This is a genomic window from Mesorhizobium sp. LSJC280B00, assembly GCF_000502835.1.
In the GTDB taxonomy this organism is placed as follows: Bacteria; Pseudomonadota; Alphaproteobacteria; order Rhizobiales; family Rhizobiaceae; genus Mesorhizobium.
The window spans coordinates 1-57,671 of sequence record NZ_AYVL01000007.1; the positions used below are offsets into that span (position 1 = coordinate 1).

Annotated in this window: 51 protein-coding genes and 2 pseudogenes (1 of these 53 running past the window's edge); 26 read left to right on the plus strand and 27 right to left on the minus strand. The window is 62.9% G+C overall.

Annotated features, from left to right (window positions below; genetic code table 11):
* From X773_RS0137680 to puuE, 12 genes and pseudogenes are all read right to left on the minus strand, one after another.
* Positions 1-191: pseudogene (locus X773_RS0137680) on the minus strand (anti-sigma factor); the annotation flags it as partial.
* Positions 188-751: a sigma-70 family RNA polymerase sigma factor gene (locus X773_RS51490; RefSeq protein ID WP_023676214.1), complete on the minus strand. Its 564-nt coding sequence runs from the start codon at positions 749-751 to the stop codon at positions 188-190. The pseudogene X773_RS0137680 and the gene X773_RS51490, both read right to left, overlap by 4 nt.
* A gap of 133 nt (positions 752-884) precedes the next feature.
* Positions 885-1,724, minus strand: a complete 840-nt coding sequence (locus X773_RS51495) for an alkaline phosphatase family protein (protein WP_084641081.1) — start codon at positions 1,722-1,724, stop codon at positions 885-887.
* Between the two features lie 93 nt (positions 1,725-1,817).
* Positions 1,818-3,503 (minus strand): ABC transporter ATP-binding protein, encoded by a 1,686-nt coding sequence (locus tag X773_RS51500; RefSeq protein ID WP_023676216.1) that lies wholly within the window; start codon positions 3,501-3,503, stop codon positions 1,818-1,820.
* Positions 3,503-4,330 carry an ABC transporter permease gene (locus tag X773_RS51505; RefSeq protein WP_023676217.1) on the minus strand — a complete coding sequence of 276 codons (828 nt, stop codon included), beginning with the start codon at positions 4,328-4,330 and terminating at the stop codon, positions 3,503-3,505. Before X773_RS51505 ends, X773_RS51500 begins: the two co-directional genes overlap by 1 nt.
* Before the next feature lie 11 nt (positions 4,331-4,341).
* Positions 4,342-5,301, minus strand: a complete 960-nt coding sequence (locus tag X773_RS51510; RefSeq protein ID WP_023676218.1) for an ABC transporter permease — start codon at positions 5,299-5,301, stop codon at positions 4,342-4,344.
* Between the two features lie 16 nt (positions 5,302-5,317).
* On the minus strand, positions 5,318-6,904 hold the full coding sequence (locus X773_RS51515; protein WP_023676219.1) for an ABC transporter substrate-binding protein: 1,587 nt from the start codon (positions 6,902-6,904) through the stop codon (positions 5,318-5,320).
* Positions 6,905-7,058: 154 nt separating this feature from the next.
* On the minus strand, positions 7,059-9,041 hold the full coding sequence (locus X773_RS0137685; protein WP_031211648.1) for a CocE/NonD family hydrolase: 1,983 nt from the start codon (positions 9,039-9,041) through the stop codon (positions 7,059-7,061).
* A gap of 85 nt (positions 9,042-9,126) precedes the next feature.
* Positions 9,127-9,720, minus strand: a complete 594-nt coding sequence (locus tag X773_RS0137695) for a nucleoside deaminase (protein ID WP_031211650.1) — start codon at positions 9,718-9,720, stop codon at positions 9,127-9,129.
* Positions 9,720-10,223 (minus strand): ureidoglycolate lyase, encoded by a 504-nt coding sequence (locus X773_RS51520; protein WP_023676220.1) that lies wholly within the window; start codon positions 10,221-10,223, stop codon positions 9,720-9,722. Before X773_RS51520 ends, X773_RS0137695 begins: the two co-directional genes overlap by 1 nt.
* Positions 10,220-11,083: a bifunctional allantoicase/(S)-ureidoglycine aminohydrolase gene (locus X773_RS51525; RefSeq protein ID WP_031211652.1), complete on the minus strand. Its 864-nt coding sequence runs from the start codon at positions 11,081-11,083 to the stop codon at positions 10,220-10,222. Before X773_RS51525 ends, X773_RS51520 begins: the two co-directional genes overlap by 4 nt.
* Before the next feature lie 48 nt (positions 11,084-11,131).
* Entirely contained in the window at positions 11,132-12,565 is a 1,434-nt protein-coding gene (gene puuE, locus X773_RS51530) for an allantoinase PuuE (protein WP_023676222.1), read from the minus strand.
* A gap of 173 nt (positions 12,566-12,738) precedes the next feature.
* Here puuE and uraH point away from each other — a divergent pair, with 173 nt between their 5' ends.
* The 4 genes and pseudogenes from uraH to xdhC all read left to right on the plus strand — a co-directional run bounded on the left by uraH (position 12,739) and on the right by xdhC (position 18,073).
* Positions 12,739-13,113 carry a hydroxyisourate hydrolase gene (gene uraH / locus X773_RS51535; RefSeq protein ID WP_023676223.1) on the plus strand — a complete coding sequence of 125 codons (375 nt, stop codon included), beginning with the start codon at positions 12,739-12,741 and terminating at the stop codon, positions 13,111-13,113.
* A 1-nt stretch (position 13,114) separates the two neighbouring features.
* A pseudogene (xdhA, locus tag X773_RS51540) lies at positions 13,115-14,670 on the plus strand (xanthine dehydrogenase small subunit).
* Positions 14,670-17,021 (plus strand): xanthine dehydrogenase molybdopterin binding subunit, encoded by a 2,352-nt coding sequence (xdhB, locus tag X773_RS51545; RefSeq protein WP_023676224.1) that lies wholly within the window; start codon positions 14,670-14,672, stop codon positions 17,019-17,021. Before xdhA ends, xdhB begins: the two are co-directional and overlap by 1 nt.
* Positions 17,022-17,083: 62 nt before the next feature.
* The gene (gene xdhC / locus X773_RS51550) at positions 17,084-18,073 is read left to right on the plus strand and encodes a xanthine dehydrogenase accessory protein XdhC (RefSeq protein ID WP_023676225.1); all 990 of its coding nucleotides are present in this window, start codon (positions 17,084-17,086) and stop codon (positions 18,071-18,073) included.
* 8 nt (positions 18,074-18,081) lie between these two features.
* On the opposite strand, the gene dps is transcribed toward xdhC, so the two are convergent.
* The 4 genes from dps to X773_RS51570 form a co-directional block, all read right to left on the minus strand.
* Complete coding sequence (gene dps, locus X773_RS51555; RefSeq protein WP_023676226.1) at positions 18,082-18,570, minus strand: DNA starvation/stationary phase protection protein Dps; 489 nt, start codon at positions 18,568-18,570, stop codon at positions 18,082-18,084.
* A 145-nt stretch (positions 18,571-18,715) separates the two neighbouring features.
* Positions 18,716-19,969, minus strand: a complete 1,254-nt coding sequence (locus tag X773_RS51560) for an LLM class flavin-dependent oxidoreductase (protein ID WP_023676227.1) — start codon at positions 19,967-19,969, stop codon at positions 18,716-18,718.
* Complete coding sequence (locus tag X773_RS51565; protein WP_031211656.1) at positions 19,966-20,979, minus strand: LLM class flavin-dependent oxidoreductase; 1,014 nt, start codon at positions 20,977-20,979, stop codon at positions 19,966-19,968. Before X773_RS51565 ends, X773_RS51560 begins: the two co-directional genes overlap by 4 nt.
* A gap of 75 nt (positions 20,980-21,054) precedes the next feature.
* Complete coding sequence (locus tag X773_RS51570) at positions 21,055-21,975, minus strand: LysR family transcriptional regulator (protein WP_023676229.1); 921 nt, start codon at positions 21,973-21,975, stop codon at positions 21,055-21,057.
* 140 nt (positions 21,976-22,115) lie between these two features.
* Between X773_RS51570 and X773_RS51575 the strand changes: the two genes are divergently transcribed.
* The 4 genes from X773_RS51575 to X773_RS51590 all read left to right on the plus strand — a co-directional run bounded on the left by X773_RS51575 (position 22,116) and on the right by X773_RS51590 (position 26,670).
* Positions 22,116-23,333 (plus strand): urate hydroxylase PuuD, encoded by a 1,218-nt coding sequence (locus X773_RS51575; protein ID WP_023676230.1) that lies wholly within the window; start codon positions 22,116-22,118, stop codon positions 23,331-23,333.
* A gap of 1 nt (position 23,334) precedes the next feature.
* Positions 23,335-24,648, plus strand: a complete 1,314-nt coding sequence (gene guaD, locus X773_RS51580; protein ID WP_023676231.1) for a guanine deaminase — start codon at positions 23,335-23,337, stop codon at positions 24,646-24,648.
* Positions 24,649-24,722: 74 nt separating this feature from the next.
* Positions 24,723-25,229, plus strand: a complete 507-nt coding sequence (locus tag X773_RS51585; protein ID WP_023676232.1) for a heme-degrading domain-containing protein — start codon at positions 24,723-24,725, stop codon at positions 25,227-25,229.
* Between the two features lie 175 nt (positions 25,230-25,404).
* Positions 25,405-26,670, plus strand: coding sequence for a glycerate kinase (locus X773_RS51590; protein WP_023676233.1), 1,266 nt, complete (start codon positions 25,405-25,407; stop codon positions 26,668-26,670).
* A 1-nt stretch (position 26,671) separates the two neighbouring features.
* Here the strand turns inward: X773_RS51590 and X773_RS51595 are convergent, their stop codons facing one another.
* The 3 genes from X773_RS51595 to X773_RS51605 all read right to left on the minus strand — a co-directional run bounded on the left by X773_RS51595 (position 26,672) and on the right by X773_RS51605 (position 30,299).
* Positions 26,672-27,394, minus strand: coding sequence for a UdgX family uracil-DNA binding protein (locus tag X773_RS51595; RefSeq protein ID WP_280952098.1), 723 nt, complete (start codon positions 27,392-27,394; stop codon positions 26,672-26,674).
* A gap of 86 nt (positions 27,395-27,480) precedes the next feature.
* Positions 27,481-28,902, minus strand: a complete 1,422-nt coding sequence (locus X773_RS51600) for a glutamine synthetase family protein (protein ID WP_031211659.1) — start codon at positions 28,900-28,902, stop codon at positions 27,481-27,483.
* A 14-nt stretch (positions 28,903-28,916) separates the two neighbouring features.
* Entirely contained in the window at positions 28,917-30,299 is a 1,383-nt protein-coding gene (locus X773_RS51605; protein WP_023676236.1) for an aspartate aminotransferase family protein, read from the minus strand.
* A gap of 157 nt (positions 30,300-30,456) precedes the next feature.
* Between X773_RS51605 and X773_RS51610 the strand changes: the two genes are divergently transcribed.
* A complete protein-coding gene (locus X773_RS51610) occupies positions 30,457-30,912 on the plus strand; it encodes a hypothetical protein (protein WP_348625924.1) in 456 nt (151 codons plus the stop codon).
* A gap of 8 nt (positions 30,913-30,920) precedes the next feature.
* Here the strand turns inward: X773_RS51610 and X773_RS51615 are convergent, their stop codons facing one another.
* Together X773_RS51615 and X773_RS51620 are read right to left on the minus strand one after the other, a co-directional pair.
* Positions 30,921-31,895, minus strand: coding sequence for a WD40 repeat domain-containing protein (locus X773_RS51615; protein WP_023676238.1), 975 nt, complete (start codon positions 31,893-31,895; stop codon positions 30,921-30,923).
* A gap of 255 nt (positions 31,896-32,150) precedes the next feature.
* A complete protein-coding gene (locus X773_RS51620; protein WP_023676239.1) occupies positions 32,151-33,218 on the minus strand; it encodes a GTP-binding protein in 1,068 nt (355 codons plus the stop codon).
* A gap of 197 nt (positions 33,219-33,415) precedes the next feature.
* Here X773_RS51620 and X773_RS51625 point away from each other — a divergent pair, with 197 nt between their 5' ends.
* Positions 33,416-34,138, plus strand: coding sequence for an intradiol ring-cleavage dioxygenase (locus X773_RS51625; protein WP_023676240.1), 723 nt, complete (start codon positions 33,416-33,418; stop codon positions 34,136-34,138).
* Between the two features lie 203 nt (positions 34,139-34,341).
* A complete protein-coding gene (locus tag X773_RS51630) occupies positions 34,342-34,824 on the plus strand; it encodes a MarR family winged helix-turn-helix transcriptional regulator (RefSeq protein WP_023676241.1) in 483 nt (160 codons plus the stop codon).
* A 2-nt stretch (positions 34,825-34,826) separates the two neighbouring features.
* On the opposite strand, the gene X773_RS51635 is transcribed toward X773_RS51630, so the two are convergent.
* Positions 34,827-35,699 carry an AraC family transcriptional regulator gene (locus X773_RS51635; RefSeq protein WP_023676242.1) on the minus strand — a complete coding sequence of 291 codons (873 nt, stop codon included), beginning with the start codon at positions 35,697-35,699 and terminating at the stop codon, positions 34,827-34,829.
* Positions 35,700-35,751: 52 nt separating this feature from the next.
* On the opposite strand from X773_RS51635, the gene X773_RS51640 reads away from it, so the two are divergent.
* The 5 genes from X773_RS51640 to X773_RS0137705 all read left to right on the plus strand — a co-directional run bounded on the left by X773_RS51640 (position 35,752) and on the right by X773_RS0137705 (position 39,859).
* Positions 35,752-36,159: a DUF2000 family protein gene (locus X773_RS51640; RefSeq protein WP_023676243.1), complete on the plus strand. Its 408-nt coding sequence runs from the start codon at positions 35,752-35,754 to the stop codon at positions 36,157-36,159.
* Positions 36,160-36,356: 197 nt separating this feature from the next.
* Positions 36,357-37,241 (plus strand): DMT family transporter, encoded by an 885-nt coding sequence (locus X773_RS51645; protein ID WP_036238364.1) that lies wholly within the window; start codon positions 36,357-36,359, stop codon positions 37,239-37,241.
* A gap of 68 nt (positions 37,242-37,309) precedes the next feature.
* On the plus strand, positions 37,310-38,332 hold the full coding sequence (locus X773_RS51650; protein WP_023676245.1) for a LacI family DNA-binding transcriptional regulator: 1,023 nt from the start codon (positions 37,310-37,312) through the stop codon (positions 38,330-38,332).
* Complete coding sequence (locus X773_RS51655) at positions 38,329-39,309, plus strand: 2-hydroxyacid dehydrogenase (RefSeq protein WP_023676246.1); 981 nt, start codon at positions 38,329-38,331, stop codon at positions 39,307-39,309. The genes X773_RS51650 and X773_RS51655 overlap by 4 nt, the downstream gene beginning before the upstream one ends.
* A gap of 154 nt (positions 39,310-39,463) precedes the next feature.
* Positions 39,464-39,859, plus strand: a complete 396-nt coding sequence (locus X773_RS0137705) for a hypothetical protein (protein ID WP_031211664.1) — start codon at positions 39,464-39,466, stop codon at positions 39,857-39,859.
* Positions 39,860-39,873: 14 nt separating this feature from the next.
* On the opposite strand, the gene X773_RS51660 is transcribed toward X773_RS0137705, so the two are convergent.
* Positions 39,874-40,647, minus strand: a complete 774-nt coding sequence (locus X773_RS51660; RefSeq protein WP_023676247.1) for a gamma-glutamyl-gamma-aminobutyrate hydrolase family protein — start codon at positions 40,645-40,647, stop codon at positions 39,874-39,876.
* Between the two features lie 284 nt (positions 40,648-40,931).
* Between X773_RS51660 and X773_RS51665 the strand changes: the two genes are divergently transcribed.
* Complete coding sequence (locus X773_RS51665; protein WP_023676249.1) at positions 40,932-42,041, plus strand: TRAP transporter substrate-binding protein; 1,110 nt, start codon at positions 40,932-40,934, stop codon at positions 42,039-42,041.
* A gap of 387 nt (positions 42,042-42,428) precedes the next feature.
* On the opposite strand, the gene X773_RS51670 is transcribed toward X773_RS51665, so the two are convergent.
* The 4 genes from X773_RS51670 to X773_RS51685 form a co-directional block, all read right to left on the minus strand.
* Entirely contained in the window at positions 42,429-43,454 is a 1,026-nt protein-coding gene (locus X773_RS51670; RefSeq protein ID WP_023676250.1) for a zinc-dependent alcohol dehydrogenase family protein, read from the minus strand.
* Between the two features lie 16 nt (positions 43,455-43,470).
* A complete protein-coding gene (locus X773_RS51675) occupies positions 43,471-45,249 on the minus strand; it encodes a TRAP transporter large permease subunit (protein ID WP_031211665.1) in 1,779 nt (592 codons plus the stop codon).
* Positions 45,249-45,833 carry a TRAP transporter small permease subunit gene (locus X773_RS51680; RefSeq protein ID WP_023676252.1) on the minus strand — a complete coding sequence of 195 codons (585 nt, stop codon included), beginning with the start codon at positions 45,831-45,833 and terminating at the stop codon, positions 45,249-45,251. The genes X773_RS51675 and X773_RS51680 overlap by 1 nt, the downstream gene beginning before the upstream one ends.
* Positions 45,834-46,037: 204 nt before the next feature.
* A complete protein-coding gene (locus tag X773_RS51685; RefSeq protein WP_023676253.1) occupies positions 46,038-46,943 on the minus strand; it encodes a branched-chain amino acid ABC transporter permease in 906 nt (301 codons plus the stop codon).
* 140 nt (positions 46,944-47,083) lie between these two features.
* On the opposite strand from X773_RS51685, the gene X773_RS51690 reads away from it, so the two are divergent.
* The 9 genes from X773_RS51690 to X773_RS51730 all read left to right on the plus strand — a co-directional run.
* Positions 47,084-47,692, plus strand: coding sequence for a CGNR zinc finger domain-containing protein (locus X773_RS51690; RefSeq protein WP_023676254.1), 609 nt, complete (start codon positions 47,084-47,086; stop codon positions 47,690-47,692).
* Positions 47,685-48,215 carry a hypothetical protein gene (locus X773_RS51695; protein ID WP_023676255.1) on the plus strand — a complete coding sequence of 177 codons (531 nt, stop codon included), beginning with the start codon at positions 47,685-47,687 and terminating at the stop codon, positions 48,213-48,215. The genes X773_RS51690 and X773_RS51695 overlap by 8 nt, the downstream gene beginning before the upstream one ends.
* Before the next feature lie 225 nt (positions 48,216-48,440).
* A complete protein-coding gene (locus X773_RS51700) occupies positions 48,441-51,920 on the plus strand; it encodes an indolepyruvate ferredoxin oxidoreductase family protein (protein WP_023676256.1) in 3,480 nt (1,159 codons plus the stop codon).
* 152 nt (positions 51,921-52,072) lie between these two features.
* Positions 52,073-54,394, plus strand: a complete 2,322-nt coding sequence (locus X773_RS51705) for an EAL domain-containing protein (protein WP_023676257.1) — start codon at positions 52,073-52,075, stop codon at positions 54,392-54,394.
* A gap of 150 nt (positions 54,395-54,544) precedes the next feature.
* A complete protein-coding gene (locus X773_RS51710; RefSeq protein WP_023676258.1) occupies positions 54,545-55,327 on the plus strand; it encodes an acyl-homoserine-lactone synthase in 783 nt (260 codons plus the stop codon).
* 119 nt (positions 55,328-55,446) lie between these two features.
* Positions 55,447-55,596 (plus strand): DUF3096 domain-containing protein, encoded by a 150-nt coding sequence (locus tag X773_RS74425; protein ID WP_013528205.1) that lies wholly within the window; start codon positions 55,447-55,449, stop codon positions 55,594-55,596.
* Positions 55,597-55,769: 173 nt separating this feature from the next.
* Complete coding sequence (locus X773_RS51720) at positions 55,770-55,994, plus strand: aa3-type cytochrome c oxidase subunit IV (protein ID WP_023676259.1); 225 nt, start codon at positions 55,770-55,772, stop codon at positions 55,992-55,994.
* 81 nt (positions 55,995-56,075) lie between these two features.
* Positions 56,076-57,356, plus strand: coding sequence for a Re/Si-specific NAD(P)(+) transhydrogenase subunit alpha (locus X773_RS51725; protein ID WP_023676260.1), 1,281 nt, complete (start codon positions 56,076-56,078; stop codon positions 57,354-57,356).
* Positions 57,353-57,671, plus strand: partial view of an NAD(P) transhydrogenase subunit alpha gene (locus tag X773_RS51730; protein ID WP_023676261.1) — the 5' portion only. The gene runs 107 nt beyond the window's last position; the window shows 319 of its 426 coding nt (coding positions 1-319); the start codon lies at positions 57,353-57,355; its stop codon lies off the right edge, out of view. The genes X773_RS51725 and X773_RS51730 overlap by 4 nt, the downstream gene beginning before the upstream one ends.

The following is a 57,671-nucleotide window of genomic DNA, read 5'->3' on the forward strand; positions in this document are numbered from 1 at the left end:
ATTGCCTCGTTTGCGGCAGCGGTGCCGGAGAATTCGGCCTCGGCCTCGCCTAGTGCGGCCATCGCCGCCGGATCGCTCGCCAGCCATTCCTCGATGGCTTCGAGCTCGGTGCCCTCCAGCGAGCCGTTCAGATAAAACGGCAGCAGCATTTCCATTTCGTCGCGGCGTGACATTTTTTCAGCGGCGCTCATGGCCACCCCCTGTCGTAACCGGCGGCCTTGAGGGCTTCGCCGAGTTTCTTGCGGGCGTAGAACATCCTGGTCTTGACCGTTGCGACCGGGATGCCGAGTACCTCGCCGATCTCGCTCACCGATTGCCCGTGATAATAGGCAAGGTCGATCACCGTGCGGTGCTCTTCCGGCATGGCATCGATAAAGCGTCGCAAGGCGGCGGCCTTGTCTTCCTTCATCGTCACGACTTCCGGCGTGTCGGCGCCGTCGGCGACCCGGGCCGCGTCATCGTCGTCGATCCAGTCTTCCTTCTTCTTGCGCAGCAGGGACAGCGCCTTGAAGCGGGCAATGCCGAGCAGCCATGTCGAGACCTCCGAGCGCCCCTCGAAGGCCGGTGCCTGCCGCCAGAGTTCGAGGAACACCTCGTTCGCGATATCGTCGGCCATCAGTTCCGATCCCGTCTGGCGTGCCACGAAGCGGTAGACCCGCGCGTGGTGGCGCATGAACAGGAGCCGCACGGCGGCACGGTCACCTTTCGCGACCCGCTCGACAAGCGCGCGATCGGTCTCCGCGGCCGTCATCGCCGGTCGAGCCGCCTGGCTCCTGCCTGCTCTGTCGCTGATCGGCCCAAAAAGGTTCACCGCATCCGCCCGTATATTTGCGGAGGCTAACTGAAGAGCGGGAGCGTTGCCAGAGGGAGAAGAGGGCGCGCGCTCAGCTCAGGAATGGCTCGGCCTTCATCGTCGCCGGCACCGGCACGCCGAGGCGCACAAGCACCGTCGGCGCGAGCTGCAGCTGATCGAGCAGCGTATTGGCTTCCGGACCCTCGCCGGATCCGAAGTAGTAAAGTGCGAAATCCTGCATCTCCTCGTCGTGGCCGCCATGATGGCCGCGATCGGTCTGGCCATGATCGGCGGTGACGATCACCTCGTAGCCGGCTTCCCGCCAGCGCGGCAGAAAGCCGGCGAGCATGGCGTCCATTGCATAGACGGCATGATCCATCTCGTGGCAGTCATGGCCGAAGCGGTGGCCCATCGAGTCCAGCGTGCAGCTGTGCAGGATGCCGTAGTCGATGCCGTAGCGCCTGGTCAGCATGGTCAACGTCGCGAACAGGTCGACGTCGCTCGGCGTCATCTGGTTCCTGGCATTGTAGCCGGTCATGGTGTGGAACCGGCCATGGCTGATCGGCCTGCCCGGCTGGTCGAACTCCATGTCCTCGACCAGGTCGAACGGATAGGCCCGAAAGAATTCGGACCAGTAGGAGTGGGTGACCGCACCGGTCTTGCCGCCGGCCCTGCTGACTTCGGAAAAGATGTCCGGCTGTTCGACGCGAAACCGGTTCTCGTTCGACAGGATGCCGTGCACTTGAGGCGGCACGCCGGTGTGGATCGAGGCATAGCAGGATGCCGAGGTCGACGGCAGCACGGAGCGCATCTTCCACACGCGGGCTTCGCCTGATTGCACCCAGCCTTCGAGATTGCCCATCAGCCGTCGCCAGTTCCGGTAAGGCACGCCGTCGAGGATGATGAGCAATAGTTTTGTGTTGAGCGCCAAGGGCGCCTCCATGCGGCTTAATCGGAAAAGTCAGGGCGGGCCTGCCGTTCAATCCACGCCCGGACAGGATCGTCGGGCGCAAAGGGCGGCCCGCTAGTTCCCCGCGCTGGCCATGCGCCGTCCCTTGATCGCTTTCTCTAGCCAGCCGATCTCCATTTCTGGCACCGACGATAGCAAAAGATCGGTGTAGGCATCGAAGGGTGGCGTCAGCACGGTGCTCTTGGCGCCGTAGCGCACCACTTCGCCGCGATACATCACGGCGATTGAATCGGCGATCGACTTGACCGTGGCCAGGTCGTGGGTGATGAACAGATAGGCGACGTTTTCCTCTTTCTGCAGCCCGAGGAGCAGCTCCAGTATGCCGTGGGCGACCAGCGGATCGAGCGCCGAGGTCACCTCGTCGCAGATGATCAGCTTCGGCTTTGCGGCGAGCGAGCGGGCGATGCAGACGCGCTGCTTCTGGCCGCCCGAAAGCTCGGCCGGATAGCGGTCGACATAGCCTTTGCCCATTTCGATCTTGTCGAGCAGTTCCGCGACACGGGCGTCACGTTGCCTTCCGCGCAGACCGAAATAGAATTCCAGCGGCCGGCCGATGATGGTGCCGACCGTCTGGCGCGGGTTCATCGCCACGTCGGCCATCTGGTAGATCATCTGCAGTTGGCGAAGATCCTCTTTCGGCCGGTCGGCAAGCCGGTTGGCGAGCGGCCGTCCGTCGAAGGTGACGGTGCCTTGTTCGGGCGGCAAGAGGCCGGTGATGGCGCGCGCCAGTGTCGATTTGCCGGAGCCGGACTCGCCGACCACCGCCAGCGTCTGGCCGGGGAAAATATCGATCGAGACGTTCTTCAGCACCTTGATGTGACTGCGGCCATAGGCGGCGGTGATGTTCTTGACCGACAGGAACGGGCTCGTGCCAGGCTTCTGCTCCTGGTGTTCGATCTCATGCACCGAAACCAGCGCGTTGGTGTATTCCTGGCGCGGCTCCTTGATGATCTGGCGGGTGCCGCCCCATTCGACCAGCCGGCCGTGGCGCAGCACCATGATCTCGTCCGAGACCTGGGCGACGACGGCAAGGTCGTGAGTGATGTAGAGCGCCGCGACATGCGTGTCGCGGATGGCATCCTTGATCGCCGCCAAGACGTCGATCTGCGTCGTCACGTCGAGCGCCGTGGTCGGCTCGTCGAAGACGATCAGGTCGGGTTCCGAGCACAGCGCCATTGCCGTCATCACGCGCTGCAGCTGACCGCCCGAGACCTGGTGGGGGAAGCGCTCGCCGATGCTTTCGGGGTTCGGCAGGCTGAGCTTCTTGAACAGCGCCACGGCGCGCTTTTCGGCTTCGGCCCGCGTCGCCGTGCCGTGCAGGAGTGCTGCCTCGACCACCTGGTCCATCAGCCTGTGCGCCGGATTGAAGGCGGCTGCCGCCGATTGCGCGACATAGCAGACCTCGCGGCCGCGCAATTTGCGAAATCCTTCGTTGCCGCCCTTCAGGATGTCGCGGCCATTGAGGATGACCTCGCCGCCGGTGATGCGCACGCCGCCGCGGCCGTAGCCCATCGACGACAGGCCGATGGTCGATTTGCCGGCGCCGGACTCGCCGATCAGGCCAAGCACCTTGCCCTTCTCCAGCGTCAGCGAGACATCGTGCACCAGCACGATGTTCTTCGGCGCCTCACCCGGCGGGTATACCGTGGCCTCGATGCGCAGATTGCGAATGTCGAGCAGCACGCCGGACTTCGGTTGCCCGGGCTTCGGTTGCCCGGGCTTCGGTTGCTTGTCAGCCATTACCCGCGTCCTCCCTTCAGGCTTGTCGTGCGGTTGAGCACCCAGTCGGCGACGAGATTGACGGAAATCGCCAGCGCTGCGATCGCCGCCGCCGGAATGAGGGCGGCGCCTATGCCGAAGACGATGCCGTCCTTGTTTTCCTTGACCATGCCGCCCCAATCGGCGCTAGGCGGCTGCACGCCAAGGCCGAGGAAGGACAGCGTCGACAGGAACAGTACGGCATAGATGAAGCGCAGGCCGAGTTCCGAAACCAGCGGCGACAGCGCATTGGGCAGGATCTCGCGGAAGATGATCCAGCCGCTGCCTTCGCCGCGCAATTTGGCCGCCTCGACATAATCCATGACGTTGATGTCGACGGCGACCGCCCTCGACAGGCGGTAGACGCGGGTCGAATCCAGAACGCCCATGACCAGGATCAGCGTCACCAGATTGGATGGCAGCACCGACAGCACGACAAGGGCCATGATCAATGTCGGGATCGACATCAGGAGATCGACGAGACGCGACAGAAGCGTGTCGAACCAGCCGCCGAACACCGCGGCCGAGAAGCCGAGGATGGCACCGAGCGAGAACGACAGCGCGGTCGCCAGCACCGCGATGAACAGGGTGATTCGGGCGCCGTAGATCATGCGCGACAACAGATCGCGGCCGAGATTGTCGGTGCCCAGCCAATGCGCCGCCGACATCGGTTCCCAAGGGACGTCGCTGACGATCTCGGCATTGCCATGCGGCGCGATCCACGGCGCAAAAATTGCTGCCAGCACGAACAGCGCCGTCAGCACGATGCCGACCAATGCCGGGATGGGGATGCGTTTGATGACGAGCATACCCGCCCCCCTCATTTCGGATGTCTGAGGCGCGGATTGGCGATGATCGCCGCTATGTCCGCGATGATGTTCAGGCTGATGTAGACGGCGGCGAAGATCAGCCCGACCGCCTGCACCACCGGCACGTCACGCTTGGTGACGTGGTCGACGAGGTATTGGCCCATGCCTGGATAGACAAAGATAACTTCGACCACGACGACGCCGACGATCAGGTAAGCGAGATTGAGCATCACGACGTTGATGATCGGCGCAATGGCATTGGGGAAGGCATGCCTGCGGATGACCGCGAAGGCCGAAAGCCCCTTGAGTTCGGCGGTTTCGACATAGGCCGACTGCATGACATTGAGGATCGCGGCGCGCGTCATGCGCATCATATGGGCTAGCACCACCAGGGTCAGCGCCGCCGCCGGCAGTGCGATGGCCTGAATGCGTTCGCCGAAAGGCATCCCGTCATAGACAGTGGAAATGGCGGGAAACCATTGATGTTGCACCGCGAAGAAAAAGACGAGCACATAGCCGACGAAGAATTCCGGGAAGGACGTCGAGGCCAGCGCCAGTCCCGAGATCAGCTTGTCGACCCAGCCATTGCGGTAGCGCACCGCGATCAGCCCGAGGATGATCGCCAGCGGCACCGCGACGACCGCCGCCCAGAAGGCGAGGAACAGCGTGTTCCACAGCCTTCCCTTGATAGAGGTTGCGATATCCTGACCGCTCGACATCGCCGTGCCGAGATCACCGGTCAGAATGCCGCCGAGCCAGCGAAAATAACGGATGTAAGCGGGATCATTGAGGCCGAGCTGCTCGCGCAGATTGGCGAGCGACTCCGGTGTCGCCGACTGTCCTAGGATGGCTTGCGCGACGTCGCCGGGCAGGATCTGGGTGCCGGCGAAGATCAGGACCGAAACGGCCAACAGCAGCAGAATGCCCAGCGCAATGCGCTGGGCCACCAGTTTCACGATGGGTGAGGACATATCCGCAAGGCCGGGCTCAGGCTTCGAGCCAGCACTTCGCCAGAGCATATCCGTTCATCAACTCCTGATGCGGATCATCCACCCACCCGGCAACCTTGGCGCCCGTCGCGTCGATAAACTGATTGAACATCGGCAGGATCAGGCCGCCCTCGTCGCGCACCATCACAGCCATGTCGTGGTACATTGCCTTGCGCTTGGCCTCGTCGAGCTCGGCGCGAGCCGCCAGCACCATCTTGTCGAAATCCGGACGCTTGAACCGTGTGTCGTTCCAGTCGGCCGTCGACAGATAGGCAGTCGAGTACATCTGGTCCTGCGTCGACCGGCCGCCCCAGTAGGAGGCGCAGAAGGGCTGCTTGTTCCAGACTTCCGACCAATAGCCGTCGCCCGGCTCGCGCTTGATCTCCAGCGTGATGCCGGCCTTGGCAGCACTCTGCTGGAACAGCTGTGCAGCATCGACGGCACCGGGGAAGGCGACGTCCGACGTCCGGAGCAGGACGGCACCGTCATGGCCCGACTTCTTGTAGTGGAACTTGGCCTTGTCGGGATCGTATTTGCGCTGCTCGATTTCGGTGAATAGCGGGTACGATGCATTGATCGGGAAGTCGTTGCCGAGCGAGCCATAGCCACGCAGCACCTTGTTCAGCATCTCCTCGCGGTCGATCGCCAGCTTCAACGCCATCCGCAAATCGTTGTTGTCGAACGGCGCGGTGTTGCAGTGCATGATGAAGACGTAGTGGCCGGGTCCCGAATGGTTGCGGATGGTGACGCCGGGCACGCGCTTGATCAGATCGACGATCTTCGGCTCGACGCGGTTGATCATGTGGACCTGGCCGCCCTGCAGGGCGGCCGTGCGCGCCGTGGCGTCGTTGATGACGATGATCTCTATCTGGTCGGCATGGCCCATCTTGTCGCCCTGCCAATAATTGGCGAAGCGCTCGCCGCCATGGCGCACGCCGGGCTCGTTGGTGGTGACCTTGTAAGGACCCGCCGAGATGCCGGCATCGGCCTTGTCCTTGCCGCCATTCGGCTGAATGATCAGGTGATAGTCGCTAAGCAGGTAGGGCAGGTCGGCATTCGGCTCCTTCAGCGTCAGCACCACTTCCTTGCCGCTGGCCTTGATGCTCTCGATGCCTTTCATATAACCGAGCGCACCGGACTTTGACTTCTCGTCCGAATGGCGTTCGAGGGTGGCGGCCACGTCCTCTGCGGTCACCTTCTTGCCGTTGTGGAACTCGACGCCATCGCGGATCTTCAGCGTCCAGGTCTTGGCGTCGTCCGACGAGCCGATCTCCTCGGCGATGCGGTTCTCGAGCTTGCCTTCGGGAGACAGTTCGACGATCAGTTCGCCCCACATCTTGCCGAAGGCGAACGGCACCTGCGTCATAAACAGCGCCGGATCGAGGCTGTTGGTGGACTCGCCACCGACCAGGCCGGCCTTGAGCGTGCCGCCCTTGACCGGACCCGCCGCGCGGGAAGCGCTGGATAGCAGCGAATTGGCGATGGTTGCGGTGACGCCAAGCGCTGCTGCCCGGCCGAGAAAATCGCGACGGCTCAGCTTGCCGGACGCAACGCGCCGGCTCAGATATTCCAGTTCGTTTGACATGTTGAGTTCCTCACTCTGCTGGTCCGACCTTATGGTCGTTTTTCTCATTTCTATCGGGAGAATAATGACCGTAAGGGAAAGCGGTAAGCAAGACCGAATGCGACATGCCGTGGCGTAAATCGTGCGTCGCAATTGGACCAATCGCTATAAGCGCTCAAAGCAGTGCGCGCGGGATTTTCTCCTCGAAGTTGCGCTCGAAGACCAGTTTTTCGCCTTCGTAGGCTTCGATTCTGGCGCTAACCACGAAGCTTTGCGCGTCGGACCGCATTTCGGCGAAGGTTTCGGTGCGCACCGACCATCCATTTCGCGACAGCGTCTGGGTCCAATGCGTCTTGCCCGAGGCTGACAGCGGATTGTCGGGATGGATCGCCCATGTCTCTCTGGCGATGCTGCCATTGGCGAGGCCATGCTCCAGGTCGCGCACCTCACCGAAATCGTCGACGATGGAAAGCGTAATCATTCCGGTCTTTTCGTCGCGATCGACATGACGCTCGGAATTGGCGGCGCGGACCGTTTCGGTTGCCCAGGGCGTGGCGCTTTCGGGGGCGGGGAAGGTGACCTCGTCGCCTGTCGCCGGCGGGCGTACCGGCAGCATCAATGTCGCGGCCGACAATTCCAGCCGGACCGGCTCCGGCGACGGCCAGATCATCGGCCAGTAGGCGTTCGAAACGGCAACGCGCAAGCGATGGCCGGCCGGCACGCGATAGGCGCATTGGTCGAGCACCACCCGGGCGCTGACGGTCTCGCCGGGCACCAGCGCTTCGGGAAATTCGTGCGAGTTGCGATGTGTCAGGTTGAGCACGCCGTAGGAAATCAGCTCCGATGCTCCGTCCGGATGGACGTCGCACAGCCGGACCGCGATGTTCGCCTGGCGCCGGTCCGACGAGACCCTGACCACAACTTCGGGAGCACCGACAATGTCGACCGTTTCGGTCAGCACCGGCTGGTCGAAGCACACCGACAGCGCATCGTCGGGGCGCTGGTCACCCGGCAGTTCCGGGCCGAAGGTGAAGGGGAAATATTCGCCGCCGGCGAGGCCGCAGCTTTGCGGCGAAGCGACGATAGCGTGGTTGCCTTCAGCGATAAGCTCAACCTCTTGCGTCTTGATGTTAGGTGACGGCCATTCCGATTCAGCGACCCAGCGGCCCGGCCGCTCGGGATGCCAGCGCGCCGGACGCACGCTGTCCATGACATAGGCGCGGTAGGCGGGGTCGGCCTCGACGCCGGTGTCGATGTCCTTCAGCCAGCGGTCCCACCAGCGCAAGGCCTCCTGCAGGAAGCCGATGCGCGGTTCGGGCGCGGCGTAATGCGGGTATTTGTGGATCCACGGGCCGACGATGCCCTTGACCGGCGCCTCGATATTGACGGCGAGATGGGAAATCGTATTGCGATAGCCATCATGCCAGCCGCCGATCGACAGCACCGCGGCATGGATGGCGGAATAGTCCTCGCCGATCGAGCCGCGCTTCCAATAGGCATCGCGATGCTGGTGCTTCAGCCACAGCGGTGCCAGGAAGGGCTGGTTCTCCAGCCTGGTCAGCCACAGGTCGCGCCATCTGTTGTCGCCGGCCAGCAACGGATCCGGCGGCCTTGACGAATAGGACAGCATGGTCGAGGCCCAGCCGAAATTCTCGATCAGCAGGCAGCCGCCCTTGTAGTGGATGTCGTCGGCATAGCGGTCGACCGTCGAACAGAGACTGATGACCGCCTTCAGCGCCGGCGGCTGCTTAGACGCCACCTGCAGGCAGTTGAAGCCGCCCCACGAAATGCCCATCATGCCGACATTGCCGTTGCACCAGGGCTGGTCCGCCGCCCAGGCGATGACGTCGCAAGCGTCCTGCAATTCCTGCTCGGAATATTCGTCGTCCATCAGCCCTTCGGAATCGCCATTGCCGCGCATGTCGACGCGGATCGAGGCGTAGCCGTGGCCGGCAAAATAGGGATGCGTCAGCTGATCACGATAGATCGTGCCGTCGCGCTTGCGATAGGGCAGGTGTTCGAGGATTGCCGGCACTGGGTCGTCGGCAGCATCGGCCGGCATCCACACCCGCGCCGACAGCCGGCAGCCGTCCGGCATGATGATCCCCATATCCGGAAATTCGACGATCTTTCGGGGGAATTCAGTGACGATTTTCATGCGGGCGAACTCCAGGAGCGCCAGATGATGGAGCCCGTGAGAGCGCGTCATGGGCCAGTCAACGAATTCGGCTGGTCAATCCGCGTCAATTCAGCGGAATGTCGTTTTCGTCCTTGCCGGCCTGATAGGCGCCGGACAATTCGTCATAGCGCGTTGATATTGTGTGGATGCGCGCTTCCAGCCGACCGCGCTCGGGGTCCGGCAGCGAGCGCACCAATTTGCGGATCGAAAAGCTCTTCCAATAGGCATTCTCGGCATTGTAGCCGCCGGGATCGAGGGTGAAGACCTCTTTCAGGATCTTCAAATCGTGCGGGATGTCGAAGCTGTCGCGCGAGTCCTCGTGGCTGAACAGATAGAAGAAATTGTCGAAGCCGGTCCAGGTGATCGCCGATAGACAGAGCGAGCAGGGCTCGTGGGTGGCGAGGAAGATAGCCTCCCTGGTGTCGACGCGCTCGGCTTTCGGCAGTTCGTAGAAGCGCTTCAGGCAGTGCACCTCGCCGTGCCAGAGCGGGTTTTCGGTCTCGTTATTGGTTTCGGCAAGCACCAGCGAGCGGTCGTCCTTGCGCAGGATCGCCGCGCCGAACAACTTGTTGCCATGCGCGACGCCCTCGGCCGTCTTCGGCACGATGTCGTGCTCTATGACATCGAGCAGGCGGTCGATCAGCGAAATGTCGGTCATCACCGGCTCCCATCGGGAAGATGTATCTCGTAGGCGTGCGAGAAATGGCACTCTTCGAGATTGGAGTCGTCGCCGCCACGGTCGACGACCAGGAAGTCCTGCGGCTCGCCGATCGGCGTCAGCACGCCGTGCCACAAATTGCGCGGATAGTTGATGCCTTGCCCGGGCGCGGTGATGAAGGCATGCGGCTCGCCCGGGCCCTCCTCGCCGTCATGGCAGACGACGACCAGGAACGGCCGTGGTGACAGCGGGATGAAGGCCTGGCTGCCAAACGGATGGCGCTCCACCATGGTAAGCTTCAACGGCAGCTCATAGTGCGTGCCACGCACCATCGAGATCAGCACGCGCGCATTCGGCCCTCGTGCTTCCGCGGTGGCGAGGTCATGGTAGCGCTCGGCCTTGCCGCCATTGATCGGATAATGGTTGTCGCCGCCCATATCGATGACGTCGCCGAATTCGGCGAAATTCTCGCGGGTCAGCGGCCGCGCGACGATGCGGGTCATGGTGTAGGTCTCGCGACGCCGGCGCTGCCAAGCTTGGCGTGGCGGTTGACGTCCTTGTAGAGGAGATAGCGGAATTTGCCTGGCCCGCCGGCATAACAAGCCTGCGGGCAGAAGGCGCGCAGCCACATATAATCGCCAGCCTCGACCTCGACCCAGTCCTGGTTGAGACGATAGACCGCCTTGCCCTCCAGCACATAGAGCCCGTGCTCCATGACATGCGTCTCGGCGAAAGGAATGACCGCGCCCGGCTCGAGCGTGACGATGGTGACATGCATGTCGTGGCGCATGTCGGCCGGATCGACGAAGCGCGTGGTCGCCCATCGGCCTTCGGTACCCGGCATCGGCGTCGGCGCGATGTCCTGTTCGTTGACAAAGAACGCTTGCGGCGGCTCGATGCCGTCGACTGCATCATAAGTCTTGCGGATCCAGTGGAAGCGGACGGCGGCGCCGCTTTCATTGTGCACCGTCCACCCACTCGCCGGCGGCAGGAAGGCAAAGCCGCCCGGCCTTAAGCTATGTTTCTTGCCGGCAAGCGAAACGCTTAGCTCGCCTTCGACCACGAACAGCGCACCTTCGGCGGCGGCGTCAAGCTCAGGGTGGTCGCTGCCGCCGCCAGGCGCGAGCTCGACGATGTATTGCGAAAACGTCTCGGCAAAACCCGACAGCGGCCGCGACAGCACCCAGACGCGTGTCCCATCCCAGAACGGCAAGGCGCTGGTGACGATGTCCTGCATCACGCCCTTGGGGATGACGGCATAGGCCTGTGTGAACACAGCGCGGCCGGTCAGCAATTCGCTCTGGCCGGGATGTCCGCCCTGCGGCGCATAATAGGTTCGCTCGGCCATTTTCATCATATCCATAAATTCAAGCCTGTTGCGGAAGCCAGGGCCTATCGCGGCAGCCAAAGCCTATTGCGGAAGCATGTCCTTGAGACGAAGCAGCGCGATGCGCTCGACCTGTCTGCAGGCGGTTTCGAATTCGACATCGTGGCTGTTGCCAATACGCGCCTCGAACTCGGCCAGGATCTCCCCCTTGGTCTTGCCTTTCACCGCAATAATGAAGGGGAAACCGAAACTGGTGACGTAGGCGGCATTGAGTTTTGCGAACAGCTCGCGCTCCTTGTCGGTCAGCGCGTCGAGGCCGGCCGAAGCCTGTTCCCTCGAGGATTCCGCCGTCAGCCGCTTGGCCTGCGCCAGTTTTCCGGCAAGGTCGGGGTGGGCATTGAGCACGGAAAGCCGCTCGGCCTCGCTTGCCGCGCGAAAGACGCGGCAGAGCGCATTGTGCAGGCCGCCGGCACTGTCATGCGCCGGGCCGAGCTCCAGCTCATAAGCGCGCTCGGCAATCCACGGCGAATGCTCGAACACGCCGCCAAATGTATGGACGAAGGCCTCGAATTCCATTTTCGACGGGCGCAGCGCCGGCAACCGGAACGGATGCGTCTCCTGCCAATGTTTTGCGATGTCGATGCGCCGTGCCAGCCAGACCTTGTCGTGTGATTTGACGTAGTCGATGAAGCGCTTCAGTGCCGCGACCCGGCCCGGCCGGCCGACGAGGCGGCAGTGCAGGCCGATGTTCATCATGCGCGGCCGTCCTGCCTTGCCCTCGGCATAGAGCGTATCGAAACTATCCTTGAGATAGGCAAAGAATTGGTCGCCCGAGTTGAAGCCTTGCGGCGTGGCAAAGCGCATGTCGTTGGCGTCGAGCGTATAGGGGATGACCAGCTGCGGCTTCGCCGACCCGTCCGGTGCCGCATGCTCGAACCAGTAGGGCAGTTCGTCGTCATAGGTGTCCGACACATAATCGAAGCCGCCCTCTTCCGCCGCCAGCCGCACCGTGTTGATCGAGGTGCGGCCGGTGTACCAGCCGGTCGGCCGCGCCCCTGTCACCTCATAATGCAGCCGGATCGCCGCCTCCATGTCGCGGCGCTCGTCTTCTGGCGCATGGTCGCGGTAGTCGATCCATTTCAGCCCGTGCGAAGCGATCTCCCAGCCGGCCTCCTGCATCGCCGCAACCTGGTCGGGCGAACGCGCCAGGGCCGTGGCGACGCCATAGCAGGTGACCGGCACTTGCGCCGCGCTGAATAGGCGCAGCAATCGCCAGAAGCCCGCTCGGGCGCCGTATTCGTAGATCGATTCCATGTTCCAGTGGCGCTGGCCGGGCCAGGGCGCGGCGCCGACGATCTCCGACAGGAAAGCCTCCGAAGCCTTGTCGCCGTGCAGGACGCAATTCTCGCCGCCCTCTTCGTAATTGACGACGAACTGCACCGCGACATGCGCCCCGCCGGGCCATTTCGGATCCGGCGGATTGGCTCCGTAGCCGCGCATGTCTCGTTCGTAACGCATTCTCGCTCCTGCCGGAAATTGTGATCAGGATAGTCGAAAGGAGTGCCTGCGCATTCCCCCGAAATTTTTGAAAGTGTTTTTGTCGCGGTCCGCTCGACCGGGACTTATGCATCGCCTTTAATTGGCGCACAATTCATGAATAGTGTTCGACTGTGCAGGGAATGGAGCAGCCAGTGGCGGAAACGTCGAAAGCCGAAGGCGGGCGCCTGACGACCCACGTCCTCGACACTGCGGCCGGTAAACCGGCGGCCGGTCTGTCGATCGAGCTCTATCATCTTGACGGTCAGGCCCGGACGCATCTGAAAACGGTCGTCACCAATGATGACGGCCGTTGCGATGCTCCGCTGCTTGCCGGCGCGGAATTCCGTACCGGCGAATACGAGCTGGTCTTTGCGGCCGGCGATTATCTGCGCCGGCAAGGGACAAAACTGCCGGAACCGGCCTTCCTCGACCATGTGCCGATCCGCTTCGGTATGGCCGAGCCGATGCACTATCATGTGCCGCTGCTTCTGTCGCCGTACGGTTATTCGACCTACCGGGGAAGCTGAGATGGCAGGGATCAAGACACGCAACGAAATCCGCTTCATCCTCAATGGCGAGGACGTCGCGCTCGGCACGGTTGCACCCGACCAGACCCTGCTCGACTGGCTGCGGCTCGACCGCTCGCTGCGCGGCACCAAGGAAGGTTGCGCCGAGGGCGACTGTGGCGCCTGCACGGTGCTGGTCGGCAGGCTCTCCGGTGGAACACTGGTCTATGAAAGCGTCAATGCCTGCATCCGCTTCCTTGGCTCGCTAGACGGCACGCATGTAGTGACCGTCGAGCATCTGCGCGGCGACGCAGGAAAACTGCATCCCGTGCAGCAGGCGATGGTCGATTTCCACGGCTCGCAATGCGGCTTCTGCACACCGGGTTTCGTCATGTCGCTTTATGCTCTGTGGATGCGGACGCCGGAGCCGTCGGACGCCGCCATCGAAAAGGCGCTGCAAGGCAATCTCTGCCGCTGCACCGGCTACGAGGCGATCATGCGCGCCGCACGTGCCATCTCCAGCTACGGCCCGGCGGCAAAGGATCCGCTGGCGGCGGAGCGCAAGTCAGTCACGGCTAAGCTCGAAGCGATGAAGGACGGTTCGCGCATCGAGATCGNCCGCTGGCGGCGGAGCGCAAGTCAGTCACGGCTAAGCTCGAAGCGATGAAGGACGGTTCGCGCATCGAGATCGGCTCCGGCAGCATGCGGCTGATCGTGCCGGCCAATGCCGACGATCTGGCCAGCGTGCTGGTCAAGGAGCCGGCAGCCACTATCGTCGCGGGTTCGACCGATGTCGGCCTTTGGGTGACCAAGCACATGCGCGATATTGCGCCGGCGATTTTCATCGGCAATCTCGACGGTCTGTGCGGGATTTCCGAGGACAAAGGCGTCATCTCGATCGGCGCCGGTGTCACCTATAGCGAAGCCTTCTCGATGCTGGCGAAACGCATCACGGCGCTCGGCCCGCTGTTCGATCGCATCGGCGGCGATCAGGTGCGCAACATGGGCACCATCGGCGGCAATATCGCCAACGGTTCGCCGATCGGCGACACGCCGCCGCCGCTGATCGCACTCGGTGCCCGCCTGACGCTGCGCCGCGGCGACAAGCGGCGGACGATCCCGCTGGAGGATTTTTTCATCGCTTATGGCCGACAGGACCGGCAGCCCGGCGAATTCGTCGAGGCCGTGCATGTCCCGGTGCCAGGCAGCGAGACGAAATTTGCCGTCTACAAGATCACCAAGCGCCGCGACGAAGACATCACAGCAGCGCTAGGCGCGTTTATCCTGAAGCTCGCCGAGGATGACACGGTGGCGGATGTGCGCATCGCCTACGGCGGCATGGCGGCAACGCCGAAGCGAGCCTTTGGCGTCGAAAAGGCATTGCTTGGCAAGCCCTGGACGGAAGCGACGGTCGAGGCGGCGATGGCCGCGTATGCCGACGATTTCACGCCGCTGACCGACATGCGGGCAAGCGCCGAATACCGGGCGCTGGCGGCGCGCAACCTGCTGCTGCGCTTCTTTGCCGAAACCACCGGCACCCGGGCGCCGATCCAGGTATCACGGCACGAGGCGGCATGATGAACAAGCACGCCACGCCAAACCTGAAGGCAAAAAAAATCGCCGGCGGCGTCGCCACCGACCAGCGCCATGATTCCGCGCACAAGCATGTCAGTGGCACGGCCGTCTATATCGACGACATGCCGGAACCGGCCGGCACGCTGCATGGCTGCCTTGGGCTTTCGACGGCGACGCATGCCACCATCACCAGCATGGACCTTTCGGCGGTGCGCGCCGCACCCGGCGTCATCGACGTGCTGACGGCGAGCGACGTGCCAGGCGAGAACGACATTTCGCCGACCGGCCGTCACGACGAGCCGGTGCTGGCCGACGGCAAGGTGCAATTCTTTGGCCAGCCGATCTTCTGCGTCATTGCCGAAACCCGCGAGCAGGCGCGCCGTGCAACGAGGCTGGCCAAGGTCGAATACAAGGAATTGCCGTTCGTCGCCGATGTCGGTGAGCTCGATCCACGGATGGATAAGCTGGTCACGCCGCCGCTGACGCTGAAGCGCGGTGATGCAGCGGCTGCGATCAAGGCGGCGCCGCGCCGGCTGAAGGGAAAGATGCGCATAGGCGGCCAGGAGCATTTCTATCTCGAAGGCCATATCGCCTTGGCCATCCCTGGCGAGGACCACGACGTCACCATCTATTCCTCGACCCAGCACCCGAGCGAAATCCAGCACATGGTCAGCCACGCGCTCGGTGTTCCGAGCCACGCGGTGACGGTGGAAATCCGCCGGATGGGCGGCGCTTTCGGCGGTAAGGAAACGCAAGGCAATCAGTTTGCGGCATTGGCCGCTATCGCCGCGAAGAAACATCATCGGGCCGTGAAAATCCGGCCCGACCGCGACGACGACATGATCGCCACCGGCAAACGCCACGATTTCCTCGTCGACTACGAGGTCGGCTTCGACGACGAGGGCAATATTCTGGGCGTCGATTTCATGTTCGCGGCGCGCTGCGGCTTCTCGGCCGACCTCTCCGGCCCGGTCACCGACCGCGCGCTGTTCCATTGCGACAACACCTATTTCTGGCCGGCGGTGCACGCGCAATCGGCGCCGCTCTACACCAATACGGTATCGAACACCGCCTTTCGCGGCTTCGGCGGCCCGCAAGGCATGGTCGGCGCCGAGCGCGTCATCGACGAAGTTGCGTTTGCCCTCGGCAAGGACCCGCTCGAAATCCGCAAAAAGAATTTCTACGGCACCAGCGACCGAAACATCACGCCCTATCACCAGACGGTCGAGGACAACATCATCCACCGCATCGTCGCCGAGCTGGAGGCGAGTTCCGACTATGCGAGGCGCCGCCGCACCATCGATGCTTTCAATGCCAACAGCCGCTTCATCAAGCGCGGACTGGCGCTGACGCCGGTCAAGTTCGGCATCTCGTTCACCGCCACCCACTACAACCAGGCCGGCGCGCTGGTGCATGTCTATACCGATGGTTCGGTGCATCTGAACCACGGCGGCACCGAGATGGGGCAGGGCCTCTATGTCAAGGTGGCGCAGGTCGTGGCGGAAGAGTTCCAGATCGACCTCGATCAGGTCAAGATCACCGCGACGACGACCGGCAAGGTGCCGAACACCTCGGCCACCGCCGCGTCTTCCGGCTCCGATCTCAACGGCATGGCGGCGCAGAATGCCGCCCGCCAGATCAAGGACCGGTTGATCAATTTCGCCGTCGAGAGATACCAGGTGCCGCGCGACCAGGTGCTGTTCTTGCCCAACCGCGTGCGCATCGGAAACCAGGAGATCGCCTTCGCCGATCTCGTCAGGCAGGCCTATATGGCGCGCATCCAGCTTTCGGCGGCGGGTTTCTACAAGACGCCGAAAATCCATTGGGACCGCGACAAGGGCGAGGGCCATCCCTTCTACTATTTCGCCTATGGCGCCGCGTGCTCGGAAGTCTCGGTCGATACGCTGACCGGCGAATATGTCGTCGAGCGCACCGACATCCTGCACGAAACCGGCCGCTCGCTGAACCGCGCCATCGACCTCGGCCAGATCGAGGGCGGCTTCATCCAGGGCATGGGCTGGCTGACGACGGAGGAACTGTGGTGGGACGACAAGGGGCGGCTGCGCACCCATGCGCCATCGACCTACAAGATCCCGCTCGCGTCGGACCGGCCGAAGATTTTTAATGTGACTTTGGCCGACTGGGCGCAAGCAGGCGAGCCGACGGTGCACCGCTCCAAGGCGGTCGGCGAGCCGCCCTTTCCGCTCGCAATGTCGGTGCTGCATGCGCTGTCGGACGCAGTTGCGAGCGTTGCCAGCCACAAGATCTGCCCGCGCCTCGACCCGCCGGCCACGCCGGAGCGTGTGCTGATGGCGATCGAACGGCTGAAGCGGGAAGCCAAAACCGGCACTTGAATCCCGGAAAACGTGCAATTCAGGCCGAAAAACTCTATATTTCCCGATAGGGAACGCAAATGATGAACGCGAAAGTGCAGAGCCTGAAAGCCTTTCTTGCCGGCGCCGGCCGGGTCGCCTTCGTTGAGGTGGCCCGGACAAAAGGTTCGACGCCGCGCGAGACGGGTGCCTTCATGCTCGTCTCAGGATCGGCCACTTTCGGTACGATCGGCGGCGGCCAGCTCGAATACATGGCGATCGACAAAGCGCGACAGATGCTTTTCTCCCCCCTTGAGGGGGAGATGGCCGCGGAGCGGCCAGAGGGGGTCGTCTCAGAAGGTACCGCCAGCGCGTCGAGCACTGCCGCGGCGACCCCACCCGGCGGCTTCGCCGCCACCCTCCCCTCAAGGGGGAGGGATATCCGCGCCACCCTCGACATCGCGCTCGGCCCGGACATCGGGCAGTGCTGCGGCGGCAGGGTCGAGCTGCTGATCCAGCTAGTCGACCCCGCGCTTGAAGCCAAGCTGGTTGCGGCGGCGGAAACCGAGGAAGCGCAGCGACCGCATGTCTACATCCTCGGGGGCGGCCATGTCGGCCAGGCGCTGGCCTCCGCGATGGCCTTGCTGCCGGTGCATGTCGTCGTTGTCGAGACGCGAGCCGAGGCGCTCAAAGGCATGCCGGAAGCGGTCGAAACCAAGCTGACGCCGATGCCTGAGGCGATGGTGCGCGAAGCCCCGGCTGGATCCGCCTTCGTCGTCCTTACACATGACCACGCGCTGGACTTCCTGATCGTCGCCGAGGCTCTGAAACGCCGGGATGCCGCCTATGTCGGCATGATCGGCTCCAGAACCAAGAAGGCGACGTTCCGGAACTGGTTCCTGAAATCGGCGGACGGAAGCGAGGCGGAATTTGCCCACCTCGTCTCGCCGATCGGCGGCGATGCCGTTAAGGACAAGCGCCCGCAGGTGATCGCCGCACTCGCCGTAGCCGAGATTATGACAGCGTTGGCCGGCCATGCGGCGGCACCGTCCGCTCAGTCCAAAGCCTCTCACCGCAAGGCGATGGCTGGCTGACGTTTTGGCTATTCCTTCTCCTGCGTGTGCGCCTCAAGGAACCACAGCAATTTGTCGAGCGAGCGCGAATAGGCGGTGAAGATGTCGGCGGTGTCGGCGTCGCCCGCGCCAGCCGCCTCGTCGATCGCCGCGCGTGCCCGCTTGGCGGTTGCGGCATAGCGGTCGATCAGCGCCGCCAGATGGTCTCGGGTCTTGTGGATGTCGGTCGGATAGGCCTCCAGCATAGTCGCCTTCGACACCTCCTGCGAGGTGCCGAGCGCCGTGCCGCCGAGCTGTACGGCGCGCTCGGCAATGGTGTCGACATGGCCGTCGATCTCCTCGCGGAACGTGTCGAGCATCTCGTGGATGGCGATGAATTGCGGTCCCTTGACGTTCCAGTGCGCCTGCTTGGTGATCAAGGCCAGATCGATGGCGTCGGCGAGGCGGGCATTGAGAAGATCGATACACTCTTTCTTGGCATTGGATTGCAGGTCATTGCGGGTGGCGATGGCATCCATGATCGGCTCCTGTGGCGGTTGCGTCCGCGTGGTTTGAAAAGAGGGCGAAGTTTGGGATGGTCAATCGAATATGCGCGCAGACGCCTCATCGCCGCGGCACAGCATCCCAAAACGGCGATCTCCGACTTTCGTTCCGCTCGTCGTTTTACGCCGGCGTTTTCAAGCCCAGATGGTCGCGCAGCGTGCTACCTTCATAATCCTTCCGGAAAAGCCCGCGCCGCTGCAGCTCCGGCACGACAAGCGTGGCAAAGGCTTCGAGTTCGCCGGGAAAATAGGATGGCATGACGTTGAAACCGTCTGCCGCGCCGCCCTCGAAGCGTGCCTCGAGCTGGTCGGCGATCTGGGCCGGAGTTCCGACGACGCGCCAATGACCGCGCGCGCCGGCGAAATGACGGGCAAGCTGGCGAATGGACAGCTTGTCGCGGCGGGATTGCTCGATGACGAGCGCCTGCCGGCTCTGCATGCCTTCGCTGGCCGGCAGCTCGGGCAGCGGTCCGTCGATGGGATAGCGCGCGAGATCGGATATGCTGAGATAGCTGGAAAGCAGCGCGACACCGACATCGTCCGGTATCAGCTCCTGCAGTTCATCATGTCTTGCCCGGGCTTCCGCTTCGCTTGCCGCGACGACCGGCGCGACGCCGGGCATGATCTTGACGTCCTCCGGCTCGCGCCCATGGGGCGCCAGCCGTCCCTTGAGGTCGTCGTAGAAGGCCTTTGCCTCCTCGAATGTTTGCGCCGCAGTGAACACCACATCGGCGGTCCGGGCGGCAAGATCGCGGCCCTCATCCGACGCTCCCGCCTGAACCATGACCGGTGCACCTTGTGGCGAGCGCGGCAGATCGAGCGGGTCGCGCACCGAAAAACTTCTGCCTTCGTGTCCACCCTGGCCTCGCCAAAGGCCGGTAACCACGGCAGCGAATTCGCGCGCGCGTTCGTAGCGGTCCGCATGTGGGCGCAGTCCGGTCGAGCCGAAATTGGCGGCCTCGATCTGGCTCGCCGAAGTGACGAGGTTCCAGCCGGCTCGGCCGCCGCTCAGATGGTCGAGCGACAGGAAGGTCCGCGCCAGTCCGTAAGGCTCGTTATAGCTCGTCGACGCCGTGGAGACGAGGCCGATGCGCTCCGTCTGGACGGCGAGCGCGGCAAGCAGGCTTATCGGCTCGAAGCCGATCGAGCGCGACGTTTGGCTGGCGATGTCGACATTGGCCTCGCGCACGCCGGCGGCGTCCTCGCAGAAGATCATGTCGAACTTGGCTGCTTCCGCCGTCCGCGCCAACTGGACGTAATGGTCGATGTCGATGCCAGCCGTGACATGCGCCTGCGGATGGCGCCAGGCGGCGATGTGGTGGCCTGTCGCCCACAGGAAGGCGCCGAGCTTCATCTGGCCTCGACCGGCGCTCATTGCCGATCCTCCCCTGCAAGCCCGAGATGGGCGCGCAGTGTCGCCGCGCTGTAGCCGGACCGGTCAAGGCCGCGGCGGCGAAGCTCCGGCAGCACGAGACCGACGAAATCGTCGAGCGCCGATGTGAACGGCATGGCGATGTTGAAACCGTCGCAGGCTTTCGAGCGAAAGCACTCTTCGAGCCCGTCCGCAAACAGGTCCGGCGCGGCGGTTATTTCGGCGCTGACGGTAACGTTCATCAGCACTTTCAGCGCCTCCGGACTGCGCCCGAAGGCAAGCGCACGGCGCTTCAGATCGCCAGCCTTCGCCGGCTCGATCGATGCCTCATCCAGCAGGACGACATCGGCGGTGCGGGCGGCGATATCCGTGTCGGGCTCGGACAGGCCGGACATGACCAGCACCGGCGTGTCCTGCGGCGACCGCGCCACGTTGAGCGGCCCGCGCACGGAAAAATATTCGCCCTTGTGGTCGAGCAAATGCATCTTTTCAGGATCGAAGAAGCGGCCGCCACTTTTGTCGAACAGCAGCGCGTCTGCGTCCCAGCCTTTCCACAAGCCTTGCACGATGCCGATGAATTCCTCGGCGCGCAGGCGGAAATCGTCGCCGGAAAACCCTTCCGGTCGGCTGAAATTGGCCGCCTCGCGCGGATCGGGAAACATGCTCGCGTTCCAGCCGGCGCGGCCATGGCTGATGATATCGAGCGAGGCGAAACGGCGTGCGAGGTTGTAGGGCTGGTGGGCGACCGTCGACGCTGCCGCGACGAGGCCGATCCTGCTTGTCACCGTCGCCAGCGCTGCCACCAAGGTCGTTGCTTCGAATCGCATTTGGCGGTTCGGCCCGCCTGCAACCGGTGCGGAATCGCCCAGCAACACCATGTCCAGACCGGCCGCTTCGGCTTCTTGCACGAACCGCGTCAGCAGACTGAAGTCCGGGCCGGCGTCGGGCGGATGGGAAGGGGCGGCTTCCGGAGACAGTGAAACGGCGAGACACATTGTGGCGCCGTTGGCCATCGCTTTTCCCTGTTGAGCGAGATTCCTGGAGAATTATCTCGCCGGCTGGACGGAAAGCAACCGGCCAGCCGGCGATCATTTGCCGGCCAGAATATCCCTGATCAGCCGCTGGCAGCGCTCGGCCATGAAATCGAGCAGCAGCCGCACCTTCGGATCCTGCAGCTTCTTGTGCGGGTAGACGGCGGCGAACTGCACCGGCGTCGGCGGCGTGTTGCTCAGGATCACCTTCAGCCGCTGGTCGCGGATAAACGGCTCGACCTCGAAGCGCGGTTTGTTGATGATGCCGCGGCCGGACAGCGCCCAGCCGGTCAGCACGTCGCCATCATCGGTATCGTAGGGGCCGTGCACCTCGAACTTTTGCGGCCCATTCGGCGTCTGCAGCGTCCAGACATATTCGCGCGCGCCGGAATAGCGCAGCATCAGGCAATCGTGTTTCTTGCCGATCAACTCCTGCGGCTCGCTCGGCTCGCCGCGCACGTCCAGATATTGCGGAGCCGCTACCAGCACGCGTTCGCACTCCATGATGCCGCGCATCCTGAGGCTGGAATCCTCGATAATGCCCAGCCGGAACGCAACGTCGATGCCTTCCTTCATGATATCGACATTGTGATCGGAAAGCCGGAGCCGCACCTCGATATCTGGGTACCTATCGTGGAAATCCGGGATTCCGGATGCTACCAGCCGCCGCCCGAGGCCGAGCGGCGCTGTCACCTTTATGGTGCCGCGCGGCTGGCCGGATAACGCGCTGACCGCCGCTTCCGCCTCGGTGACCGCCTCCAGCACCTGCTTGGCGCCAGAGTAGAACACCGTGCCGTGCTCGGTCGGCATCAATTGTCGCGTCGTGCGGTTGAACAGCCTGACTCCCAGGTGCTTCTCGAGCTCCTTGATCCGGTTAGAGGCGACCGCCGGCGAAATGCGCATGTCGCGCCCAGCCGCCGATAAATTGCCGAGCTCGACGACGCGGACGAAAACGGCGATGTTGTCGAGATAGGCCATGCGGCTTCCGTGGCTCTCATGTGGCAGCGTGTAACGAGCCTAGTATTTTCCAAATTTTTTTGAAAGTCATCGTGCAGCTCGGCTCTTTCCGTTTGCGCTCCAGTCCGTAAAGTCAGTGGATCGGCAGGGACGATTTTTTCATGATGGATTTCGCGATATTCTGGGATTGGCTGAGTTTCGCCGTGCGCTGGCTGCACGTCGTCACCGGTATCGCCTGGATTGGATCGTCCTTTTATTTCGTCGCGCTCGATCTCGGGCTGCGCCAGCGTCCGGGCATGCCTGCCGGAGTCTTCGGCGAGGAATGGCAGGTGCATGGCGGCGGCTTCTACCATGTGCAGAAATATCTGGTGGCGCCGGCTGAGATGCCCGAGCATCTGACCTGGTTCAAGTGGGAATCCTACGCCACCTGGCTGTCGGGTTTCGCCATGCTGTGCGTCGTCTACTATGCCGGGGCGGACCTGTTCCTGATCGATCCGAATGTGCTTGCCATGTCGGTGCCTACAGGCATCTTGCTGTCGCTGGCGACGATCGGCGTCGGCTGGGTGGTCTACGATCTCTTGTGCCGTTCGCCGCTTGGCAACAGCGACACCGGCCTGATGCTGGTGCTCTACGGCGTGCTGGTGTTCATCGCCTGGGGCCTGACCCACCTGTTCACCGGCCGCGCCGCTTTCCTGCATCTCGGCGCCATCACTGCGACGATCATGTCGGCCAACGTTTTCATGGTCATCATCCCCAACCAGAAGATCGTCGTCGCCGACCTGATCGCCGGCCGTAAGCCCGATCCGAAATATGGCAAGATCGCCAAACAGCGCTCGCTGCACAACAACTACCTGACGCTGCCGGTTTTGTTCCTGATGCTGTCGAACCATTATCCGCTGGCGTTCGGCACAGAGTTCAACTGGGTCATCGCCTCGCTGGTGTTCATCATCGGCGTGCTGATCCGGCACTATTTCAACACCAGGCATGCGCGCAAAGGCAATCCGACCTGGACCTGGCTGGCCGCCGCCGTCCTGTTCGTCGTCATCATCTGGCTGTCGACGGCACCGAAGCTGCTGACCGGCGAAGTCAAAACGTCCTCGGCGGCACAGGTCTACGTCGCCTCGGCACATTTTCCCGCCGTGCGTGATACGGTGCTTGGCCGGTGTTCGATGTGCCATGCGGCGGAGCCGTCCTACGAGGGCATTTACCACGCACCTAAGGGCGTGATGCTCGATACCGATGCCGGCATCGCCGAGCACGCCGGCGAGATCTACCTGCAGGCCGGACGCAGCCACGCCATGCCGCCCGCCAACGTCACCCAGATCACCGACAAGGAACGGGCACTGCTGGTAGCCTGGTTCGAAGGCGCGGGGAAATAGCATGACCAGCACGCTGCTGCGCGGCCGCACGCTGTCGTTTTTGCGCTGGCCAGAAACCATCGACGACCATTCCGCCTGGCGCTACGAGCAAGATGGCGGCCTGCTGATGCGCGACGGCAGGATCGTTGCCGCTGGTGCCTATGCCGAGGTCGAGAAAAAGGCTGGCGCGGGAACAAAAAAGATCGACCACAGGCCATATCTGCTGCTGCCCGGGTTCATCGATGCGCATGCACATTTTCCGCAGATGCAGGTCATCGCTTCCTTCGGCGCCGAGCTGCTCGATTGGCTGAACACCTACACTTTTCCGGAAGAGACAAAATTCCAGAACGCCCAGCATGGCCGCCGTATCGCCAGGCTGTTCCTGGATGAAGTATTGCGGCATGGCACCACGACAGTCGCGGCCTATTGCTCGGTACACAAGGAATCTGCCGAAGCGTTCTTTGCCGAGTCGCACGACCGCAACATGCTCAACATCGCCGGCAAGGTGATGATGGACCGCAACGCGCCGGACGGCGTGCTCGACACGCCGCAATCGGGCTATGACGACAGCAAGGCGTTGATCGATGAGTGGCACGGCAAGGGGCGCCAGCACTATGCCATCACGCCGCGCTTCGCCATCACCTCGTCGCCCGAGCAATTGGAGATGGCGGGCGCGCTCTGCCGCGAATATCCTGATCTGCACATGCAGACGCATCTGTCGGAAAACCACGCCGAGATCGCCTTCACGCAGCAATTGTACCCGCAGACGCGGGACTACACCGACATCTACGAACACTATGGGCTGCTCGGGCGCAGAAGCCTGTTCGGCCATTGCATCCACCTGTCGGAACGCGAGGCGGATGCGCTTTCGGATAGCGGCTCGGTGGCGGTGTTCTGCCCGACCTCCAACCTGTTTCTCGGCTCGGGCCTGTTCGATTATCAGCGCTATAGCCGCCGCCAGAAGCCGCTTCGCATCGCCGCCGCCACCGATGTCGGCGGTGGCACCAACTATTCGATGCTGCGCACCATGGACGAGGGCTACAAGGTGATCGCGCTGAGCGGCGAGAAGCTCAATCCGTTCCAGTCCTTCTGGCAGCTGACCCGCGGCAATGCCGAGGCGCTGTCGCTTGCGGAAAAGATCGGCACCCTGGAGGAAGGCAGCGACGCCGATATCATCGTGCTCGACGCCCGCGCCACGCCGGCGATGCGGCTGCGGGTGGAGACGGCGGACACGCTCGCCGAGGAATTGTTTCTGCTGCAGACGCTCGGCGACGACCGCGCCGTGCGCGAGGTCTATGTCGCCGGCCGGGCGGCCAAGGCGGATATAGGGGTGTAGCCGTCGTATGCGGCCGGCTTGACCGGGCGGCAGCCATCCGCCAAAGCAACAGGCGAGATCGACAGGGGAACGACATGGCCGTTGCGGACGATATCGCTCTGATCAAGAAACAGGAAGCCACGCTTGTCTTTTCGGCCTTCGATGAAGCCGTCGCTTTCGAGATCGGCTCGGCGATCCGCGACCGGGCTCTCAAGAAAAACCTGCCGATCATCGTCGATATCAGAACTTTCGACCGGCCGCTGTTCTATGCGGCAATGCCCGGCTCGAACGCCTCCAATCCGGACTGGGCGCGGCGCAAGATCAACGTCGTGCGGCGGTTCTTGAAAAGCACCTACCGCATTGTGCTGGAGCAGCAGCGCCCCGACCGCAGCTTCAAGCCCGGCGAGGGGCTGGACATTGCCGACTATGTGCTGGCCGGTGGCGGCTTTCCCATCACTGTCAAGGGCGCTGGCGTCATCGGCGTGATCGCCGTCTCCGGTCTACCGGAGCGCGAGGACCACGGAGTGGTCGTCGATACGCTGTGTAGCTACTTGGGCGTCGATAGCGAGGAGTTGGTCCTGCCGCCGGAAGCAACATCGTGACGTTGGCGCTGCCCCTCATCCGCCTGCCGGCACCTTCTCCCCGCGTAGTGACGGGGAGAAGGGAAACGCTCCAACGCTGGCGATCCCCTCTCCCCGTCTCTATACGGGGAGAGGGTAAGGGTGAGGGGCAGCGCAAACGCCGCAGAAGCTCGCACAGCGTCCGTGGTAGCTCAGTATGACCGCGCTCGATCCCAAGTCCTTTCTCATTTCGATCTTCAACGCCGCCGTTGCCGCCGCCGATCCCCAGAGGTCGATCAAGGATCATTTGCCGGCAAGGCCGAAGGGGCGGACCATCGTCATCGGTGCAGGAAAAGGCTCGGCGCAGATGGCGGCGGCTTTCGAGAAAGTGTGGGACCGGCCGATCGAAGGTTTGGTCGTCACCCGCTACGGCTATGGCGCGGCCTGCCGGCGCATCGAGATCATCGAGGCGGCGCATCCGGTGCCGGATGCTGCGGGGCTCGAAGCTTCCCGGCGGCTGCTCGAAAAAGTCCAGGGACTGACTGCGGACGACCTCGTCGTGGCGCTCATTTCGGGCGGCGGCTCGGCGCTGCTGCCGTCACCTGCCGAAGGTCTGACGCTAGCCGACGAGATCGCCGTCAACGAGGCGCTGCTCGCCTCCGGCGCGCCGATCGCCGCGATGAACACCATCCGCAAACATCTGTCCTCGATCAAGGGCGGCAGGCTGGCGGCCGCCGCCTATCCTGCCAAGGTGGTCTCGCTGGTTGTTTCTGATATTCCGGGCGACGATCCGGCTCTGGTCGCTTCTGGTCCGACCGTGCCGGATATAGGCAGCCGCGAAGATGCATTAGCGTCGATCGCCGCCTATGACATGAAACTACCGGCTTCAGTGATGGCGCACATCAATTCGCCGGCCGCCGATGCGCCACGTCCGGACGACCCGCGTTTTATCCGCAACGAGGTACATCTGATCGCCTCGGCCGGCGTATCGCTGGAAGCGGCTGCGGCCGAAGCCAGGTACCAAGGTATCGAAGCGGTCATTCTCTCCGATTCCATCGAGGGCGAGGCGCGTGAGGTCGGCAGCGTCCACGCCGCAATCGCGCGCGAAGTGGCGACGCGCAACCGGCCATTCGCAAAACCGGTGCTGATCCTGTCGGGCGGCGAGACGACCGTGACCTTGCGCGCGAAAGGCAAAGGCGGCCGCAACTCGGAATTCCTGCTCGCCTTCGCCATTGGGATCAGCGGCATGGCGGGCGTCCACGCACTGGCCGCCGACACCGACGGCATTGACGGTTCGGAAGACAATGCCGGCGCCTTCGCCGACGGCTCGACAGTGTCGCGGATGCATAAGGCGGGCGTCGATGCCAAGGCCATGCTTGCCGGCAACAACGCCTGGACGGCATTCAATGCCGTAGATGACCTTTTCGTACCCGGTCCGACCGGCACAAACGTCAACGATCTCCGGGCGATATTGATCAAATAGCTCAGGCGGCCATCAGCTTTTTCACCGCTCTCATATCCTGCAGGAACCGGTCGCGTTCTGCCTGCTTGTCCGCCGGCTCGCGAATGCGCAGGATGAAGGACGGGTGGATGGTGACGAAGACACGCAAGCCATCGTCGCGCTCCACGACGGCCCCGCGCATCTTCATGATCGGCACCACCTTGCCAAGCAGCGCCTGCGCCGCCGTTGCGCCGAGCGCCACCGCCAGATTGGGCTTGATCAGATCGATTTCCTTGTCGAGCCACCAGCGGCAAGCCTGCACCTCGCCGGCGTTCGGCTTGGAGTGGATGCGCCGCTTGCCGCGCGGCTCGAACTTGAAATGCTTGACCGCGTTGGTGACGTAGACTTTCAGCCGATCGACGCCGGCATCGTCCAGGATCGCGTCGAACACCTTGCCCGCCGGACCAACGAAGGGCTTGCCCGCCAGGTCCTCCTGGTCGCCCGGCTGTTCGCCGACGAAGATCACCTTAGCTTTATCAGGGCCCTCACCGAACACGGTCTGCGTGGCGTCGTGCCATAGCGGACAGCGGCGGCAGATCTTGGCCGTTTCGCGCAGTTCAGGAATCGTCCTGGCGTCGATTTCTGTCGTTTCCGGAGACTTGCTTGCAGGCAAGCGTCTTGCCTGCACTTTGGCATGGTGCGGCGTCGGGGTTGTCTGCATCCTGGCGATCATAACTAAGGCGGCCTTGCTCGCTCCTGCAATCAGACACGCAATGAGCAAAGCCCGCCGAAGGTTCCGTTGAAATTATTCCGCATGGGCCTTCACCGGCGGATGGCCGACGATGTGATGCCCTACACCTCGTGCAGATAGAGGTGATAATCCAGTTCGCTGACCGTGCGCGCCACGCGCAGATATTCCGACTGCTTGATCGCCACGAACGTCCGGTGCAGGTCTTCGCCCAATGCGCCCTTGAGGAAGGTCGACGCCCTTGCCGCCTCGATCGCGGCACGCCAGTCCACCGGCATCGTCGTGCGCGTGACGGCCGATTCGTAGCCATTGCCGGTGGTTTCGGGACCGGGATCGAGGCCTTCGTCGAGGCCCTTGACGACACCGGCCAGCACCGTTGCTGCCACTAGGTAAGGATTCGCGTCGACGCCCGATGGCCGGTGCTCGATGCGGCGGTTCTTGGCATCGCCGGCCGGCACACGCAGTGCCACCGAACGGTTGTTGACGCCCCAGGTCGGCGCCACCGGCGCATAGGATTGCGAGACGAAGCGCCGCCATGAATTGGCATGCGGCGCGAAGACCAGCATCGATTCCGCCATCGTCTGGATCAGTCCGCCGAGGCCGCGCAGCAGCGGCAGCGACCAGCTTTCGCCGCCGGTTTCGGCAAAGACATTCTTGCCGGCATCATCCAGCAGCGAGACATGAAAATGCATGCCCGAGCCGGCATATTTCTCGATCGGCTTGGCCATGAAGCAAGCGGTGACACCATGACGGCGCGCCTGCGCCCGCACCAGTCGCTTGAGCATCACGAGATCGTCGGCCGCCCGCATCACATCCTTGCGGTAGTTGAGCGTCAGCTCGTACTGGCCGGGCGCATATTCCGAGATGACCGTCTCGGCCGGGATGCCTTGCACCTTGGCTGCGGCGTAGATGTCGGAAAACAGCGGCTCCATGCCGTGTAGATGGTCGACGGAATAGACCTCCGTCTTGGCCGAGCGGCGTCCGTCAAGCACCGCGTGCGCCGGCTGCACCTTGCCTTCGGCATCGCGCTCGTTGGCGAGCAGGAAGAATTCGAGCTCGAAGGCGCCGGCCGGATGCAGGCCCTTGGCCGCGAGGATGTCTACCTGGCGGGCGAGTGCCAGCCGCGGGTCGGACGACATCGGCTGGCCATCGAGATGGTACATCGCCATCAGCACCTGGCCGCGCGGCGGCTGGGTGGCGAACAGCGGCACCAGTGTGCCGGGGATCGGCCACGCCCGCAGGTCGCCGTCGCCCGTCGTCCAGATCAGCCCGGTCTCGTGAACATCCTCGCCGGTGATGTCGAGGCCGAGGATCGAGATCGGCATGTGCCGGCCCCCCTCGTAGATGCTCATCAACTCATGCCGGCGCACGATCTTGCCGCGCCCGACGCCATTGGCGTCGGTCAGCACGATGTCGAACGCTTCGATCTCGGGATGAGCGTCGAGAAAGGCCTGCGCCTCGGCGGGCGTCGAGCCCGAAGGGGATGCCGTGACCAGGTTCAAACTTTGCTTGGGCGCTTGTTTCATGCCGCAAGCTTGTCTCACGCCGTAAGCTTTGCCGCAACCGCGCCGAAGGCAGTGATCAGCCGGTTCACCTGGGCGGCGCTGGTCGTAGGAGAGATCAGCATCATGTTGTGGAAGGGTGCGATCAGCACGCCGCGATTGACCAGCGCGACATGGATTGCCGCCTCGAGCTCCGGCACGTGCGCAGCTTCCGCTTCGCCGCCGTTCCTCAGCGGGCCCGGCGCGCAGATGAACTCGACACGGGCACCGACGCGAGCAACATGCCAGGGCAGACGATAGCGATCGATGACGGCGGTCAGCCCGGCGTCGAGCCGCTGCGCCAGATGGTCCATATGGCTGTAGTTCTCGTCGGTCATGACGTATTCGAGCGTGGCGCGCATCGCTGCGAATTGCAGCGGATTGGCCGACAGCGTTGTCCCCATGCCGGAGTAGCCGGGCTCTTTCCGACTGATATAAGCGGCATAGCGGGCCGCAACGTCTTCGCTCATGCCCCAGACGCTCGCCGGTACGCCGCCGGCAATCGGCTTGCCCAGCACGAACAGGTCCGGCTCCAGCCCGTATTTGCTTGTATAGCCGCCGGGACCGGTCGAAATTGTATGCGTCTCGTCGATTAGAAGCAGCGTGCCGGTCGCACGGGTGAGACGCCGCAAGCCATCATGAAAGCCGGCTTCGGGCAGCACCATGCAGGAATTGGTCAGCACCGGCTCGGCGATGACGCAGGCGACATCGTTGCCCCGGAGTGCCGCCTCGAGCGCCGGCAAATCGTTGAACTCGACGACATCTGTCGCCCGCGTCAGGTCGCGGAATTCGCCGGCCAGTCCCGGTCGATTCACCGCTTTCCCGGCGACCAGCCGCACCATCGTCTCGTCGACCGAGCCATGATAGCAGCCGTTGAAGACCAGTATCTTCTCCCGGCCGGTAACGGCGCGGGCAACCCGCAGCGCGAAGCGGTTGGCATCGGTCGCCGTCGTCGCGATCTGCCACGACAGCAAACCGAAGCGCTGCTGCAGCAACGGTCCGATGGCCAGCGCGTCTTCGGAAGGTAGCATATAGGTCAGTCCTCGTCCGGCCTGCCGGCGGATGGCGCGGGCGACCGGCGGCGGCGAATGGCCGAACATCGAGCCGGTGTCACCAAGGCAGAAATCGTCCAGCCGATTGCCGTCGATGTCGGTGATCGCAGCGCCCTTGGCACTGTCGACCAGGATCGGGAATGGCGTCGGCCAGTCGTTCATCCAATGCATCGGCACGCCGCCGAAGAAGCCGGGCAGGCCATTGCCGATTTTCGCCATCGATTTTGGCCGCGCCCGGCGGAAGACTTCTGCCTCGGTCGCGCGCAACTCGACGATCCGGGCCGGGCCGATGCCGCCGATGCAAGTCTTTGAATGGTTCATGACGTTCATGCCGGCCCTCTCAGTCGCACTTTAGACAATCGGCATCCGCCACCGCAATTGGCCGGGCGGCTGCCCTGTGTTGGGTCAGCGGTCATTTGAATGAAAACAGGCGCTTGACCGCGAGCCGCCTTCGGGCGCCAATGGTACTTCGGCTGGAGGGCATAAGATGGTGCGGGCGATCGTCTGCGCAGCAACGCTGCTGTCGTCGGTTGGTGCGGCTCTGGCGTCCGGCGGCATCTGGTGTTCCGCCGAGGATGCAGCCGTCAAATTTCAGGTCGGTGCCGGGATCACCAGAGGCATGGGCGGGCCGACCTTCAATTTTAGCGGCGAGCTCGAGATTCTGGGCAGGCCGGCTGCCGACAGTCTGCGCGAGACATTGTTCGAGGATCAGAACCTCACGCAATATTGGCTCGACAACAAGGAATTGCGGCTGCTCGTCTACCACGAACGGCAGGTCGAAAACGCCTACGGCTATGTCGAACTGGCGATCCTGACCAAGGCCAGCGACGAAGGCGTCTATGACGGTCGCTATTTGCTCTCAATCCATGATGTAACGGCCGATGCCGAAAAGGACGGCAAGCAGGCTGAATTGACCGGCAAAGTATCTTGCGGAGCCGAGTAAGTAACAGGCTACGCCGAAATATCGATGACGCCGCAGTCGCCCGCAGCGCTGCCAAAGGCGACGCGGCGCTCTTCCTTGTCCCACATCATCGAAGTGACGGCGCCCTTGCCCGGCCGGCGCAACAGCACTTCCTTGGCGTCGGCGAAGCGCACCGCCATCACCATCCCGTCATCATAGCCGATAGCAACGACGTCCTGGCTCGGGTGACAGGCGACGGAGGTGACCATCGCATTGCCGCGCGTGCCGAGTTCCAGCGGCGCCTTGCCCATCGGCCCGTCTTTGCTGGAAAACGGCCAGACGATTGCCGCCGGCGCGCCGGAACTCGCCAGCCATTTGCCCTTGGCGCTCCACGACAGGCTTTTCACCTTGCCGGGGTAGCCGGACATGCGCATGTGCTTGCCGTCGGCGAGCTTCCAGCCATGCAGCGCGTTTTCCTGCATGGTGGTGACGAGGAAGGCGCCGTCCGGCGAGAAAGTGATGCCGGTATGCGCGCCGGCCCATTCGAGCTCGACCGGCTTGCCCTCGGCCGCCGGGAAATGCAGCGTCGCGCCATTGTAGCGGGCGACGCCAAAGCGCATACCCTTGGGCGAAAAGGCCAGTCCCTCGACGGAGCGCGGATGCGCGAATTCTTTCGTCTTGCCGTCGGCAAAGCGCACATAGGCGGTCTTGCCCGACGCGAAGGCGATGGCGCCTTGCGGCCCTGCAGCGACGCTGGTGATCCATTTCTTGCCGGCGCTCGCCAATTCCCCGGCCTCGCCGCCAGCGGTGACGGCAAAGACCTTGCCGTCCTCGCCGCCGGTGATCAGCCGGTCGTTGGCCACGTCATGGAAGGCGGCGAGCAGCCCGTCATTGGCCTGCACCGTCTTGTGGCCATGGTCGAGCCGGTGGATCGCGCCGTCGGCCAGCGCGAAATGCGGCACGTCGCCGAGGAAGACGGCGGCAACGCAGTGGCCTTCGAGATCAAGCGGGGCGACGGTGGGCATGCGAACTGTTCCATTAGATTGTTTGGTCGCCTTGCCGCCATTGGAGGAAAGCGTGGCTAGGTTCGACGCGACCTTCTCCCCTTGTGGGAGAAGGTGGATTGGCGCGCAGCGCCAAGACGGATGAGGGGTGCTGGACGGAGTGCCGTCCTTGCCAAGCTGGAACACCCCTCATCCGACCGAGCTTTCGCTCGGCCACCTTCTCCCACAAGGGGAGAAGGAGAGAAGGGGCAGCGCTAGCGCTATAAAGTCCGGAAATCAAGCGGCCTGGCAGGCCTCGAAGCTTGTCTTCAGTCGCTCGGCGTCGAGTTCGCGGCCGATGAACACCAGCCGGCTCTCGTGCTTCTCGTCGTCCTTCCAGGCGCGCTGGTGGTCGCCCTCGATGATCATGTGCACACCCTGGATGACATAGCGCTCGTCATCGCCTTTCAGCGCAATGATCCCTTTCAGCCGCAGGATGTTCGGGCCTTCCATCTGGGTGATCTTCTCGATCCACGGGAAGAACTTTTTCGGGTCCATCTCGCCGCCGCGCAGCGACACCGACTGCACAGTCACGTCATGGATGTCGGAAGGGAGCGCATGATGATGCCCGTCATGATCGTGGTGATCATGGCCGTCGTGATCATGGTGATGGTGGTCATGATCATGATCATGATGGTCGTGATCGTCATGCGCCTCGAGGAAGTGCGGATCGTTCTCCAGCGCCCGGGACAGGTCGAACGCACCGCGATCGAGCACCTCGGACAGCGCCACGCTGGCGCGTGTGGTGCGATGGATTCGTGCCGCCGGGTTGATGGCGCGGATCGTCGCCTCCACCTTGCTCAGCTCTTCGCGGGTGACGAGATCGGTCTTGTTGAGCACGACTACATCGGCAAAGGCGATCTGGTCCTCGGCCTCTCGGGAATCCTTCAGACGCAGCGGCAGGTGCTTGGCGTCGACCAGCGCCACCACCGCATCGAGCCTGGTCTTGGAACGCACGTCGTCGTCCATGAAGAAGGTCTGCGCCACCGGCACGGGATCGGCGAGGCCTGTGGTCTCGACGATGATGGCGTCGAAGCGGCCAGGCCTGCGCATCAGGCCTTCGACGACGCGGATCAGGTCGCCGCGCACGGTGCAGCAGACGCAGCCATTGTTCATCTCGTAGATTTCCTCGTCGGATTCCACGATCAGCTCGTTGTCGATGCCGATCTCGCCGAATTCATTGACGATGACGGCGTAGCGCTTGCCATGGTTTTCCGAAAGGATGCGGTTGAGCAGTGTCGTCTTGCCAGCGCCGAGATAGCCGGTGAGGACGGTTACGGGGATCTGCGTCTGTGCGTCGCTCATATTGTGCCTCGAATAGGGATTGTCGGCTCCATATAGGATGTGTGCTCGGCTTTTGCACGAGGCAAACCGGTGGGCCAAAGAGGGGCTGGTATTGCCGAACTTTCCTCACATTACCGAACTTTCATTGGCGCCGCCTGACAGCGGGCCCTAGATAGGCGGGGTCATTTACGGAGCTGTTCGCGTTGAAGAGGCGCCAGATGTCCGACAAGTCGTTGCCACTAAGCCGTCGGCAGGCGCTCGGTCTCGTTGCGGTTACCGCTGGCGGCATATTCCTGCCCGCCGGTGCAAGGGCCGGGCAGGTTTCGCCCTATGCCGGGCTTGCTTTGTTCGAAGCCGGTGCCGGCGTCTGCGCGATCACGCCCGAGGTCACCGAAGGGCCGTTCTATTTCGACCCGAAGCTCGAACGCGCCGATATCACCGAGGGCAAGAAGGGCATCGCCCTCAATGTGCGGCTGCAAATCGTCGACGCCGCCTGCCGGCCGCTTCCCGGCGCACGCGTCGATATCTGGCATTGCGATGCCCAGGGCAGCTATTCCGGCTATCCCGGACAGGGCGACGGGCAGGATATCGACACGTCCGGCCAGAGCTTTCTCCGCGGCTGGCAGAGAACCGATGAAAGCGGCATCGCTTCTTTCGCCACCATCTATCCCGGCTGGTATCGCGGCCGCACCACCCACATCCATTTCAAGATCTTCCCCGACGACCGCTCGGTGATGACCGGCCAGATGTTCTTCCCCGACAGCCTCAGCGAGCAGATATTCGCCACCGTCGCGCCTTATAAAGATCGCCCCGGCAAACGCGATACATCGAACGCGCGGGACGGCATTGCGCGGCAGGCCGGGCCGCTGTCGCAGGCAGCGCTGCGGGAAATGGCGGACGCCTATCAGGCGTTGATGGTGGTCGCGGTGAAAGCCGGTTGAGAACACCTCGTCACGTCCTCATCCAGCCATTGCGGAAAGTCGTTTGTCATCTAACTGAAATAAACATCTGGCATTAGCCACGGCGAACACCGCGAAGCTTGCCGGCAAAGCTATTTTCCGAGCCGGAATGTTTTCGATCGTCATTGCCAATCGGCGGCCTGCTTCTATGCTGTCCGCTCCGGTTCGGCCGAGGAGGGATGAGCATGGCCAAGGCGGACAAGACTGCAACAATGAGCCGGCTGCATTCGGCGGCGCGGCTGGCGCGCACGGCGCTCGCCGCCCGGCTTCTGGCGCATGGTTTCTATGCCGGCCAGGACCAGATCATGCTGGCGCTCGACCGCGAGGACGGGCAGACGCCCGGCAACCTTGCCGGCCGCCTCGGCGTGCGTCCGCCGACCATCACCAAGACCATCAACCGGCTGCAGGCGCAGGGCTTTCTGGAGAAGCGGGCCTCGTCCGCCGATGCCCGCCAGGCGCATATTTTCCTCACCGACACCGGCCGCGAAATCATCCACGCCATCGAGAAGTCGGTGAAGAAGACCGAAAAGCAGGCATTGAAGGGTCTCGACAAGAAGGATCAGAAAGCGCTGTTCAAGCTGCTTGCCCGCGTCGAGGCGAACCTGTCGGACGGCGAAATGGTGCTCCCAGATGACGAACTGGATATCGAGGACAAGATGCTTGAATAAGGTCACGCGTTCGCCGCTGACGGCCGTCGCGTCAGTGCCGACCAGCGTCCCGGTGTGACGCCGAACGCCTTTTTGAAATGCCGATTGAAATGGCTTTGGTCACTGAAGCCGGCTGCGATGGCGATTTGCGCCAGTGGCTCGTCGGCTTCGATCATCCGACGGGCTCGTTGAAGCCGGCGCATCAACAGGAACCGGTGCGGGCTGGTGGAGAAGGTGGCGCGGAAATGCCGCGACAGGGCATAACGGTCCAATCCGGTTATCGCCTCTAATTCATCCGAACGTACGATCCGCGCGACATTTTCCTCCAGATAGTCGCGCGCCAGGCTGGCGGCGCGCCACGCAGTTTTCGCTACCGGTTTCGTCGGCTGACCGGCGTGCCGGGCCAAGCTTTGCATAAGCTGCGTCATGAAATCGACGACAAACAGCTCGTCCAGTTCCTGATTCAACGGCCCGAGCGCCGAAAGCAGCGTCGCCCGGAGATCGCGGTCTGTCACCACGGCATTCCCGACGAATGGTAGTGATCCGCCGCCGAGACAATCGAGCATCAGGGACGGCTCCAAATAGAGCATTCTGTATCGCAAGCCGTCTTCGGTGCCGGCACCGCCATCGTGCAGTTCGTCGGGATGAAGGATAATGATCTGGCCAGGCAGGCTCTGATGCGTTTGGCCGCGATAGCGGAAGCGCTGCACGCCATAAAGCGTCACCCCGATCGCATAGGTGTCGTGGCGATGGAGATCGAAGGCATTGCCGTGGAACCGGGCCTCGATGCGTTCCATCCCGGCAGCACCGGGTGCCGGTACGATGCAGTTCTCGGCTGCATCCACGCACAAACGTCCAAGACCCTGAAAGGCTTCCCGGTCTAGATCGTGCGCCATCGCTTCACTCGCAGCCTCGGATTGGCCCCCTTTTCGGATTGGAAACTGTCGCATGTTCGATACGAAATTTGCAATCGTGCTCAAGGATGATCTTCCCGTCTGGCAAAAGCTCAATGTCACCGCCTTTCTGACCAGCGGCATCGTCGCGCAATTTCCCGACATTATCGGCGACCCCTACCGTGATCGCGCCGGCAATATCTACAACCCGCTGTCGATCCAGCCGGTCATCGTGCTTTCGGCGGACGGCCAGACGCTCGGCGCGATCCAGCGGCGGGCGCTGGAGCGTGGTGTGACGGTTTCGCTCTATGTCGAGGATATGTTTTCGACCGGGTATGATCTGGCCAACCGCGCCGTCTTTGCCGAATTTGCGCCGGAGGAGGCCAAGGTGGTCGGCATCGCGCTTCGCGCCGAAAAGAAGCTCGTCGACAAGATCACCAAGGGCGCCCGCATGCACGCCTGAGTCGTCGGCCACTAGGCCGGCCACTGGGAAACAAACTGAGCCTGTCGGCGGCTGTCGTTGTGCCAGACTGTTTTGGCTTGCCCGCAGGCGACAATTGCCGCATTGGTGAGGGACCGCCTTGCTTGCCGTCCGGCCTGAAATTGAATGCTCCCCCAAGACAAGACGAAAGCGCGACATCGCCGGCGGCGATCCTGTGCATGCTTTCCGTCTATGTGTTTTTCACCTTCCTCGACACCAGCAGCAAGTACCTTGTGCTGGCCGGCGTCTCGGCGCTGATCGTCGCCTGGACCCGCTTCGCGGTCCATGTGCTGATCGTCGGCGTCTTTCTGCACGGATGGCGTGAGCCGCTGCGCTTTCGTCCCGCCAACCTGCCGGCGCATCTCACGCGCGGTCTGCTCCTGTTCGGATCGACGATATGCAACATTCTCGCGCTGCGGACGCTGCAGCTGGCGGAAACCACCTCGATCTACTTCTTCGGCCCGATGGTGATCACCGCGCTTGCCGGTCCGTTGCTAGGGGAATGGGCCGGCTGGCGGCGTTGGCTGGCGATCATGAGCGGCTTTGTCGGCGTCCTCATCATCACCCGGCCGGGCATCGGGGTTTTTGGCGTCGGCCATCTCTTTGCGCTCGGCTCGATGCTATCGAACAGTTTCTACGTCATCATGACGCGCCGCATGTCGGCGACGGAAACCTCGGAAAGCCTCATCCTGTTTTCGGCACTGGCGCCGGCCGTGCTGCTGCTGCCGACACTGCCGTTTTCGCTTTCGTTGCCGCAGGATGGCTGGCACTGGTTCATATTGCTGATGCTGGGCGTCTTCGGCGCCATCGGCCATTGGCTTCTTGTGCAGGCCTATCGCCTTGCCACCACCACGGCCCTGGCCCCCTATCCCTATTCGCAGATGATCTGGATGATCATCTCCGGCCTGATCGTCTTCAACCAGTTTCCCGACCGCTGGACGCTGGCCGGTGCGACAGTCATCGTCGCCAGCGGCCTCTACATCGTCCACCGCGAGCACCGGCTTCGTGTGCGCAACCGCGCGACGCTGGACGCGGAGGCGGAAGCGCTGGCAAAAAAACTTTGATTTGCGCGGGATCGATGGCATAAGAGCCGGCCTTTAAACAGTTTAAATTGCTTCGGGAGCGCAGGGCGCTGGCACAGAAGATCAAGCTTTCCACCATCGCGGATGCGCTCGGCGTGTCCACGGCCACGGTCTCGCTGGCCTTGCGCGACAGCCCGCTGGTCGCCGGCGGCACCCGCGACCGCATCAAGGAACATGCCCGCGCCATCGGCTATATCTACAACCGCCGCGCCGCCAGCCTGCGCACCTCGCGCTCAGGCATAGTCGGCGTCGTCGTCCACGACATCATGAACCCGTTCTTTGCCGAGATATTGCGTTCGATCGAGAGCGAACTCGACCGCAGCCGGCAAACCTTCATCCTGTCGAACCACTACGACCAACTCGAGAAACAACGCACCTTCATCGACACGCTTCTGCAGCTCGGCGCTGACGGCGTCATCATGTCGCCGGCCATCGGCACACCGCCCGAAGACATAATCATGGCCGAGGAGAACGGTCTCCCGGCAGTGCTGATTGCACGCACCGTCGAAGGTGCCGACGTGCCGGTGTTTCGCGGCGACGATGCCTATGGCACCGGGCTTGCTACCAATCATCTGATCTCGCTTGGCCACAAGCGCATCGCAATGATCGGCGGTACCGACCAGACCTCGACCGGCCGCGACCGCTATCAGGGATATGTCAACGCCATGGAGGCGGCAGGGCTTGAGGTCAGGCCGTCCTGGCGCATCGCCGGCCCACGCACCAAGCAGGCCGGCTTCGAGGCCGCCGGGCAGTTCCTGGCGCTGAAGGACAGGCCGACCGCGGCCTGCTGCTGGAACGACCTCGTCGCCATCGGCCTGATGAACGGCATTGCGCGCGCCGGGCTGGTGCCGGGCATCGACATCTCTGTTACCGGCTATGACGACCTCGAGGAGGCGGCGATCGCCACGCCGGCGCTGACTACCGTGTGGAACGGCCAGCGCGAGGTTGGCCGCCGCGCCGCCAGCGCGCTGCTCGACAAACTCAACGGACAGACGGTGCGGCCGTCGCAGGAACTGATCAAGCCGGAACTGCATGTGCGCCAGTCGACCGGCAAACCGGTGGAACGTGCATGACAAAAACCAAACAGCAAGCTGTCGCCATTCTGGTGCCGGGCCAGTTCAACGATCATGCGGTCGGCCGCATCGACGGGGTGTTCAGCCGCGTCCGGATCGAACGCGCCGATCCGTCGCTGGTCACCGACGAGATGCGCCTTACGGTGCGCGGCATAGCCGCCTTTGGCGGCATAAGCGCCGCGTTGATGGACGCGCTGCCAAAGCTCGAGATTATCGCCAATTTCGGCGTCGGCTATGATTCGGTCGATGTCCGCCACGCCGCACGGCGCGGCATCATGGTCACCAACACACCGGATGTGCTGACCGAAGAGGTCGCCGATACGGCGCTCGGCCTGTTGATCAATACCATCCGCGAACTGCCGCGCGCCGAGGCCTGGCTACGCGACGGAAGCTGGCTGCGCAACGGCAACTATCCGCTGAGCCGGCTGACCTTGCGCGGGCGCCAAGTCGGTATCTTTGGCATGGGCCGCATCGGCCTCGCCATTGCCCGCCGGCTCGACGCTTTTGGGCTGCCCATTGCCTATCACAACCGGCGCCGCGTCGAAGGCCTGTCCTATGACTATCACCCGACGCTGAAAGGTCTCGCCGAGGCGGTCGACACACTGATCTCGGTGGCGCCCGGCGGGGCTTCGACGGAAAAGGCCGTCAATGCCGAAATTCTCTCGGCTCTTGGGCGGAACGGCGTCTTTGTCAACATCGGCCGGGGCAGCACGGTCGACGAACCAGCCCTTGCCGCCGCACTTGCCAGCGGCAGCATCGCCGCTGCCGGGCTAGACGTCTTTGCCGACGAGCCGAATGTGCCAGCGGCGTTGCTTGCCGCGCCCAACACCTCGCTTTTGCCACATGTCGGCTCGGCCTCGCAGCACACCCGCCGCGCCATGGCGGACCTGTGCGTCGAAAATCTGGTCTCGTGGTTTTCGCAGCGCAAGGCGCTGACGCCGGTGCCGGAGACGGCAAATGTCAAGGCAAGGCCGTAAGCGGGCTGCCATATCTATTAACTTCAGCTTAACCCTTCGGAATCATTCTGGTCCCTTCGCAGTGTCTGTCCGCCTGACAGGACATGACAGCAAGAGGAAGCGCGCCTCCCTGATCTCTTCGAACCGGCGCGCTTGAAATGCGCGGAGAACCAGGATGAAGACGCTTCCTGCATTGATGGCTGTCGCTGTACTGTTCGGCAGCGCCCAACTGTTTTACGCCGGTAGCGGTGAAAGCCGTGCGGCCAGTGAGTCACCGCCTTCATCCGGCAACTACAGGCTGGTAGCCCATGGCGACGAGGGGTCTTGTGCGGTCAGCCGCGGCGCCGAGATTTCGCAAGGCCTGTCGCTGTTGACGGTCGCAGCAAATTGCCGCCGGGTGTTGCCCGGCGTGGAGCAGGCGAAGTTCTGGCGAGAGCAGGATGACGGCACGGTCACCCTCAGCGCCAACGGCACCGATCCGATCGTCATGTTCTCAGTCGCCGACGGCGATGGTTACGAATCCTACGCGCCGGCGCTGCCGCTGCTGACGCTGGCGTCGGCCGGCAACTAGCGAGCGCGGCAGGACTATTCCGCGGCTGCGCGCGCACCCGATTTCGCCGCCTGATGCAGACGTACAGCATCGCCGAAGGCGCGAAATATCTTTACCGAGATACTGTCCGATTTGACCCAGTATTCGGGATGCCACTGGACGCCGACGGCGAAAGCCCGTGCATCGCGCACCGAAACCGCCTCGACGGTGCCGTCGGCGGCGACCGCTTCGACCTGCAGCTTTGGGCCAAGTCGGCCGATGGCCTGGCGATGCACCGAATTGACCATGATGTCGCCGGCGCCGAAGACCCCGGCCAAGCAGCTGCCGGGTTTTATCGCCACGCTCTGGCGGATGGCGAAGCGTTCGTCCTGATTGTCGCTTGCCGGCGCACGATGATCGAGCGAACCGGCGCGTTCCTGGATTTCGGTGGCCAGCGTGCCACCCAGCGCCACATTCATCTCCTGGATGCCGCGGCAGATGGCGAGCAATGGCACCCCGCGCTCCACCGCCCGGCGGATCAGCGGCAACGTCGTCGCGTCGCGGGCGGAGTCGTAAGGACCATTGGCTTCGCTGGCGTCACCGCCATAGAGCGAGGGATGAACGTTCGATTTGGAACCGGTGACCATGACGCCGTCGACGGCGGAAAGCAGTTCGTCGAAGTCGAGCCGGTCGCCGAAGGACGGTACCAGCAGCGGGAACACGCCTGCACCCGAAAGCGCCGCTTCGAGATATTGCTGTGGCGCGGCATGCCAGGTGTAATTGTCGAACTGGCGGACATCGGTCGATACGGCGACGAGCGGCTGGTGCATTTGGTCCGGATCCCATCGGGTGCAACGAATTATCTGCCTGCAAAATAGGCGATCCGAAGGCGCATTTCCATGGCAAGTTTCGGCGTGTCGCGTAGGCCAGTTAATCGACCTTAGACTATAGTTGCAAGATCTGCCCCAACGCCGTGAATTTCCCCGAAATGCGCCGCTCAAACCGGGCTGCCGTGCTGGACTCGACTCCTTGCCTGTGTATTGTCGGCTCGAAGCCGATCCGGGCGCCGAAGTGTCCCGAATGTCGGTCAGTGGATCCAAAAGGGAGGAACTTCATGGATCGTCGTTCGTTCATCCGCAAGGCCGGCACCGCCGGCGTTGGCGCCGCGGCCGCTGCCGCGACACTTGCCGCGCCGGCCATCGCCCAGTCCAATCCGAAAGTGACCTGGCGGCTGGCGTCGTCCTTCCCGAAGTCGCTCGATACGATCTATGGCGGCGCCGAAGTGTTTTCCAAGATGCTGTCGGAGGCGACCGACGGCAACTTCCAGGTCCAGGTCTTCGCCGCCGGCGAACTCGTTCCCGGCCTGCAGGCCGCCGATGCCACCACTGCCGGCACCGTCGAGGCCTGCCACACCGTGGCATACTATTACTGGGGCAAGGACCCGACCTGGGCGCTGGGAGCGGCGGTTCCGTTTTCGCTCAACGCGCGCGGCATAAACGCCTGGCACTATCATGGCGGCGGCATCGATCTGTTCAACGAGTTCCTGGCGACGCAGGGTCTGTTTGGGCTGCCGGGCGGCAATACCGGCGTGCAGATGGGCGGCTGGTTCCGCAAGGAGATCAAAACGGTCGCCGACCTTTCCGGCCTCAAGATGCGTATCGGTGGTTTTGCCGGCAAAGTGGTGCAAAGGCTCGGCGTGGTTCCTCAGCAGATCGCCGGTGGCGACATTTATCCGGCGCTGGAAAAAGGCACGATCGATGCCGCCGAATGGGTCGGCCCCTATGACGACGAGAAGCTCGGCTTCTACAAGGTTGCGCCCTATTACTACTATCCCGGCTGGTGGGAAGGTGGACCGACTGTCCATCTGATGTTCAACAAGGCGAAGTACGACGAACTTTCGCCGGCTTACAAGTCGCTGGTGCATACTGCCGCTCAAGCGGCCGACGCCAACATGCTGCAGAAATACGACTATCTCAATCCGGCGGCGGTTAAGCGGCTGGTTGCCGGCGGTGCCAAGTTGAGCCCGTTCAGCCAGGAGATCATGGCCGCCTGTTTCGAAAAGGCCAACGAAGTCTATGCCGAGATGGAAGCCTCGAACGCGCCGTTCAAGAAGATCTGGGATTCGATCAAGGCGTTCCGCAAGGAGCATTATCTCTGGGCGCAGGTGGCCGAGTACAACTATGACACCTTCATGATGGTCCAGCAGCGCAATGCCAAGCTCTAGAACATTCTGCGACGCCGAGTGGCTCCACTCGGCGTCGCAGAAATGGGCTAAAACAAAGCGGATGCCCGGTTTTATTTGAATGCATTCCGCTCCAGGAAGACGTGGTTCTTGTCAAAGGACCCTGAGCACGCCCCGTGTTCCTTCCTGTCAGCCTCGGACGCACTGACTTCCACCGGTATTCCCGCCCGGAGCATGGCAATAGAACACTGTCGACTTGATGCGGCCACGCATCAGTTGCTGGACCTCACCCGGTTGTAAGCCGGCGTCGGCATAGGTGGCGGGGTCGCCTTTCCCCGGCTTCATCAGCCCGGCTTTATCAGATTGAGGATGAAGCCATCGATGCGACGCAGAACCGCGAAGCCTGCCGGTGGCAACTGGCCCGATGGATCAGCTCTGAGGCACTGCCAGGACTTTGACCTCACCTGGCGCCGGCGGGTTGGCAATGATCGCCACCGCCTCGTCGAGGCTGACTTGTCGTGATATCAGCCGATCTACTTCGATCGCCCCCGAGGCGATAAGATCGGCGGCCCGGCGATGGGTAAAGGGGTTGAGGAAGGAACCCAGGACCTTCAACTCACGGAACAGCAGATCGAACGGTTCGAACGCCACTTTCATGCCTTGCGGCATCACGCCGACGACGACGACGGTGCCGCCCGCTTTGGCCAGCCGCATCGCCTGCTCAACAGTGTCTTTCACGCCGGCGCATTCGAACACCACGTCGACGCCGCCCGGCATCAAACCCGACCGGCCGACGATCGCATCGGTGACATCGAAGGCGCTGGGATCGAGCGTCGCCGTTGCGCCAAATTGCTCGGCAAGAGCCCGCCGCGAGGCCTGACGGGTCGACAAGATAATGGTCGTCGCACCGGCGAGCTTTGCCAGCTGAACGGTGAGCAGGCCGATCACGCCGCCGCCGAGCACCGCGACCGACGAGCCTGGTTTGATCGCGGCAAGGTCCACGCCATGCAGGCAGCAGCCGAGCGGCTCGCAGAAAGCACCATGCGTAGGCTTCAGATCGCCTGGCAAGACGAAGGCCTGTTTCTGCGGCAGGACAAGATATTCGGCAAAGCCGCCATCGCGATGGATGCCGATGGCGCGTAGATTGCCGCAGAGATTGACCCGGCCGGCCTGACAATGCTCGCATCGGCCACAGGCAATGTTGGGATCGCCGGTGACGCGGTCGCCGACCGAAAAGCCGGATACGGCAGGTCCGACCGCCTCGACGATGCCGGAGAATTCATGCCCGAGCGTCACCGGCGGCGTGCACGGGAATTCACCATGGAAAAGATGCCTGTCGGTGCCGCAGACGCCGCACGCCTCGATGCGCACCAGCAGATCGTTCGGCCCGGCGGTCGGTTTCTCGACCTCGCACACGGCGAGGCTGCCCATTCGCTCCAACCGAACCGCCTTCATGGCTGCCGGGCCTTCCTCAGTTGAAACTCGGTGGTTGCGACAGATCAATTGCCGGCGCCGCCGGTTTCGCGGGCGGCTTTTCGTCGAAGCTCGGCGGCTGCGACAAATCCGGTGTGGAAGGTGAGGCCGGGGCAGTGCCGCCGTTGGCTGGCGGCGTGCCAAGCGGCGACAAGCCGATGCCAGGCGTTTCCGGCACCTGGTAGTTGATGGTGCCAGGATCGACGACAGTGCCTTTGTAGTGCATCACCATCTGCGGGAAGGCGATGGTCAGGCCGATCATGATCACCTGGATGCAGACGAAGGGCACTGCGCCCCAATAGATCTGCCCTGTGGTGACCGGCGCGATCTGCTTGCCGGTGAGTCGGTCGAGATAGGGCACGCGCGCGGCGACCGAGCGCAGATAAAACAGCGCGAAGCCGAAGGGCGGATGCATGAAGGAGGTCTGCATGTTGACGCCCAAAAGCACGCCAAACCAGATCAGGTCGATGCCGAGTTTGTCAGCCGCTGGCGCCAAAAGCGGCACGATGATGAAGGCAAGCTCGAAAAAGTCGAGGAAGAAGGCGAGCACGAAGACGAGGATGTTGACGCCAATCAGGAAACCGACTTCACCGCCCGGCAGCGACGTCAACAGGTGCTCGACCCAGATGTGGCCATTGACGCCGTAGAAGGTCAGCGAGAACACCCGCGCGCCGATCAGGATGAACAGAACGAAGGACGACAGCCTGGTCGTCGACGCCAGCGCCTGCTTGACCACGTCGAGCGACAGCCGCCCCTTCATCGCCGCCATTGCCAGCGCGCCGACGGCGCCCATGGCGCCGCCTTCCGTCGGCGTGGCGATGCCAAGGAAGATCGTGCCCAGCACCAGGAAGATCAGCGCCAGCGGCGGGATCAGCACGATGATCACCTGCTGTGCCAGTCTGGACATCAGGTTGATCTTCAGGCCCTGGTCGACGATCGCGACGACATAGATGAAGATGACGCCGATGGTGGCGCCGAGGATATCGGCGTTGCCGCCATGGTTCGGCGCAAGGTAGCGATACGCCGCATAGGAAACCACCACCGCCGCCAGCAGCGCCGCCAGCAGCGACAGCGCGCCGTGGCCGAGCGTGCGGGCCTCCAGCGGCAGGGCCGGCATCGACTTCGGCCGGAAGATCGACATGAGCAGGATGTAGAGCATGTAGATGCCGGTCAAAATGAGCCCGGGGATCAGCGCTCCCTTATACATATCGCCGACCGAGCGGCCGAGCTGGTCGGCCAGGACGATCAGCACCAGTGACGGCGGGATGATCTGGGCGAGCGTCCCGGACGCGGCAATGACGCCGGATGCCAGCCGCCGGTCGTAGCCGTAGCGCAGCATGATCGGCAGCGAAATCAGACCCATGGCAATGACGGAGGCCGCCACCACGCCGGTCGTCGCGGCGAGCAGCGCGCCGACGAAAATCACGGCATAGGCGAGGCCACCACGGACAGGTCCGAACAACTGGCCGATCGTGTCGAGCAGGTCTTCGGCCATGCCGGATCGTTCGAGCACGATGCCCATGAAGGTGAAGAACGGGATCGCCAGCAGCGTATCGTTCGACATCACCCGGCTGCCATAGAAATTATCCGGCAACGCGTGCAGCAACGGCCAGGCGAGATTGATCGAGCCGCCCGAATAGGGCGACAGAAGCACGCCGATGAAGAAGAACATCAGGCCGTTGGCGGCGAGCGAGAAGGCGACGGGGTAGCCGATCAGCAGGAAGACGACCAGCGAGGCGAACATGATCGGCGCCATGTTCTGGGCGATGAACTCGATCACGAGCGCACCTCTTCGACGAGCGCCTTGGCTTCGAGTTCGGCCTGCTCATGCACCGATATGAACGGAGTGGGATCGTCCATCTGACCGCGCATGATGGCGATTTTCTTGATGATTTCGGAAATGCCCTGCAGCGCGAGCAGAAAAAAGCCGACCAGCAGGATCGCCTTCGCCGGCCAGATGATCAGCCCGCCGGAATTGTTCGACATCTCCCCGCTGCGATACGACAGCGACACATAGGGAACGAAATAGACCACCATCAACGTCACGAACGGCATCAGGAAGAAGACGTGACCGAAAAGGTCGATCCAGTGCTGCACGCGGCGCGAGAACATGCCGTAGACGATATCGATGCGGATATGGTCGTTCTGCTTCAGCGTGTAGGCGGCGGCCAGCATGAAGGCGGCGCCGAACAGATACCATTGCAATTCCAGCCAGGCGTTCGAGGACATGTCGAACACCTTGCGGATGACGGCGTTGGCGGCGCTTACCAGGATCGCCAGCAGGATCAGCCACGAAACCCATTTGCCGATGAATTCGTTCAAACGGTCAATGGTTCTGGAAAGAGCGAGAAGCCCTGCCATGCATTCCTCCCTTGTGTCAGAGCGCGGCGGTTCCCTGTCCGTCGCGTCGCTGTGGACCAACGGTATGCAGTGCGTGGTCCGGCGGGTCAACACGGGACAGCCCGCATAAACACAGTTGTGAGATGACGGGCGGCAAAATGCTGCCGCATCCTTTGCATGTCCAAGGACATGCGGCGCTTTCACCCAAGCAAAGTCGGGTGCGGCTCAGGCGATCTTCTGTTGGTCGCGGCCGGCGCCGATCAGCACAAGCATGGCGACGAGGAACAGGTACATCCAGCCGTCCCGCCATTCGAGCGGAAAATAGCCGGCCCATAGCGATTCGGCCATGCCGAAAGCGGCGGCGCCCAGTGCCGCCCGCAAAGGCGAAAGATAGCCGCCCACTGCGGTCACGAACAGGATTTTCAACCCGTAGACCAACCCTGTGCCGAAGCTGATGTTGCCGTAGTAGAAGGCGGCGAGCACGCCAGCCAGTGCCGCGCAAAGGCCGCCGAAAAGCACCGCACGCCGAAACACCGCACGGACATCGACGCCGCACATCGCAGCCGCCTTGGGATCGTCGGATACGGCGCGCCAGCTCCGGCCGAAGCTCGAATATGCGAAGCCCCAAGCAGCCAGCGCTATGGCCGCCAGTACGGCGGCGCAATCGAGCAATTGGATCAGCGTCAACGTCGCCTTGAAGCTGGCATTCTGCGCGAAGACGATGGTCTGGGCCAGCATTGGCGGCAACCATAGGTCATGGGTATCGGCGGCGATGCGGCTGGCTTCCGACAAGACCAGCAATATGCCGAGCGTCGTCACCACGATGGCGTTGGGCGAGCGGTCGGCCAGCGGTTCGAAGATACTTCGCGACAGGACATGGCTGAGCAGCGCCGCATAAAGGAATGCCGCAGCTACGCCGAGCGCGACCGATGCAAACAGCGTCAGCCACAGCGCCTGATAGCCGAACGCCGCGGTGAGGATCATCGTATGCCCGCAAAAGGCGAACAGCGCGCCATAGGCAAGATTGGTACGGTGCAGGATGCCGTTGGTCAGCACGTAGCCGAAGGCAAGCAATGCGTAGAGCGCGCCCGAATGCAGCCCGTTCAGAACCTGCTGGAAGAAATAGAGCATGCAAGACCCTCTATGCATGCCCCGCAATCGGGGCAGAGGTTTGGGACGAACGATATTCTCAGTACGGCGATCGCCTCAGTGACGAGCGTTGCACCCGGAATCTAACTTGTCAAACGCGAGTTATCAGTTAGATTCGCCATATGACAGTATCCTGGACTCCGCACCGCTTTACCGGTGGCATGCTGGCGCTCGATACGGCGAACACCGTCGTTTTGCGGAACGATCCGGAGAAAACTTTCGACCGTTTCGACGATCCGGCCGAGATCGCCCGCTTTGCCGAAGCGGCGAGTGCCTTTCGCGCCGCCGAGCTCGGCGGCAGGCGGCTCGTAGCGCCGGCGCCTGAAAAGATCGCACCGGTGGTGCTGTCGATTCGCGAGACGACCGATCGGCTGTTTCGCGGCGCGGTATCGAAAGGTGCGATCGACACCGCCGATATGCCTGAATTCCTGGAAGCCTGCGCCGATGGCCTCGCCCATGGCCACACCGAAATCGGCACGCCTGGAAAACCGTTCGGTGATCCGGCAACGCCGATCGCCTTCGAGGCGGCGCTCGCGGTCTCGGCGCTGTCGCTGCTGCGTAGCGACACCATCGCCAGGCTGCGGATATGTCCGAACTGCAGCTGGCTGTTTGTCGACAAAAGCCGCAATTCCAGCCGCCTCTGGTGCGACATGGCGGTGTGCGGCAACCGCCAGAAGGCAAACCGACACTATCGCCGCCGGACCGCGGCCAGGGAGGTCACCAATGTCTAGAAGATTCTCACGCGCGATGATTGTCGTCGCGGCGTTGTTCGCGGCGGCCGCGCTCGGCGCCTGCCGTGATTCCGGCAAGGACCAGCTGTTCGCCATTTCCGGGAAGCTGTTCGAGTTCAACTACCGGCTGGGTATCGCCACCTATGTCATCACCCTCAATCCGCTGCGGCCGGTGGGTGAGGGGCAGGTCGCTGTGGTCTCCTTCCAGAACCCGGCCGGTGGTGATCCGATCATCGTCACCCAGAAAATATGGCCGAAGCTGCCGCATGTGACGCTCACCAGCCCGCCGCTTACCTGCGTTGTCAAGAACAAGCCCTATGCGGTGTCGATCCGCATCGAGGATTCCAGCGGCAAGTTGCTGCAGAGTTTCGCGACCACTCTGACGTCCTCGCTCGACCAGTCGGTCCTGCCCGACCGGCCTCTGGTGGTCGGGCCAGTCTACGAGCTCAACAAGGACTTGGCCGGCCATGTCGACGGCAAGCTGCCCGGTGAACCGAAGCCCAGTTGCCCAAAGGCTGCATGATGCATCACCAGCGGCACCGATCGCCGCCGGAATTTTTCATGCTCGGCCATCCTCCCCGACAGGCGTTTCGTGGCGCCACACGGCCGCGCACGGATCGTTTGTTGCGGACCGCCTGGCACCTTCGATTTTGTTTGACCTCCCCGGCAAGGGAAGAAAGACTGTGGGCACTCGACTCCGACGTTGGCCGCGCACCTCCAGGCGCGGCCTCCGCACAGGAAATGCCTGATGACGCTGCACAATGTCGCGCTCGACGACAAGTTCGACCTGGCAAAGGAGCGCATCTTCCTGTCGGGTGCCCAGGCAGTCATCCGCATGCTTCTGATGCAGCGCGAGCGCGACCGCCGGGCTGGCCTGAACACCGCCGGTTTCGTCTCCGGCTATCGCGGCTCGCCGCTCGGCGGCCTCGACATGCAGCTGTGGAAGGCCAGGAACCAGCTCGCGCAGTCGGACATCGTCTTCCAGCCCGGTCTCAACGAGGAGCTCGCCGCCACCGCCTGCTGGGGCTCGCAGCAGGCCGAATTGCTGGGCGAGGGTACCCATGACGGCGTTTTTTCGGTCTGGTACGGCAAGGGTCCGGGCGTCGACCGCTCCGGCGACGTGTTCCGCCACGCCAATCTCGCCGGGTCGTCGAAACATGGCGGCGTGCTGGCTCTGATGGGTGACGACCACATGGCCGAATCCTCGACCAACGCGCATGCCACCGAGTTCCTGTTCGTCGACACCATGGTGCCGATCCTTAATCCGGCCGGCGTCCAGGAGATCATCGACTACGGCCTCTACGGCTTTGCCATGTCGCGTTTTGCCGGCACCTGGGCGGCGATCAAATGCGTCAAGGACAACATCGAATCGACAGCCTCGGTCGATGCCGCGCTCGACCGGCTAGATATCGTCATCCCGGACTTCGACATGCCGCCCGGCGGCCTCAACATCCGTAACGAGATCGACATGCTCGGCCAGGAGGAGCGGTTGCATGAATACAAGCGCGCCGCCGCTTCAGCGTTCATCCACGCCAATGGGCTGAATCGGATCGTCTATTCGGGCGGCACCAGCGCCAAGCTTGGCATCGTCACCATCGGCAAGAGTTATCTCGATGTTCGCCAGGCGCTGGAGGATATCGGCGTCGACGAAGCGGCCGCCAGTCGTATCGGTATCAGGCTGTTCAAGGTCGGCTGCCCGTGGCCGCTCGACCTGCAACACATCGCCGACTTTGCTCGCGGCCTCGATACCATCGTCGTCGTCGAGGAGAAACGCTCGCTGATCGAGGTGCAACTGCGCGAGAACCTTTACGGCACCGCGACGCAGCCGGTCATCGTCGGCAAGAAGGACGAGCGCGGCGACTGGCTGTTCCCGGCCAAGGGCGCGCTCGACCCCAACGATATTGCCATCGCGCTCGGCGAGAGGATTTTGCGAACGATCGGCCCGTCGGAAGAAATCGCCGCGCGGGTGGCGAAGTTGCGCCAGTTCCAGGCGATGCTGGCCGACACGTCAGACATCGCCTCGCGCACGCCCTTCTTCTGCTCCGGCTGCCCACACAATTCCTCGACCAAGGTGCCGGACGGCTCGCTCGCCGCCGCCGGAATCGGCTGTCATTTCATGGCGCTGTGGATGGACCGTAACACCGTCGGCTTCACCGCCATGGGCGGCGAGGGCGCGCAGTGGGTCGGCCAGGCGCCGTTCTCGAAGCGCGAGCACATCTTCCAGAATCTGGGCGATGGCACTTACAACCACTCGGGTGTGCTGGCGATCCGCTTCGCGCTGTCGACCGACGCCAACATCACCTACAAGATCCTCTACAATGACGCCGTCGCGATGACCGGCGGGCAGCCGCACGAGGGCGGCCTGACGGTGGACATGATCGCAAGGCAGGTGCGCGCCGAGGGCGTGGAGCGCATCGCCATCGTCACCGACGAGCCGGACAAATATACCGGCAAGGTGGAATTTCCCGCCGGCGCCACCATCCATCACCGCGACGACCTCGATCTCGTCCAGCGCGAGTTGCGTTCGGTCAAAGGCGTCTCGGTGCTGCTCTACGACCAGACCTGCGCCGCCGAGAAGCGTCGCCGCCGCAAGCGTGGCACCTTCCCCGATCCCGACAAGCGTATCTTCATCAACGAGCTGGTCTGCGAAGGCTGCGGCGATTGCGGCGTGCAGTCGAATTGCGTCTCGATCCAGCCGGTCGAGACCGAATTCGGCCGCAAGCGCAAGATCGACCAGTCGAGCTGCAACAAGGACTTCTCTTGCGTTAACGGTTTCTGCCCCTCCTTCGTCACCGTTCACGGCGCCAAAATCAGGAAAGCCGAAGGCATAGCCGGCGCGGCCGACCCGCTCGCGGGGGTGCCGGCGCCGGCGCAATTTACGCTCGGTGAACAAGGCTGGGCGGCGATCATCGACGGTGTCGGCGGCACCGGCGTCGTCACAATAGGCGCGGTGCTCGGCATGGCCGCGCACCTGGAAGGCAAGGGCTGCGGCATGATCGACATGGCCGGCCTCGCCCAGAAGGGCGGCTCGGTGTTCACCCATGTCCGCATCGCCCGCACGCCGGATGACATCCACGCCATTCGGGTATCGGCCGGCAAGGCCGATCTCGTGCTCGGCTGCGATCTCGTCGTTTCGGGTGCCAAGAAGGTGTTGGCCGCGGTGCGCGAAGGCCATACCATCTTCCTCGCCAACACTGCCGAGATCATGCCGGGCGAGTTCGCCCGTTCGGCCGATTTCTCGCTGCCCATCGAGCGGCTGAAGAAAGCGATAAGAACGGCCGCGGGCGACGACAGGACGCATTTCTTCGACGCCACCCGCACCGCCACCGCGCTGTTCGGCAGCTCGCTTGGCGCCAACATGTTCATGCTCGGCTTCGCCTTCCAGCACGGCGGCTTGCCGCTGTCGGCGGAGGCGGTCGAGAAGGCGATCGAGCTCAACGGCGAGGCGATAGCGATGAATATCGCGGCATTTCGCTGGGGCCGCCGCGCCGCCCACCAGCCGGATTTCGTGCGCAGCCTTCTTGCCCAGCCGGGCAAGGCCACGCAGCATGCCGCCATTGCCGAGACGCTGGACGATATAATTACTCGCCGCGTCGCCTTCCTGACCGTCTATCAGAACGCCGCCTATGGCAAGCGCTATGCCGACAGACTGGCGGCGCTGCGCAAGGCCGAAACCAATGCTGTGCCCGGTTCGACCGTGGTGACCGAGGCTGCCGCAAAGAACCTGTTCAAGCTGATGGCGATCAAGGACGAATACGAGGTGGCGCGGCTTTATACGGACGGCTCCTTTGCCGCAGAGCTCGCAAAGCAGTTCCAGAGCTACGGCAAGCTTGAATTCCATCTCGCACCGCCGATCATGGGCAGGCGCGGCAGTGACGGGAAGCCGAGGAAGTCGAGCTTTGGCCCGTGGATGATGAACGGGTTCTGCCTGCTGGCGGCGATGAAGGGGCTGCGCGGTACCGCTTTCGACCTGTTCGGCTACAGCGCCGAGAGGCGTATGGAGCGGCAGCTTCTTGCCCTCTATGAAGCCGACCTGGAGCTTGTCGCCGGCGCGCTGGCGCCGGGCAAGATCGAGGCCGCCGCCGCGCTTGTCTCGGTGCCGGCGCTCATCCGCGGCTTTGGCCACGTCAAGCAGGCCAGTGCCGAAAAAGCCGCCGGCGAACGCCAGCGTCTGCTCGACCGCCTCTCGACGGCGCCACTGCGGCCGCAACTTCAAGCCGCCGAATAATTCAGCGCTGTGATACGCCTTGTTTACCTGAACTGTAGTTTCCCTGCTTCCGCTTCGTCACCAATGAATGCCAATAGAGCCCGAACCGCTGCTCTAAACCTTTCTTAAGGCCAATGTGACACTGCTGGGTTCCCTAGGGTTGGGATCCAGGCGTGAATCTGAGACGAAAAAACGAGATTCCGGTCGACGTTTACATTCCGTTCGTGGAAACGCTGTTTCGCGACGGGTTCACGCTGTCGATCGGCCTTGTTGCGCAGACACTCCTCGTCATTCTGGTCTATTGGAAGACCATGGACTTGGCGTATCTTCTAGTTGCCGCTGGGCTCATCATTGTCGGTACTCTGCGCCTTCGCAACATCCGAAAATACGGGCGACTTCCTTCCCCGACGACGTGGGAAGAAGCCCATGATCGCGAAAACGATTACATAATTTTCGGTTCGATGCATGGTTTCATGCTTGGCGCGTTCTGTTTCGTCAGTATCTATCTGGCAAATGACAGCCACGACAACTATGCCGAAATAGCCTCTGTCTGCGTCACTCTGGCATCGGTCACGTCGATTGCCGGCCGCAATTATGGGTCGCCGCGCATGGTCATGATATTTATCATAACCACCACATGGCCCATATCGCTTGGCTTTATCCTGCGCGGCGATATCTACCACATCATCCTCGGTCTGATGTCGGCCCCTTTTCTGTTTGCGATCAAGCGGTTCGCCGACATCGTCCGCGAAGTCCTGTTTACCGCCCTGTCGGAGGAAAAGAAGGCGAACCGCATCGCGCAGCGTTTCAACCGCGCGCTCAACACCATGTCGCATGGCCTTGTCATGCTTGGTCCCGACGGCCGGGTGGCGGTGGCCAATGCCGAAGCCGCGCACCTGATGTCGCTCAAATCGGCCGATGCGCTGCTAGGCCGCTCGATCCACGGTCTGCTGATGCGCGGCGCTGCAGGCGGCATGCTGGCGCCGAAAGATTGCCGTTACATCGAAGCCCAGCTGACGCGTGCGTTGCGCGAGGGCCGCGACCGCAAGGTCCTGGTCTCGCTCACTAACGGCCAGCACTATGAATTTTCGGCGCGCGAAGGCAGCCAGGAACTGGGCGTCGTCACTTTCGAGGATGTGACCGCCCGGGTCGAGGCGGAAGACAAGATCCGCTTCATGGCGCGCTACGACAGTCTCACCGGCCTGCCCAACCGCGCCTACTTCCACGAGTTGGTGGTGGAAGCCATGGCCTCAGGGGATCCCGAGCGTCTCTGCGGGCTGGTGGTGCTCGATCTCGATGATTTCAAGAGCGTCAACGACACGCTCGGCCATCCGGTCGGCGACGGATTGATCTACGCCGTTGCCGAGCGGCTGGCGGCAGTCGCTGGGCCAGGCATCACCGTCAGCCGCTTCGGCGGCGACGAGTTCATGATCTTCTTCGAGCGCATCGAGGATGAAAGCCACCTGACCGGCCAGGTTGATGAGATCTTTGTCAATCTACAGGGCGAGGTCGATGTCGCCGGCCACGGATTACGCATCCAGGCCAGCGGCGGCGCGGTGCTGTCGCGGGTCAAGGATACCGACGTTGACGCCATGATCGTCAAAGCCGACCTTGCACTCTACAAGGCCAAGGAGCTTGGCAAGAACGGTTGGCGGCTGTTCGAGGCCTCCATGGATGCTGCCTTCCGCAGCCGTCAGCTGATGAAGGCGGACCTGCGCAGCGCCGTGGAAAACAACGAATTGCGGGTGGTCTATCAGCCGATCGTGGCGATGAGCACGATGCGTATCGCCAGTTGCGAAGCGCTGTGCCGCTGGGATCATCCCGATCTCGGGCCGATTTCCCCCGGTATCTTTATTCCGCTGGCGGAGGAAATGGGGATTATTTCCGACATCAGCACCTTCGTCCTGCATGCGGCCTGCACGGAATGCGCCAAATGGCCGGCCCAGACCAGCGTGTCGGTCAATCTCTCGGCCAAGGATTTCCGCAACCGTGATGTCATCCAGAAGGTTCGCGACGCGCTGGCTAAATCCGGTCTCTCCGCCGGACGTCTGGAGATCGAAGTCACCGAGACGGCGCTGCTCGACGACAAGTCGCTGACACGCCAATATATCGAGGAGTTGAAGCGGCTCGGCGTGCGCATTGCGCTCGACGATTTCGGTACCGGGTATTCGAGCCTCAGCTATCTCCACAAACTGCCGCTCGACAAAATCAAGATCGACCGCTCGTTCCTGATGGATGTCACTCAGAACAGCCGGTCGCTCGAATTGCTCAAGGGCATCGTCAACCTTTCACGGCCGCTGGGACTTTCGGTTACCGTCGAAGGTGTCGAGACCTTCGAACAGCTCAAGATCCTGGCATTGCAGGTCAAGCCGGACCTGGTCCAGGGCTTTCTGTTCGGGTCGGCACTCAGCGCGTCCGGCATCGAGACGATGTCGAGCACCGTCTGGCCCTTCGCCAAGGACATCCAGACGGCAAGGAAGGCGCCGCGGCGCTGACTTCGCGCTGAAAAACCACGTATTTTAGTATAATTTTATTAATTATTAACCTTAACGAGCGGTAAACGAGCTCCTACTTATTTTCATCTTTACATCTCATGACCCGTCCGTAGTGTCGGCTGGTGGCGGTAATCGCGGGGAATAGAGTTCATGTGTGCCCAGTTGAGTTCGCTCGGCCATGCGGCGGGCGCTGGTGGGAAAGATGCGTCCGAGACCATGTCCAGCTTCGCGCAACATGTTTATGCGCTGCTTGACCGGACGGAGTACCGACGCTGTGAAAGCGGCGAGGACTTCGAAAGCATTTACAGGCTGCGCTACAATTCCTATCGGATGAACGATCTGGTGCCCGAGAATGCGTCCCGTCAGGTCCATGACGAGTTTGACGAACTGCCCAATTGCCATACGTTCGGAATCTACATCGAGGGGCGGCTGGTCAGCACAATGCGCCTGCATAACGTGTCTGCTGATAACGCCACATCACCAGCGCTCAGCGTCTACAAGGACTTGTTGATGCCGCGTCTGGCGGCCGGCGAAGTCTTTATCGACCCGAGCCGTTTTGCCGTGGACGCCGAATGGTCACGGCTTTACCCGCAGATCCCGTATGTGACGCTGCGCCTTGCGGGCATGGCTTGCTTCCATTTCGGCGCGCCTTATTGCATATCCATGATCCGCGAGGACCATGCGGCTTTCTACAAGCGCATCTATCGGGCGCGACCGATTGGCGATGCGCGGCCCTATGCCGGCGTGATCAACTGTTTCGCGCTGCTTTATCAAGCCGATGTCCTGGCGATCAAGAATGAAACCTACGCTCGCTTTCCGTTCTTCCGTTCGACGCCAATGGAGCAGCGCATGTTGTTCGATACGCCCGGTGCCGGCGAACTCGCCCCGCTGACCATCCTGCCCACCGCCAAGTATTTTCGCGAAGCCGCCTGAACGAGCCCATGGAGCCTTCCGGTCGCTTCGGCGTTCTGGGCAAGGGTGCTGGTGGTAGGTCGGCATGGCCGGCATCCGCCAAGCATCGCTTCGATAGCGATCCGATCAAAGGAACCGATATGACCATTTCCACGCTCGCCCTTACCCCGCTTATCTCGCTGATTGCAGGCGTGCTGATCCTGGTGATGCCGCGGCTGCTCAATTATATCGTCGCCCTTTATCTGATCGTTGTCGGCCTGCTCGGTCTGTTCCCGCATCTCGCCGGCTAACGACATAGGCAATAGCGGACCTGCCATCCATTGTGATTGGTATCGCCGCGCTTCGCGCAGCGATTTCAAGTTTTGCTTGAGATTGTTGGCTGCGGCGATGCGGCAATAGCGCCATTGCCCTTAACGCGGCTTTTCGCTATGTGCCTGAAAGATGTCTTCGAAGGGGTATTCCAATGGCTGAACACACGCCGACCGGTCCTGTCGAACTAGGCGCGAAGATGGACTATGCCGAGCACGACCGCACCTATGCCGGCTTTGTGATGCTGGCCAAATATGGGTCGCTATTTTGCGCCGCCGTGCTTCTTGCCATGGCGTTCGGCTTCTTTGTGGGCGGCTTCTTCTCGGGGACTATCCTATTCGTGCTGATCCTGGCCATCGGCGCCTTTATTCTCCGATAACTCCTCCAACCTTTGTCGAAGGCGCCGCCGGGGTCGGTCGATGTCTTGCGGTAACAGGGTTCCGGCCGAAAGGATCATGCGGTGGGACAGACGGTTTTCATCCCTCGTGAGCTCGACGCAAACGAGCCGCGCGTCGGGGCCTCCCCCGATACGGTGAAGCGGCTGGCAGCGCTGGGTTTCGACGTAATCGTGGAAACCGGCGCCGGCACGGCGTCGCGCGTTCCCGACGAGGAGTTTGCCAAGGCGGGCGCCGCGATCGGCAAGGCCGGCGATGCAGCCAGGGCCGATGTGGTGCTGAAGGTGCGCCGCCCCACGGACGCCGAGCTGAAGGGCTACAAGTCCGGCGCCGCTGTCATTGCGATCATGGATCCCTACGGCAACGACGCTGCCGTCGCAGCCCTTGCCAGGGCCGGTGTTACTGCCTTCTCCATGGAGTTCATGCCGCGCATCACCCGGGCGCAATCGATGGACGTTCTATCCAGCCAGGCCAACCTCGCCGGCTACCAGGCGGTGATTGATGCGGCTGCCGAATATGACCGGGCGTTGCCGATGATGATGACGGCGGCGGGCACGGTGCCGGCTGCGAAGNCGAAGGCGTTCGTCATGGGCGTCGGGGTCGCCGGTCTGCAGGCCATCGCCACCGCGCGCCGCCTCGGCGCCGTGGTCACCGCCACCGACGTGCGCCCGGCCGCCAAGGAGCAGGTCGCCTCGCTCGGCGCAAAATTCCTGGCCATCGAGGACGAGGAGTTCAAGGCGGCCGAGACGGCCGGCGGCTACGCCAAGGAAATGTCGAAGGGGTACCAGGCCAAGCAGGCGGCGCTGACTGCCGAGCACATCGCCAAGCAGGACATCGTCATCACCACGGCGCTGATCCCCGGCCGTCCGGCGCCGAAGCTGGTCTCGGCGGCAATGGTCGCCTCGATGAAGCCGGGCTCGGTGATCGTCGACCTTGCGGTCGAGCGCGGCGGCAATGTCGAGGGCGCCGAAGCCGGCAAGGTGGTGACCACGGCCAACGGAGTAAAGATCGTCGGCCATCTCAACGTTCCCGGTCGCGTCGCCGCCTCCGCTTCGCTTCTCTATGCCAGGAACCTCTATGCCTTCCTCGAGACGCTGGTCGACAAGGCGGCGAAGACGCTTGCCATCAACCACGACGACGAACTGGTCAAGGCGACGATGCTGACCGATGCTGGCAAGATCGTGCATCCGGCTTTCGCAAAGGCTGAGCAGGAGCCGCCAAAGGGCCAATATGTCGAACCACCGGCCATTCCGGCCAGGACGATGGTTGCCGAGGCTTCGGCGAAGCCGGCTGCGAAGAAAACGGCGGCTTCGAGGAAGCCCAAGACCACCGGAGGGATCGCGTGATGGATCAGACTCTGCAGAAAGCCCTCGACCAGCTCGACCAAGCGACAGCTGCCGTGCGGCTTGCGGTGCAGAACCTGGCGGCCGCGCCCGGGACCGAGGCGGCGGGTGACGCCGCTCACGCGCTGTCCGGCGGTGCCATCGATCCGTTCGTCTTTCGCTTCGCCATCTTTGTCCTGGCGATCTTCGTCGGCTACTACGTCGTGTGGTCCGTCACGCCGGCACTGCACACGCCGCTGATGGCGGTCACCAACGCCATTTCCTCCGTCATCGTCGTCGGCGCGCTGCTGGCCGTCGGCATCTCGGCCTCAGGGCTTG

Excerpts from the sequence above, each read along its gene's own strand:
- X773_RS51490 (WP_023676214.1), bottom strand. The coding sequence starts at position 751 with ATGACGGCCGCGGAGACCGATCGCGCGCTTGTCGAGCGGGTCGCGAAA.
- X773_RS51500 (WP_023676216.1), bottom strand. The coding sequence starts at position 3,503 with ATGGCTGACAAGCAACCGAAGCCCGGGCAACCGAAGCCCGGGCAACCG.
- X773_RS51505 (WP_023676217.1), bottom strand. The coding sequence starts at position 4,330 with ATGCTCGTCATCAAACGCATCCCCATCCCGGCATTGGTCGGCATCGTG.
- X773_RS51510 (WP_023676218.1), bottom strand. The coding sequence starts at position 5,301 with ATGTCCTCACCCATCGTGAAACTGGTGGCCCAGCGCATTGCGCTGGGC.
- X773_RS51515 (WP_023676219.1), bottom strand. The coding sequence starts at position 6,904 with ATGTCAAACGAACTGGAATATCTGAGCCGGCGCGTTGCGTCCGGCAAG.
- X773_RS0137685 (WP_031211648.1), bottom strand. The coding sequence starts at position 9,041 with ATGAAAATCGTCACTGAATTCCCCCGAAAGATCGTCGAATTTCCGGAT.
- X773_RS0137695 (WP_031211650.1), bottom strand. The coding sequence starts at position 9,720 with ATGACCGACATTTCGCTGATCGACCGCCTGCTCGATGTCATAGAGCAC.
- X773_RS51520 (WP_023676220.1), bottom strand. The coding sequence starts at position 10,223 with ATGACCCGCATCGTCGCGCGGCCGCTGACCCGCGAGAATTTCGCCGAA.
- X773_RS51525 (WP_031211652.1), bottom strand. The coding sequence starts at position 11,083 with ATGGATATGATGAAAATGGCCGAGCGAACCTATTATGCGCCGCAGGGC.
- puuE (WP_023676222.1), bottom strand. The coding sequence starts at position 12,565 with ATGCGTTACGAACGAGACATGCGCGGCTACGGAGCCAATCCGCCGGAT.
- xdhB (WP_023676224.1), top strand. The coding sequence starts at position 14,670 with ATGAACAAGCACGCCACGCCAAACCTGAAGGCAAAAAAAATCGCCGGC.
- xdhC (WP_023676225.1), top strand. The coding sequence starts at position 17,084 with ATGAACGCGAAAGTGCAGAGCCTGAAAGCCTTTCTTGCCGGCGCCGGC.
- dps (WP_023676226.1), bottom strand. The coding sequence starts at position 18,570 with ATGGATGCCATCGCCACCCGCAATGACCTGCAATCCAATGCCAAGAAA.
- X773_RS51560 (WP_023676227.1), bottom strand. The coding sequence starts at position 19,969 with ATGAGCGCCGGTCGAGGCCAGATGAAGCTCGGCGCCTTCCTGTGGGCG.
- X773_RS51565 (WP_031211656.1), bottom strand. The coding sequence starts at position 20,979 with ATGGCCAACGGCGCCACAATGTGTCTCGCCGTTTCACTGTCTCCGGAA.
- X773_RS51570 (WP_023676229.1), bottom strand. The coding sequence starts at position 21,975 with ATGGCCTATCTCGACAACATCGCCGTTTTCGTCCGCGTCGTCGAGCTC.
- X773_RS51575 (WP_023676230.1), top strand. The coding sequence starts at position 22,116 with ATGATGGATTTCGCGATATTCTGGGATTGGCTGAGTTTCGCCGTGCGC.
- guaD (WP_023676231.1), top strand. The coding sequence starts at position 23,335 with ATGACCAGCACGCTGCTGCGCGGCCGCACGCTGTCGTTTTTGCGCTGG.
- X773_RS51585 (WP_023676232.1), top strand. The coding sequence starts at position 24,723 with ATGGCCGTTGCGGACGATATCGCTCTGATCAAGAAACAGGAAGCCACG.
- X773_RS51590 (WP_023676233.1), top strand. The coding sequence starts at position 25,405 with ATGACCGCGCTCGATCCCAAGTCCTTTCTCATTTCGATCTTCAACGCC.
- X773_RS51600 (WP_031211659.1), bottom strand. The coding sequence starts at position 28,902 with ATGAAACAAGCGCCCAAGCAAAGTTTGAACCTGGTCACGGCATCCCCT.
- X773_RS51605 (WP_023676236.1), bottom strand. The coding sequence starts at position 30,299 with ATGAACGTCATGAACCATTCAAAGACTTGCATCGGCGGCATCGGCCCG.
- X773_RS51610 (WP_348625924.1), top strand. The coding sequence starts at position 30,457 with ATGGTGCGGGCGATCGTCTGCGCAGCAACGCTGCTGTCGTCGGTTGGT.
- X773_RS51615 (WP_023676238.1), bottom strand. The coding sequence starts at position 31,895 with ATGCCCACCGTCGCCCCGCTTGATCTCGAAGGCCACTGCGTTGCCGCC.
- X773_RS51620 (WP_023676239.1), bottom strand. The coding sequence starts at position 33,218 with ATGAGCGACGCACAGACGCAGATCCCCGTAACCGTCCTCACCGGCTAT.
- X773_RS51625 (WP_023676240.1), top strand. The coding sequence starts at position 33,416 with ATGTCCGACAAGTCGTTGCCACTAAGCCGTCGGCAGGCGCTCGGTCTC.
- X773_RS51630 (WP_023676241.1), top strand. The coding sequence starts at position 34,342 with ATGGCCAAGGCGGACAAGACTGCAACAATGAGCCGGCTGCATTCGGCG.
- X773_RS51635 (WP_023676242.1), bottom strand. The coding sequence starts at position 35,699 with ATGGCGCACGATCTAGACCGGGAAGCCTTTCAGGGTCTTGGACGTTTG.
- X773_RS51640 (WP_023676243.1), top strand. The coding sequence starts at position 35,752 with ATGTTCGATACGAAATTTGCAATCGTGCTCAAGGATGATCTTCCCGTC.
- X773_RS51645 (WP_036238364.1), top strand. The coding sequence starts at position 36,357 with ATGCTTTCCGTCTATGTGTTTTTCACCTTCCTCGACACCAGCAGCAAG.
- X773_RS51655 (WP_023676246.1), top strand. The coding sequence starts at position 38,329 with ATGACAAAAACCAAACAGCAAGCTGTCGCCATTCTGGTGCCGGGCCAG.
- X773_RS0137705 (WP_031211664.1), top strand. The coding sequence starts at position 39,464 with ATGAAGACGCTTCCTGCATTGATGGCTGTCGCTGTACTGTTCGGCAGC.
- X773_RS51660 (WP_023676247.1), bottom strand. The coding sequence starts at position 40,647 with ATGCACCAGCCGCTCGTCGCCGTATCGACCGATGTCCGCCAGTTCGAC.
- X773_RS51665 (WP_023676249.1), top strand. The coding sequence starts at position 40,932 with ATGGATCGTCGTTCGTTCATCCGCAAGGCCGGCACCGCCGGCGTTGGC.
- X773_RS51670 (WP_023676250.1), bottom strand. The coding sequence starts at position 43,454 with ATGAAGGCGGTTCGGTTGGAGCGAATGGGCAGCCTCGCCGTGTGCGAG.
- X773_RS51680 (WP_023676252.1), bottom strand. The coding sequence starts at position 45,833 with ATGGCAGGGCTTCTCGCTCTTTCCAGAACCATTGACCGTTTGAACGAA.
- X773_RS51685 (WP_023676253.1), bottom strand. The coding sequence starts at position 46,943 with ATGCTCTATTTCTTCCAGCAGGTTCTGAACGGGCTGCATTCGGGCGCG.
- X773_RS51690 (WP_023676254.1), top strand. The coding sequence starts at position 47,084 with ATGACAGTATCCTGGACTCCGCACCGCTTTACCGGTGGCATGCTGGCG.
- X773_RS51695 (WP_023676255.1), top strand. The coding sequence starts at position 47,685 with ATGTCTAGAAGATTCTCACGCGCGATGATTGTCGTCGCGGCGTTGTTC.
- X773_RS51700 (WP_023676256.1), top strand. The coding sequence starts at position 48,441 with ATGACGCTGCACAATGTCGCGCTCGACGACAAGTTCGACCTGGCAAAG.
- X773_RS51710 (WP_023676258.1), top strand. The coding sequence starts at position 54,545 with ATGTGTGCCCAGTTGAGTTCGCTCGGCCATGCGGCGGGCGCTGGTGGG.
- X773_RS74425 (WP_013528205.1), top strand. The coding sequence starts at position 55,447 with ATGACCATTTCCACGCTCGCCCTTACCCCGCTTATCTCGCTGATTGCA.
- X773_RS51720 (WP_023676259.1), top strand. The coding sequence starts at position 55,770 with ATGGCTGAACACACGCCGACCGGTCCTGTCGAACTAGGCGCGAAGATG.